Here is a 55,821-nt window from a genome sequence, read left to right as displayed (position 1 = left end):
GCCGATCGCGTCGCCGACGAAGACCACGTCGGTGGCCGAGTCACCGGCCGCCAGCACCGCGTGCCTGCCCGGCGGCGCGGGCCGGAACGCCGCCGCGCCGTGGATGCCGAAGACGTCCTGGTTGACGAAGCACCGCTTGCCGCTCACATAGGTGAGCACCGAGTCGGCGCCGTCCGGGATGTCGCCGCACCCGCGCAGGTGCGGGGTCTGGCGGCCGTGCGCGTACAGGCTCTGGATGCCGAGTACGCGGTCGGGCGGGATGCCGAGACCGGCCGCCCAGACCTGGACGTCGATCTGCGGGGAGGCGCTGGCGACCCAGACCGCGTAGCCGTCGCGGGTGAGGGTGTGGATGAGGTCGCGCTGTTCGGCGTAGTAGCGGATCCAGCCCGTGACGTGGTGGCTGCCCACCTGCTGGGTGGTGCCGACGGGGGCGGCCAGGTTCTGCGCCCGGGCGCGTTCCGCGTAGGAGGCGATCTCGGCGGCGGTGTGCCCGGTGAGCAGTTCGGCGACCCATGCGGAACCGGGGGACATCAGGCGGTGGTCGTACCCGGCGAACGCCTTCTCGCCGCCGGTGGTCGCGTTGTGGTAGACCGCGTAGATCTCGTCGGCGCAGCCGGTGTCGGTCGCCGTCGGCAGCGGCTCCCCGACCGCCGCCGACGCGTCGCAGGCGGTGCTGAGCGCACGGTCCGCCGCTGGGGTGAGGTAGCTGTTCAGGGACGACCAGTCGGCGGGGTGCAGCACCTTGTCCTCGCGCAGCACCCAGTACAGGAGTGCGTCGCCCACGTCGTTCTTGACGACCGTGTTGTCCCAGTCGAAGACGGCGACCGGGGTCGTGCCGCCAAGTGCCGTACGGCGGGCCCGAGTCGGCGCCGCGCCGCAGGGCGCGTACAGGTCGACGACCTGCTGGATGCGCGCCCGGTTGGTGCCGTACCACGCGGGGGAGTCGCTGAGGGTGGCGCAGGGGTGCCGTGGTGACGGGTTGTCAGGTGCGGCGGACGCGCTCGCCGGGGCGAAGGCGGTCGCCAGCAGGGCCAGCGCGAGGCAGGTCAGCCGGGTGCGGCGCCTGCTGCGGACGACCGGGGGTACGGGCATCGCTGCCGCCCTTCGTGACGGGGTTGTCTCGTGCGGGAGTTGGGGGGGGCGGGATGCCGCCCGGGCGCGTACCTCGTGGGACGCGGCCCCGGGCGGCGGTGCGCGCTCAGGTCACAGGCCCGCGGTCTTCTTGAGCCAGGACAGGTGCGGCGCGATCTCCGCGTACGACTTCGTCGTGTCGTCACCGCGGCTGTCGAGGGCCACTTCCTTGCCGTCGTACAAGGCGGGTCCGCCCGAGTCGCCCTTGGCCGAGATGTCAGGACCCTTCACCAGGCAGAGCGCCGGACCGCCCTGCACGTCCGTGCAGTTGGTGCCGTTGACCTTCATGTGACCGGACTTGAGGCGGTCGGAGTGGCTGCCGCCCTGCTCGGTGTCGCCCCAGCCCCAGATCTGCACGGTGGAGCCGGTGGACGGGTTGCCGCTGCCCAGGGCGAGATATGTGGTCTTGATGGGCTTGGACAGGTGCAGCAGAAGCAGGTCGCCCTTGGTGTTCGGGTCCGTGTACTTCTTGTCGACCTTGCCCTCGGTGCCGGTCTTCTCCTTCTGGGCGCCCACATAGACGACCTCGTCGTCGCCCGAGCAGTGGCCCGCCGTCAGCACCCACTGCGCCGCGATGATCGCGCCCGAGCAGATGCTGCCGCTGCCGCCCTTGGTGTAGTGGACGTCGGCCGACCAGGGCGCGCTGTCGTACTGCCCGCCGATGATCTCGGGTTGCGCGGCCTGCGCCGTACGGGCGGGGGCCGCCGGGTGGGCGGCGGCTATCTGCGCGCCGGCCCCGAGCGTCAGTGCCAGGGCCGCGGCGGCGCCGAGGGTGAGAGCGGTTTTGGGCATGGGGGATTCCCTTCGTCGGACGGTGAGGGTGAAGGTGCGGGGAAAACCGGCGGAGGAGGACGCCCGGCCTTTCCCCGGCCGACTGCGGATGAATGTAGCGGCGCCCGGGACAACCGGGTCAAGGCTTCTCAGCAGGGGAGTTGACTCCCTTGAAGGCGGCGCCGTACCTCCTTGCGTGGCAGGTCGGAAGCCTCCCAATGCCTTTTCGTTCAGTTGGGAAACTTGACAGGTCCGAGGGACCGGAACCACCATCGAGCCCCCGCGTTCTCCCTTCGCGGTCAGGCTGTTCCACTATTGGTCGTGTCACCCCCACGCACGTCAGGAAGCCCCCATGCCTGAGAGACGTCGGCCCCTTTCCGAGAGCGAACGGAACCTGCACACAGGGCTGTTCAGCGATGTACTGCGCTCCGCGATCGAGGACAGCGGACTCAGCCTCCACCGGATCAGCAGCAAACTGGCCGACCACGGCGTCAACGTCAGCGCGGCGGCGCTGAGTTACTGGCAGCGCGGCAGCCACCGCCCGGAGCGCGCCGACTCGCTGCGGGCGGTCGACCTGCTGGAGGAGATCCTCGCGCTGCCGCCCAACACCCTGATGACCCTGCTCGGCCCACGGCGTTCGCGCGGCCGCTGGGCGGCGCCGTCCACCCCGCTGCCGACGGGCTCGCTGTGGCCCCACGCGGTCAGTCTCGACAAGACGCTGACGCATCTGGAGAAGGACGCGCGTCGCTCGCTCTGGGCGGTCTCGACGGTCTACGCCCATCTGCACGAACACGTCACCGCAGACCGTACTTTCGGCCACACCCGGGTCCAGAAGGTGGTGCGTGCCGAGAGCGACGGCGTCGACCGGATCATCGCCGTGATGCACACCGACGGTTCCGCCACGCATTTCGAGGCGATCCACGCCGCGCGCCTCGGGCGTGTCCGCACCGATTCCGAAACGGGTTACACCGTCGCGGAGTTCATTCTCGACCGGGTGCTCAACACCGGCGACACCGCGACCGTGGAATACCTCTCGTACAGCGAATCTCCCGAGGCCAGCCCGCAGTGCCACACCCGGCACTCCCTCTACCGTCCGGCCGCCGTCCTCGTCATCGAGGTCGCATTCCATCCGACGGCGATCCCGGCCCGCTGTGCGGGTTTCTACTCACCCCGCCGTGGAACTCCGGAACAGAGCCTTGGCCCGCTGTGGATCGGCAACAGCAACAGCGCCCATCTGGCACTGTCCGATCTGGACTCCGGAATGTACGGAATTCGCTGGGACTGGGATTGAGGGATTGAGACCGGCCGCAGTGACCTCAGGAAGGTCCCGTCCGCGGACGCCGTGCCGCGTGGGCGAGCCGGTCGGCGAGCGCGGCGACGAGGTCGCGGAGTTCGTCGGGGCGCTCGATGACGAACGGCCGGTCCAGCGAGGCGAGTACGGCGGGCAGCCAGTCGAGGTGCTCCACCCGCATCTCCACGCGTGACCACGGTTCGGACTCCGCGGCGGGGTCCGTGATCGCGCCCGCGGCCTCCGCCACGACTGCGGTTCCCGGGGGCAGTTGGGCCAGGATCTCCTCGGCCGACCCCCGTACCCGCAAGGTCACCTCGTGGCGGTGCGGGGCGGTGGCGAGCCCCGACAGGACGCGCTGGGCCGGATCGACCCCCACGGGGGGCGGGAACGCGCCGGGGAGGATCCGCACGTCCGTGATGCGGTCCAGCCGGAACATCCTTTCCGCGCCGATCGCGGGCTCCGCCGCGGTCAGGTACCACCGGCCCGCGTGGGCGACGAGACCGGACGGGTGCAGGGTGCGTTCACTGCGGCGGCCGTCGGCCGCGGTGTAGCGGATCCACAGCGGCCGGTGGTGGTCGACGGCGTCGGCGATCGGCAGCAGGATCGCCGCCGCCGGGGCGGCGGGCTCGGCGGGTGTGCCGGCGGCGGTGGTGAAGGCCAGGGAGTGGAGCAGCGCGTCGAGTCGGCGGCCCAGCCGCTCGGGCAGCACGCGCCGGATCTTGGCGGCCGCCGTCTCACCGGCGGTGCCCGTGGCGGTCGTCAGACCGGCGCGCCGCCCCGCGACCAGTCCCAGCAGGACGGCGAGCGCCTCGTCGTCGCTCAGCATGAGCGGGGGCATGCGGTAGCCGGGGCGCAGCCGGTAGCCGCCGTAGCGGCCGCGCACCGACTCGACCGGCACGTCGAGGTCGACGAGGTGGTCGATGTACCGCCGCACCGTGCGCTCGTCGACGGCGAGCCGGTCGGCCAGTTCTGACACGGTGCGCAGGCCGCCCGACTGCAGGAGCTCCAGCAGGGCGAGGACGCGGGCGGTGGGTCGGGCCATGCCGGAAGTCTGCCGCACATACCGGGCGGATTCCGCCCGGTATTGCTTCTAGCGTGGGTGGCACAGGCACAGGACGTGCCATCGCCGAGCTGCTGTCAGCAGCGCCGACCCACCAGGAGAGAACCCATGGACTTCCTCTCGATCCGTGTCATCACCGCCGACGTCGCCCGCCTCGTGGACTTCTACGAGCGCGCCACCGGGGTGCGGGCGGCCTGGTCCAACGAGGACTTCGCGGAGCTGCGCACCCCCTCGGCCACCCTGGCGATCGCCAGTGCCCGTACGGTCCCGCTGTTCGCACCAGGCGCCGCTCATCCGGCGGACAACCGCAGCGTCATCCTCGAATTCCTCGTCGACGACGTGGACCGGCTGCACAAGGACCTGGCCGACTTCGTGGCGGACTTCGTCAACGAGCCCACCACGATGCCCTGGGGCAACCGCTCGCTGCTCTTCCGCGACCCGGACGGCAACCTCGTCAACTTCTTCACCCCCGTGACCCCGGCCGCCAAGGAGAAGTTCGCTCACTGACGCGCGGTCCCGGACAGTGCGGCGGCGCCCCGGGCGGCGACGGTGGCGACGTCGTCGGCGTACCGGGCGATGTCGTCCGGCCAGGCCGACTCCGGCTGGAGGATCAGCAGGGACACCGCGCCGTGCAGGCAGGCGCAGACGGCCCGGGTCAGCGCGTTGACGTCGCCGTCCAGGACACCGGCGTCGACGCATCGCCCCACCGTGTCGCGCAGGAACCGGAAGCAGGCGTCGGCGACCTGCCGGGTGGCGGCGGTCGCGGGCCCGCTGGCGACCAGCCGGTAGCGCAGCGGGTGGGCGAGTCCGAACCTGATGTACGCGGACCCGCGCCGGACGAGCGCGGCGAGCGGGTCCGCTGTCCCGTCACCGTCACCGTCACCGGCACCGCTCATCTCCCGGTCGAGTTCGTCCCAGACGCCGAGGCACACCGTGTGCAGCAGCGCCGACCGGTTCTCGAAGTGCAGATACACCGCCGGAGTGGTGACCCCGACCGCCTGTGCCACCGCGCGGATGGTCACCGCGTCCTCACCCGCGTCGTCGAGCAGCGCCTCCGCCGCCGCGAGCAGTTCCTCCCGCAGTCGGCCGCCGTCACCACGCTTGGCGCGGCGACGGCGGCCGTCGGTCGAGATGCGGCCGGGCTCCTCAGCCATGGGCCTTCCTGAGGGCGACGAGCTGGGTGACGCGGACGCAGAGCCGGTCCTCGTCGTCCCTGATGTCGATCTCCACCGCGACCGTCGACCTGCCGACATGGAGCGGGCGCGAGGTCGCGAACGCACCGGCGCCGTGCACCGGACGCAGGAAGTGGGTGCTCGACTCCATCGTCGCCGGGAGGGTGTCACCGGAGCCGTTCAGCGTGGCGCACACGGCGCCCGCGACGTCGGCCAGTCCCATCAGCGCCCCGCCGTGCATCGCCTCGCCGACCGTGGAGTGCTCGGTGGTGTACGGCAGTCGCGCGGTGACCGCGTCGGCTCGCAGGGATCCGAAGCGGACTCCGAGTGTGCCGGCGAACGGCACCAGCGTATGGATGTCCTGCTCGGTGAGCGTCATCTTCCGGCCTCTCGACTTGGCAACGTTAAGTTAACAGAGCCAAGTTACTGAAGCATGACGCGGCGGCCCGCGTCCAGGGCTACTTGGACTGGACGTGCCCGAGCGCCTGGGGATCGGCCGACAGCGCCTCGACGGCCGTCCACCAGGCGGGATCGCCCGGGTTCAGCCGGCTGCGGAGGTAGGCCCAGGTGAGGTGCTGGACCGCCGCCACGCGCTGCGGGTTGTCGTCGGTGGTCTCGGCGACGTCGTAGCCGGAGATGCCGCCGAGGCCGTGCTCCGCGTCGAAGAGGGTGAGCAGGGACTTGGGGCCGGGGGAGAGGAGGTACGGGTCCGCGTGCCAGTCGGGGCCCGCCACCGTCAGATGGTGCGAGGCGTCCTTGTCGCCCGCGACCACGAGAGTGGGGGTCGCCATCCGGGAGAAGTCCGGGGTCGACATGAAGGGGTAGTTCTCGGCCACGAAGTCGGTGAGGGCGTCACCGCCCCGGCCGGGGGCGGCCAGCAGGACGCCCGCGGTGATCCGGGGGTCCGCCAGGTCGACCTCGGTGCCGTCGTCGGGGTCGGTGAGCCGGGCGCCCAGCAGCAGGCTCGCGGTGTGGCCGCCCATCGAGTGCCCCGCCACGGCGACCTTGCCCCGGTCCAGGCGTCCCGCCAGCTGCGGGACGGCCGCCTCGATCGCGTCCAGCCCGTCGAGGACGCGGGACATGTCCTCGGCGCGTGAGCGCCAGAACATCGGCGCCCCGGGGGTGCCGGGGTCCAGGGTGACCGTCGCCGAGCTGAGATGGGTGGGCTGGACGACCACGAAGCCGTGCGCCGCCCAGAAGTCTGCGAGCGGCGCGTAGCCGTTCAGCGAGGAGAGGTGGTGCGAGAAGCCCTGGCCGTGCGAGAGCAGGATGATCGGCAGGCCGCTGCCGGTCACGGGCGCGGAGACCCGTACCTCCAGGTCCACCGGCCGGCCGGGGGCGGGCACCACGACCGGACTGACCGAGTGCACCGGGGTGGGCGGGGTGAGGGCGGCGGGAGGGGTCGTCGTCATGGTGGGAAGTCCCTTCGAATGCCTCCGCGGCCGGCCGGTTGCGGCCGACGGGGGGCGAGGCGGGGTGGGGAACGGCCGCTTCGGCTATGCTGGAAGCGGATCGTCGTTCCGTTTAATATACGGATCAGTGTTCCGCTTTGTCAAAGGCTGCCGGAAGGAGACGTGGTGCCCACTGCAAGCCCCTCGGGGGAAGTGCCTGAAGTGCCCGCCCGGGGCAAGCGGGCGGACGCGCAGCGCAACCAGCAGGCACTGCTCAGCGCCGCCGCCGCGGTGTTCGTCACCTCCGGGGTCGACGCGCCGATCCGGGAGATCGCGGCCGCGGCCGGGGTGGGGATCGGCACGATCTACCGCCACTTCCCGAACCGGGCCGACCTCGTCGTGGCCGTCTACCGCCACCAGGTCGAGGCGTGCGCGGAGGCCGGACCGCGGTTGCTGGCCGCCGCCGACTCGCCTTTCGCGGCGCTGCGCCAATGGGTCGACCTCTTCGTCGACTTCCTGGTCACCAAGCACGGGCTCGCCCATGCGATGCAGTCCGACAGCGGCGGCTTCGAGGCGCTGCACACCTACTTCCTCGACCGCCTGGTGCCCGTCTGCGACGAGTTGCTCGGCGCCGCGGCCGCCGCCGGTGAGATCAACCCCGGTACGCGGGCGTACGAGTTGATGCGCGGCATCGGCAACCTCTGCGTCGGACGTGACGGCGACCCCCGCTACGACCCGCGCCGGCTGGTCGCGTTGCTCCTGGACGGGCTCGGGTCACCCAGGCCCGCCTGACGCCGCCGGTCAGCTTCCCCCCGCCCCGCCCTGCCCTCCCGGCGTCCAGCGGTCCAGGATCGCGTCGAGGCCGGCGGCCAGGCCCTCGGGGCCGCCGCGGTCGGCCAGTGCCGGGGTGATCGCCCGAAGCGCGGGGAAGTCCTGCACGGGCATCCTGTGTAGCCCCAGCCGGAAGGCGGCCTCGGGCTCGTCGGGGTTGTCCACCATGGCCTGGAGGTCGGCGAAGACATAGCCGAGCACCCAGGCGCTGACCGCGCGGTACGCGGCGGCGGCCGCCCGCTCGTCGAGGCCGGACGCGAGGAGCAGCCGCAGCACGGACTCGTGCTCGCCCAGTACGGCCGGTGGCCGCCGGGCCAGTGGGACCGCGAGCATCCGGGTGGCCAGCAGCGGTACGACCTGGGGGTGCGCGAGGGCCACCTGGTAGGTCGCCTGGGTGATCCGGTGCAGTTCGCTGCGCCATTCGGGGGCGGGCGCGGCGCCGTCCGGCGCCACGGGCGAGGTGAAGCCCTCCTCGTCGAGCAGCCGGTGCAGCTCCAGGTAGAGCGCCTCGACCAGACCGTCCAGCAGCGCCTCCTTGCTCGGGGCGTACCGGTACAGGGCCATGGCCTCCACGCCCAGCTCCGCGCCCAGGCGGCGCATGCTCAGCGCGGAGAGCCCTTCGCGGTCGACCAGTTCCAGCGCGGTGGAGAGCACGCGGTCCCGGCTCAGCCGCCCGTAGCGGCCGTGGTCGGCAGCCCGCCGCCCGGTGCGCGCGGACGGCTGGCCGTCCTTGTCGTCGTCCTTCTTCCGCTCTGCCATCGTGCGTGCCCCCTGCGTGTGAGCAGATGGATCGGTGGAGCTCGGCGGGCCCGTGGACCCTTCCTTTTGACTTTACGGACATATCGTCTCAAGATGTCTATATACACCGTAAACTTAACACGTCAGGATAGGGCAGCCACTCTCCCCGTAAACGTCCTGGCCCCCGATCAGGAGCGCGTCGTCATGCCGCACCGGAATCCACCTCCAGAACCGCCGGACGAGGGCGTACCGGGCGAGCTGGCCGGTGAGCCGGAGCAGATGGGCATGGAGGAGTGGATCACCCGCGTCTCCGACGGCAACGTCGTGAAGATCACCCGGCACGGCCCGCTCTTCGGCCGGCCGCCGCGGCGTCTGAAGGCCGCCCCCGGGACCTTCGTCCCCACGCTCTCGCACCGGGACAAGATCATCATCGGCGTACTGGCCGTGGGCTGGGCCGTCTTCTTCGCCTACTTCTGGATGTGGTGGCTGAACCCGGCCCACCGGGTCACCTGGATGGGACTGCTCATCACCAGCGGGCTGCTGTTCTACCTCACCTGCCAGGCGAGCTACTTCCTGATCGCCGTCGCCCGGCTGCCCCGGGTGTCGTCCACCCTCCCGCTGCCGCGGCTGCGGCTGGCCATCGCGGTCACCCGCGCCCCCTCGGAACCGTGGGCCATGGCGAAGCGCACCCTGGAGGCGATGCTCGCGCAGGACTTCCCGTACGGGTACCACGTCTGGCTGTGCGACGAGGCCCCGGACGAGGAGATCACCTCGTGGTGCGCCCGGCACGACGTGCGGGTGTCCACCCGCCGCGGGGTCGAGGCGTACAACCGCACGTCCTGGCCGCGGCGCACCAAGTGCAAAGAGGGCAACCTCGCCTACTTCTACGATCATTGGGGCTACCGGGACTACGACGTGGTGGTCCAGCTCGACTGCGACCACCAACCGCACTCGCGGTACCTCCAGGACGTCGTCCGCCCGTTCTCCGACCCGGCCATCGGCTATGTCGCCGCGCCGAGCATCTGCGACGCCAACGCGGGCACCTCATGGGCCGCCCGGGGCCGGATGCACCGCGAGGCACCCTTCCACGGACCGTTCCAGCTCGGGCACGCCAACCGGCTCGCCCCGGTCTGCATCGGCTCGCACTACGGGGTGCGCACCCGGGCACTGCGCGACATCGGCGGGCTCGGGCCCGACCTGGCGGAGGACTTCACCACCACCTTCCTGCTCAACTCCGCGGGCTGGCAGGGCGCGTTCGCCATCGACGCCGAGGCGCACGGCCTGGGCCCCATGACCTTCGACGACATGGTCACCCAGGAGTACCAGTGGTCGCGGAGCCTGGTCGCGATGATGTTCGGGATGATCCCGCGCCACATGCACCGGCTGGCCTTCCGGCTCCGCCTGCGCTTCGCCATCGTGCTCATCTACTACCCGCTGCTGGCGGCCGGAGCGATCGCCGCCATCGCCCTGCCCGTGGCCGCCTCGGTGACCGGACAGGTGTGGGTGAGCGTCAACTACCTCGCATTCCTCGGCCACTTCTGGGCCATGTCGATCTGGCTGGTGCTCCTTCTGCTGCTGCTGCGCCGCCGCGGGCTGCTGCGCCCGGCCTCGGCTCCCGTGTGGAGCTGGGAGTTGTGGCTGTTCGCCATGGCCCGCTGGCCGTTCGTGGCCTGGGGCGTGCTCGGCGCGGTCATCCAGGAGACCCTGCGGCGCCCGATCTACTTCAAGGTGACGCCGAAGGACCGCAGCGGACTCGAACTGCTGTCGAAGCGACTGGTCCTGCCCTTCGTCTTCCTGGCGACGGGGCTGTCCGCGGCCGCCATCATCGGCGAACTGACCGGCCCCTCCGTGGGTTACGTGTTCCTGTGCATCGTCGGCGGACTCGCGTACACCGTGGTCAGCATGGCCGTGGCCGTCCTGCACGTGCGCGAGGCGTCCCGTGCGGCCGGTACCCCGCTCAGAGCCGCCTTCGCCACCGCGAGCAGGCCGCTGTTCATGTCCGCCGCCCCGCTGCTCCCGCTCGCGATCGCCATCCTGATCTATCCCCCCTACCTGGCCGCCGTCACCACCTGGTGACGCGCGCCGGCGCTGACCCGCCCGAGGAGGCCGTGACATGCGCCGCACCCTTTCCACCGCACTGGTGACCGGCGGCGCCGGGTTCATCGGCAGCCACACCTGCGTCGAGCTCCTGGAGCACGGCTTCGAGGTGATCGTCGTCGACGACTACTCCAACAGCTCGCCCGAGGTCTTCGCCCGCACCCAGCGGGTGGCGGGCCGCTTCCTCGGCGCCGTCTACGAGTTCGACCTGCGCGACCGGCAGGCACTCTCCGAGGTCTTCGACCGCCACCAGATCGACGTGGTCGTGCACTTCGCGGGCAAGAAGATGATCGGCGAGTCCGTACGGAAGCCCATCACGTACTACGACGTCAACGTCGGCGGCACCCTCAGCCTGCTCTCCGTGATGCAGGAACACGACGTCCACCGGCTGGTGTTCTCCTCGTCCTGCTCGATCTACGGGGAGGCCGAGCGGATCCCGCTCACCGAGGCCGACCCGGCCCGGCCCACCAACCCCTACGCCACGTCGAAATGGGCCTGCGAGCAGATACTCGACGACATCTGCCGCCGCCACGACGACTGGACGGTGCTCTCCCTGCGGTACTTCAACCCGGCGGGCGCGCACCCCAGCGGCCTCCTCGGCGAGGTCCCGCGCGGCGCGCCCGGCAATGTGATGCCGTACATGGCGCAGGTGGCGTCCGGCCGCCGCGAGCGGCTGGACGTGTACGGCGACGACTACCCCACCAGCGACGGCACCGGAATCCGCGACTACATCCATGTGATGGACGTGGCCGAGGCGCACCGGCTGGCGCTGGAGCACCTCCCGGACGGCAGCGGCATGCAGGTGTTCAACCTCGGTCTGGGGACGGGCACTTCGGTGCTCGAACTCCTGGCGGCGTTCAGCGACGCCTGCGGCCGCCCGATCCCGTACAAGGTGGTGGACCGCCGCCCCGGCGACGTCACCGCCCTCGTCGCCGACCCCAGCGCGGTGGCACGCGCCTGGGGCTGGCACGCCACCCGCGACCTGGCCGCCATGTGCCACGACGCGTGGCACTTCGAACAACTCAACCCAGCGGGCTACGCGGGCCGCACATGAGCGGTCCGCTTCCCCGCCCAGCGGCGGCGTCCGTCCCGGTCCACGCCGCTCCCGATCCTCCAACCCTTGGGAGGTAGCCATGAGGATGACGGTCATCGGCACCGGATACGTCGGGGTCGTTCACGCGGCCACGATGGCGGACCTCGGACATGAGGTCCTCGGTGTGGACATCGACGAAGATCGCATCGCCGCACTGGCCGACGGCACCCCGCCGGTCTACGAGCCCGGTCTGCAGGACCTGCTGCAGCGCACCCTGGCCTCCGGCCGGCTGCGCTTCACCTGCGACATGTCGGAGGTGGCCGGCTTCGCCCCCGTGCACTTCGTGTGCGTGGGCACCCCGCAGATGCCCGGTTCGAAGTCGGCCGACCTGCGCAGTGTGGAGGCCGTCGTGGACGGCCTGGCACCGCATCTGCACCCCGGGGACCTCATCGTCGGCAAGTCGACGGTGCCGGTCGGCACGGCCGTCCGGCTGGCCGAGCGCCTGCGGACGCGGGCGCCGGGCGCCGGTATCGCCTGGAACCCCGAGTTCCTGCGGGAGGGCTTCGCGGTACGGGACTCCGCGTCCCCCGAGCGCATCGTGGTCGGCGTCAGCTCGGCGCACGGCGAGTCCGTGCTGCGCCGGATCTACGCGCCGATGCTCCGCGCGGGCGTGCCGTTCTTCCGTACCGACCCCAACACCGCGGAACTGGTCAAGGTCGCCTCGAACTCCTTCCTCGCGACCAAGATCTCCTTCATCAACGCCATGGCCGAGGTGTGCGACGCGGTCGGCGCCGACGTGGTCACCCTGGCCGAGGCGGTCGGCGCGGACTCCCGTATCGGCCCCCGCTTCCTGCAGCCGGGCCTGGGCTTCGGCGGCAGCTGCTTCCCCAAGGACATCCGCGGCTTCATGGCACGCGCCGAGGAGCTGGGCGTCGGCGGGGCGGTGTCCTTCCTCCAGGAGGTCGACGAGATCAACACCCGGCAGCGGGTGCGGACCGTGGACCTGGCGACCCGTCTGGTCGGCGGGGACTTCGCGGGCCTCAACGTCGCCGTGCTGGGCGCCGCGTTCAAGCCGGACAGCGACGACGTGCGCGACTCGCCGGCCCTGGCCGTCGCCGACGCCCTGCAGCGCAAGGGCGCCCGGGTGCGGGTCCACGACCCGGAGGCGCTGGACAACGCCCGCGCCGCCGTCCCCACGCTGCAATACACCCTCGACGTCCCCAAGGCGTGCGAGGAGGCCGATCTGGTGCTGCATCTGACGGCCTGGCCCGAGTACCAGGCCATCGACCCCGTGGCGCTCGCCCTCCTGGTGCGCGAGCCGGTCGTCCTGGACGCGCGCAACGCCCTCGACGCCCAGCTGTGGCGTGAGTCCGGGTGGTCCGTGCACGCTCCGGGCCGCCCCCAACCGCAGGAGTAGTCATGCGTGTCGTGGTCACCGGCGGAGCCGGGTTCCTGGGATCGCACCTGTGCGACGCCCTGATCGCCAGAGGCGACCTCGTGTGGTGCGCGGACGACCTGTGCACCAGCGGCCCCGCCAACCTCCGTCATCTGCTGCGCGAGCCCCGGTTCCACTTCGCCCGCAGCGACATCAGCCGCAGCCTGGACGTGCCGGGGCCGGTCGACGCCGTGGCGCACCTCGCCAGCCCCGCTTCCCCGCCCGACTACCACAGCCTGCCGCTGCAGACCCTCGCGGTGGGCAGCCGCGGCACCGAGAACGCGCTGGGGCTGGCACTCCGGCACCGGGCGCGCTTCGTGCTCGCCTCCACCAGCGAGGTGTACGGCGACCCGCTGGTGCACCCGCAGCCCGAGGAGGACTGGGGGCACGTCAACCCGATCGGGCCGCGCAGCGTGTACGACGAGGCCAAGCGCTACGCCGAGGCGGTCACCATGGCCTACCGGCGCAGCGAGGGCGTCGACACCGGGATCGTCCGGATCTTCAACACCTACGGGCCGCGCATGCGCCCGTACGACGGCCGGGTGGTGTCGAGCTTCGTCCGCCAGGCGCTGCGCGGCGAGCCGCTGACCGTGTACGGCGACGGCAGCCAGACCCGCAGCTTCTGCTACGTGGACGACCTGGTCCGCGGCCTGCTCACGATGCTCGACGCGGACGTGCCGGGCCCGGTGAACCTGGGCAACCCCGAGGAGCGCACGGTGGGCGAGCTGGCTCGGCTGGTGATCGAGCTGACCGGCTCGGGCTCCCCGGTACGGCGGCTGCCGCTGCCCGAGGACGACCCGACCCGCCGCTGCCCCGTCATCGCCCGGGCCCGCGAGCAACTCGGATGGAGTCCCGAGATCACGTTGCGGGAGGGTCTGCGGCATACGGTGGAGTGGTTCCGGTCCGGGCCGTCGCAGGACGACGAGGCGCGGCCCCGCCGGATCAGCCGTGACGCGGCAGGCGTCTGACGACGATCCGACGGAAGGGGCCGCAGATGAGGGTTCCCGCGGGCCCAGCGGCGGGCCGCCGCCCCCCGGGCCTCCGCGGCACCTCCGCGGCCGCCGTCTCGGTGCTGGCCCTCGCGGCGGCGAGCGGCTGCAGCTCGCTCCCGCACTACCGGCCCGGCCACACGTACTACGTCAGTGCCTCGGGCAACGACCACAACGACGGCCGCTCCACCGGCAAGGCGTGGCGCACCCTGGCGCACGCCGACCGGCAGCAGCTGCTCCCCGGCGACCGGCTCCTGCTGCAGGGCGGCACTCGCTTCACCGGCGGCCTCACCGTCGGCAAGGGCGACGCCGGGCGGGCCGACCTGCCGGTGGTCGTCGGCTCCTACGGCACCGGGCGGGCGACCGTCGCCCCCACCACCGGGCCCGGCGTCAGCGTCTACGACACCGGCGGGGTGGAGATCCACGACCTCGTCGTCACCGGGAACGACAGGACCCTCAGGGGACCGACCGGCGTGATCGTCTACAACGACCTGTCCGGCACCGAGCGGCTGGACCATGTGGTGGTCTCCGGCGTGGACGTCTCCCGCTTCGCGATCGGGGTGGCCGTGGGCTGCGCCGGCCACTCCGCGGGCTTCCGCGACGTCCGCGTCGCCGACTCCGTGGTGCACGACAACACCGACGACGGCCTGCTGACGTACGGCCCCAGGATCGACGTCAAGCACCCCAGCTACCCCCACCAGAACGTCGTGGTCACCGGCGTGCGGGCGTACCGCAACCAGGGAGACCCCACGTCGAAGAGCCACAACACCGGCAGCGGCATCGTCATCGGCGGCGTCGAGGGCGGCCGGGTGGAGCAGTCGGTGGCGCACGACAACGGGGCCCGGTCGGCCGCCGACGCGCTGGAGGGCCCGGTGGGCATCTGGGCCTACGACGCCACCGGGCTGACCATCCAGCACAACTGGTCGTACGACAACCGCACCCCCGCGATCGTGGACGGCAGCGGCTTCGGCCTGGACCAGAACGTGTCGTCGACGACCGTGCAGTACAACCTCGCCAGCGGCAACGACGGGCCCGGCTTCCACGCCTTCACCAACCTCACCGACGGCGGCCACAAGGACAACACCATCCGGTTCAACATCAGCAGCGGCAACGGGCGCAAGCTGCCGCAGAACGGCGGCATCGACGTCCACGGCACGGACATCCGGAACCTGCGGATCTACAACAACACCGTGGTGATGACGGGCACGGGCGACAAGGCCGGGCCCGCGCTGCGGCTGCGCAAGAACCCCACCGGCGTCTCGGTGCGCAACAACATCCTGATCACCGCGGGCGGCCCCGTGGTCTCCGCGGCCACCGCGTACACGCCGCAGCAGGTGGTTCTGCAGGGCAACGACTACGTGTCCGCGGGCGGGCCCTGGTCGGTGCTCTGGGGGGACACCACCTACCGCTCGCTCGCCGCCTTCCGCACCGGGCAGCAGCAGGAGCAGGCCGGGGGCAAGCCCACCGGACTCACCGCGGACCCCTGCCTGGCAGGAGGGAAGACCCCGGCGGTCACCGCCCCCAAGGCGGCGCCCCTGATCGTGCCGACCTGCGACGCGGTGGCCGGAAAGGGCGTGGACCTACGCGCCGGGTTCGGCATCGACCCCGGCCCCACGGACTGGTTCGGAGCCCCTCTCACCAGCCCCACGCTCGTCGGAGCGGCCAACCTGCGGACCTCGTGACGCGGGCTTAGCCTGGAGGAATGCGGTACCCGATGGAGCGCATGAATCGGGTGATGGTGTGCTATGTCGCGGTGGTGGTCCTGCTCACTGTCGTCTATCTGACGACGCCCGACAGGCGCACCGTCACATGGGCGGGGATCGGCTTCGGCTCGGCCGCGGCGATCCTCTTCGGAATCCGCACCAACCGCCCGGCGCACGCCTGGCCCTGGTACATGCTGGCGGCGGCCAACTTCGCGTTCACCGCGGGCGACACCGCGTACAACGTGCTCAACAGGTTCTACCACGAGGCGAATCCGTTCCCCTCGGTCGCCGACGGCTTCTACCTCGCCACGTATCCGCTGTTCGCCGCAGGGATGTTGGGCTTCATCCGCTACCGGTCCACCGGCCGTGACCGGGGCGCACTGCTCGACGCCCTGATCCTCACCACGGGGCTCGGGCTGCTCTCCTGGACCTGGCTCATCAGCCCGAACACCACCGCGCCCGGCACGACTTGGATACAGAAGGTCATCTCCATCGCCTATCCGCTCGGCGACATCCTCATCCTGGCGATGCTGGCCCGGCTGCTGACGCCCGGCACCGCCTGGTCGCCCGCCATCCGCCTGCTGACGGTGGGCACGCTGGGCCTGCTGGTCTCCGACGTGCTGTACGGCCTGCTGCAACTCAACGGCACCTGGCAGGTGGGCACGCCGATGGACCTCGGCTGGGTGGTGTTCTTCACCGCGTGGGGCCTGTCCGCGCTGCACCCGTCCATGGCGGGGCTGACCGAGCGCGCGCCCTCCCGGCAGTCCGGTCTGCGCCGCCCGCTGCTCGCCCTCCTCGTGCTCGCCTCCCTGCTGGCGCCCGCGCTGCTGCTCTACGAAGCGATCCGGGGCCAGCTGAAGGACGCCCTGGAGATCGCGGTGTTCTCCGCGCTGCTGTTCCTGCTGGTGATGGCCCGGCTGTCCGGGCTGATCGCGGTGCACCTGAAGGACCTGGCCACCGAACGGGGCCTGCAGGGGGCGGCCGCGTCGCTGGTGTCGGCGGCCACCGTGAAGGACATCGCGCAGACGGTGGAGGACGCCGGGCGCGCCCTGTTCAAGCCGAACGGGCAGCACGAGGCGGTGCTGCTGACCGGCGGGCCCGAGGGCACCGAGCTGACCGCGGTCGGCACCGGCACCCGGCTCTGGCAGTGGGGGATCGTCCGCGACGGCCGTACCGGCCACCCCCTGCCGCCCGGGACGCCCGACCACGGTTCGAGGCTGCTCGCCCTCGCCGACCTGGGCCCGTCGGCCGCCGCGGAGCTGGCGGACGCCCCCGCTGTGCTGCTGTGCCCGCTGGTGGTGCACGACCGGCCCGGTACCGACGGTGTTCCGGGCGCCCTGGCGGTGACAGGCACCCGGGAGGAGCTGGCCGAGCGGTCACGCGCCTGCGAGATGCTCGCCTCCCAGGCCGCGTTGGCCCTGCACCGGGTCGCCCTCGGCCAGGAGGTCGTCCGCCGCAACAGCGAGGCGTACTTCCGCACGCTCGTGCACAACACCTCGGACGTCATCTTGATCCTCGACGACGACGACACCGTGCGCTACGCCAGCCCGTCGGCCGAGGCGCTGTTCGGCCGGCAGCAGTTCGAAGGGGTCGCGCTGGCCGGGTTCCTCACCCCCATGGACCGGGTCCGGGCGCTGCGCGCGCTCGCCGGGATGCGCGCCGGGGGCTCGGCGGACAGCCGTGAGGACTGGCAGGTCGAGCGGCCCGGCGGCGAGCACATCGATGTGGAGGTCCGCTGCAGCAACCTCCGGCACGACCGCACCGTCGAGGGCCTGGTGCTGACACTGCGGGACGTCACCGAGCAGCGGCAGCTCGAACGGGAGCTGACCCGGCGGGCGTTCCACGACTCGCTGACCGGCCTGCCCAACAAGGTGCTGCTGCTGGAGCGGGCCGAGCGCGCGCTGCTGCGCGGCGCCCGCGACGCGACCGTCACCTGCATGCTCTTCGTCGACCTGGACGACTTCAAACTGGTCAACGACACCCGTGGCCACGCCGTCGGCGACGAACTGCTGATCTCGATGGCCCGGCGGCTGACCGCCACGCTGCGGGCCAGCGACACCGCCGCCCGCGTCGGCGGCGACGAGTTCGCGGTGCTGATCGAGGGCGCGAGCGACCCGCGGGAGGCCGAGGTGCTCGCGGCGCAGCTCGTGCACAGCCTCTCCCAGCCCTTCCGGCTGCCCGGCGGCACGATCGGCGCCTCGGCCAGCGTGGGCATCGCGAGCGCCCTCGACAGTTTCTCGGCGGAGGAACTGCTCGCCCACTCCGACCTGGCGCTCTACGCGGCGAAGGCCGCGGGCAAGCGGCAGTGGCGCCATTACGAGGCCGGTCTGGACACCATGGACTCCGGGCTCCTGGAACCCGACCTGCTCCAGGCGGAGTTGGAGGACGCCATCGGCAGCGACGGTCTGCGGCTGCACTACCAGCCGATCGTGGAGATCCGCAGCGGCGACCTGACCGGCTTCGAGGCACTCGTCCGGTGGCGGCACGACCGGCGCGGGCTGCTGGCGCCGGACCAGTTCATCACGCTGGCCGAGGAGACGGGGCACATCCGGCCGCTGGGCACGTGGGTGCTGCAGCACGCGGCCGCCCACGCCGCCCGCTGGCAGCGCGAACTGCCCCGGGCCGATCCCCTGAAGGTCAACGTCAACGTCTCCGCCTCGCAGTTCCGCGAACCCGGCTTCCTCGACGAGGTGCGCGACGTCCTCGACACCTCGGGACTGGCCGAGGGCTCCCTGGTGCTGGAGCTGACCGAGACCGTGCTGATGCACGAGGACCAGCAGATCCTCGCCGCGATGGACGGCCTCAAGGACCTCGGCGTGACGGTGGCGATCGACGACTTCGGCTCGGGCATCTCGTCGCTGAGCTATCTGCGGGAGTTCCCCGTCGACATCCTGAAAATCGACCGGTCCTTCATTCAGGACATTGCGTCAGATCAGCGGCAGGTAGCCCTTATCGAGGGTATTCTGCGCATTGCCGACACTCTTGGTGTCCAGGCCATCGCCGGGGGCATCGAGCACCCGGCGCAGCGGGACCGGCTCGTGGACATGGGCTGCCGCTTCGGCCAGGGATACCTGTTCGCCCGTCCCATGCCTGCGGACGAGAGCGAGCGACTCGTGCGGTCCCTCCACGAGGTGGGGCCGCCCCGGCTCACCGGAGTGGTGGCGGGCCGTCCGGACTCCGCCCCCGGCGGAGCCGTCCTGTCGCCACCGCGACGGGAGAGGGGCGGGCCCGAAGCGGAGGAGGACCACATGGGCGTGGCACGGGGAAGCGGCGAGGACTCACCCGCCCCGCGGTGGCGGGAACTCCAGCGGCTGCGGGAGTCGAGTCCGATGTCCGACGCCGTCATCGAGGAGGTGCGCGGGCGCCGGATCCGCAGCGACGGCCAGTGGCTGATCGACTTCGCCTCCTGCAACTACCTGGGCCTGGACCTCGACGCCGAGGTCATGGCCGCCATCCAGCCCGAGGTGCACCGCTGGGGTACCCATCCGAGCTGGTCGCGACTGCTCGGCAGCCCCCGGCTCTACCCGCAGATCGAGGAGCGGCTGACCGATCTGCTGCAGGCCCCCGACACCCTGCTGCTGCCGACGATCACCCTCATCCACGCCGCGGTCATCCCGCTGCTCGCGGACGGCGGGCATCTCTTCGTCGAGGCCCACGCCCACCGTACGGTCTTCGACGCCTGCCAGATCGCCCGCGGGCAGGGCGCGACCGTGCACCGTTTCCACGCCGACCGGCCCGAGGAGCTGCCCGCCCTGCTGGACGCGGTCCCCCCGCACGCCAACCGCCTGGTGTGCATGGACGGCGCCGACAGCATGACGGGCAGGCTGCCCGACCTGCCGCGCCTCGCCGCGATCTGCCGGGAGCACGACGCGCTGCTGTACATCGACGACGCGCACGGCTTCGGGGTGATCGGCGAGCGCAGGCCCGACGAGAGCTGCCCGTACGGGGCCCGCGGCAACGGCATCATCCGGCACTTCGGGGAGACCTACGACAACGTGGTGCTCGTCGCCGGGTTCTCCAAGGCGTACTCCTCGCTGCTGGCCTACCTGGCCCTGCCGACCGACCTGAAGAACCACCTCAAGGTCGCCGCCGCGCCCTACCTGTACTCGGGTCCCTCCCCGACCGCGTCGCTGGCGACGGCGCTGGCCGGGCTGGAGGTCAACGACCGTCGCGGTGACGCCATCAGGGCCGACCTGTACCGCAAGACCGCCCGCGTCCTGGACCAGCTCGGCCGGCTGGGCGTGGGCATCCCCAGCAGCCACGGGCTGCCCATCATCGAGGTCCCGCTGGCCGACGCGGCCGACCTGGACGCCGTCGCGCTGTTCCTGTGGAAGCGCGGCATCTATGTGACCCTGGCCCCGTATCCGCTCGTCCCCCGCGACCGGGTGGGGGTGCGGCTGCAGATCACCGCGGCCAACACCGACGACGACATCGACCAGCTCAACGAGACGCTGGCCGCCACCGCCGACCGGTTCGCGCTGCAGCCGCGGCCCTGACGCCGGGTCATCCGCCATGTCTGACACGCCCGGGCCCCTGCGCAACGACGACACCGAGTGGGACCGCTGGCCGGTCCAGCGGTACCTGGCCGAGAACTACCGGCTGCTGCACCCCATCGACGCGGCCGTCATCCGGCACCACTCCGCCTTCTACCGGCGGTTCGCGCCCGGCGCCGCCGGGAAGTGCCTGGAGTTCGGGGCCGGCCCCAACCTCTACCCGCTGATGCTCGCCGGGGCCGCCGCCCGGCACATCGACGCGGTCGAGCTGAGCAGCGCGAGCGTCGGCTACCTCACCGGCCAGCTCGGCGACGGCCCGGACGCGAGCTGGCTGCCGTTCTACGCCCTGTGCCGCGAGCTGGACCCGGCGCTGCCCGTGACGCTGCCCGCGGCGCTGGCCCGGATCCGCGTGGTGCACGGCGACGTCCGCGCCGTACCCGCCGGGACCTACGACCTGGCCTCGATGAACTTCGTGGCGGAGAGCGTGACCGAGGACGCCGACGAGTTCGCCGCGTTCTGCCGGCTCTTCATCCACGCGGTACGGCCGGGCGGCCACCTGGTCGCCGCGTTCATGGAGAACATGCCGAGCTACCGCATCGGGGACTCCCCGCTGTGGCCCGGCTACCCGGTGGATGCCGATACCGTACGGGAGGTGTTCGCGCCGCACACCGACGAGTTGCGGATCACCCGGCTGGGCTCCGACCCCACGCTGCCCGACTACGGCGACACCGGCATGGTGCTGCTCACCGCGGTCAGGCGGAACGGCGCGCGCTGAGCGCCGGGAACCGCCCCGCCCCGGCGTCCCGCAGCGCCAGGGCCGCGTTGACGAGCGCGATGTGGCTGAACGCCTGTGGGGTGTTGCCGAGTTGACGGCCCGTCACCGGATCCCAGACCTCGGACAACAGCCCCACGTCATTGCGCACGCCGAGGACCGCCTCGAACGCCGCACGCGCCTCGGCGGTCCTGCCGGTACGGGCCAGCGCGTCCGCCCGCCACAAGGAGCAGGCCAGGAACGCCCCTTCGGGCCCCGGCACCCCAGCGCCGTCGAGATCCTGCCCGTCCCCGTCCGCGGCCGCGGACCGGCGCAGGAAGCCGTGGTGGTCGAGCGCGCCCATCGCCGCCACGGTGCCCCCCACCCGCGGGTCGTCCGCGGGCAGGAACCCCACCGCGGGGATCAGCAGCCCCGAGGCGTCGAGCACCCGGCCCCCGTAGAACTGCACGAACGCGCCCAACTCCGCGTCCCAGCCCCGCTCGCACACCTCGCGGTGGATGTCGTCGCGCAGCGCCCGCCACTGCGCGACCGGCCCCGGGTGCCCGGTGATCTCCTGGATCCGCAGGGCGCGGTCCGCGGCCACCCAGCACATGACCTTGGAGTGGACGAACTGCCGCCGGGGCCCGCGCGCCTCCCAGCGCCCCTCGTCCGGCTCCCGCCAGTGCTCCTGGAGGAAGCCCATCAGGGCCCGGACGAGCCCCCAGACATGGTCCTCGACCGGCACGCCCGCCCGCAGCGACAGATGCAGGGTGTCCAGCACCGCGCCGTACACGTCCAGCGGGAACTGCCCCGCCGCCGCGTTCCCGAACCTCACCGGCGCGGACCCCTCGTAGCCCGGCAGCCACCCGGCGGGCGCCTCACCGGGCAGCCGCCGCTGCCCGGCCAGCCCGTACAGGCTCTGCAGATCCGCCGGATCGCCGGCCACGGCGCGCAGCAGCCACTCCCGCCAGGCCACGGCCTCCTCCCAGTAGCCGCTGCGCAGCAGGCAGGACAGGGCGAATGTGGCGTCGCGCAGCCAGCAGAAGCGGTAGTCCCAGTTGAGCCGTCCCCCGACGCGCTGCGGCAGGGACGCCGTGGGGGCGGCCACGATGCCGCCGGTGGGGGCGTAGATGAGGGCCTTGACGGTGACCAGGGAGCGGACCACCGCGTCCCGCCAGGGGCCGCGGTAACGGCACTTCGCCGTCCAGCGCCGCCAGTAGTCCAGGGTCCGCGTCAGCCCGTCGAGGGCGTCGAAGGACGGCGGCTCGGCCTCGTGCGAGGGCACCCAGCTGAGGACGAAGGCCAGCCGCTCGCCCTCCCGCACGGTGAACTCCAGGAGGGTGCCGTCCTCGGTGACCTGCACCGACGCCCGCGGGTCCGCGGTCAGCCAGACGGAGTCAGGCCCCGCCACCGACAGCACCTGGGCGTCCGCCACACGGGTCCAGGGCCGCACCCGGCCGTGGTTGAAGCGGGGGCGCAGCTCACCGCGCATGGGCACGGTGCCCTTCAGGCCCTCCACCACGCGCACCACATGCGGCAGCCCGCTGCGCGGCGGCATGAAGTCCGTGACCGTGACCGAGCCGAAGACCGAGTCCCAGCGCGACTCCAGGACCAGCGAGTCCGCCAGGTACCGCCGGTGGTTGCAGGGCCGGTGGTTGCTCGGGGCAATCCGCCAGAAGCCGTGCCGCGCGTCCCCGAGCAGCGCGGCGAAGCACGCGGGGGAGTCGAAACGGGGTACGCACATCCAGTCGATCGAGCCGTCCCTGCCGACCAGGGCGGCCGTCTGCAGGTCGCCGATGATCGCGTAGTCCTCGATCATCCCGGCCATGCGCCGCTCCTCGCCGCATCACCGCGGCACCGTGGTCACCCGCCCCTCCACGCTATCGCCGCGGCCCGGCCCCCGCATGTCGCGGCCCCGGGCGGTGTATCAGGTGTCGAGAGCGGCGTCGTAGTTCCACGCGAGGTTGAGCGAGCCCGCGAACCACGGCTCGAAGTGCACGTACCGGCCGTTCTCCAGGTAGACGTTCACGAAATGGTCGGTGTTATTGACGATTGACGCGGCATTCCCGTAGACGTTCGCGCCATGCCCGGAACCGTTGGCCCAGTGGGAGAACGTGCAGCACGACAGGTCGATGTGATGCTGGCCCGGGGACCAGTTCTCGAACGAGCCCCAGCCATTTCCGGGCGAGTTGAAGTAAAGGCACACGGAATTGCTCGGGCACGTCTCGACCCCGCCGGGCGGCGCGTCGGCCTTCGCGCCTCCTGTCGCCAGACCCATCGCGCCGAGCGTGATGGTCGCCACCGCGGCGGCCTGGGCCGCCCGACGTCCGGTGCTTGTGCGCATTGCATCCCCCTACGAATCCACGGTGCACGACAAACCGAGGGAAAGGAGCCATGGCATGCCGACGACCGCCCCCCTCGGGAGTCGATGCTATGGCCATGAAGGCCGGTATGAAAGGTTCCCTTTGTGCGGTGATGCACACATCGTGGTCCGCCGTCGGCGGCCATTTCTCGTGCGTTCCGTGCCCTCGCCGCCGCAATTCGCCCGTTCCGTGGAAACCGCACGGCCGTGAGCGGCCGCGCGCCCCGGGGGCTCTATGGTGCTGTGAGCGGATCCACGCCGGCGCGGCGGACGGAGGGCAGTGGGAGAGATGTCGGAGCAGCCATGGAGCGGGCAGGGACTGCCGCCTGCCGCGGCGGAGCGGATGGCCGCCGCCAAGGCGGGCGGGACATGGACGTCCGCGCTGTCCACCGGGGAGTTCGCGGCGATCCGGTCGGTCGGCTTCGAGCCCGTGGGCCAGGTGATGGGGTCGGCGGTCTTCCACATCGGGCGCAGCGGCCGGTTCTGGATCTACCACGACTGCCAGTACCCGGGGGCCGGGTTCGGGTACAGCTACGGCGACATCGGGAAGGCGCCGGTCGCCGTGTCGGGGGCCGGGGCGCCGTCCGCGGACCTCGTCGCGGTGTTCGACACCGCCCGGCGTACCGCGCTGGACCGGATGTCCACGGAGTGCCGGGCACTCGGCGGTGACGGCGTGGTGGCCGCCGCCCTGACCATGAGCCCGTTCCTGGCGCAACCCAACTGCCTGGAGTTCCAGGTGATCGGGACGGCGGTACGGGCCCGCGGCGCGTACCGTCCCGGGCGGCCGTTCACCTCGCACCTGGACGGGCAGGGCTTCGCGAAGCTGCTCGGGGCCGGCTGGGTGCCCGTCGAGCTGCTGGTGGGCATGTCGGTCGGGGTGCGGCACGACGACTACCGCACCCAGTCGCAGACGTACTCCTGGCGCAACGTCGAGATGAGCGGCTGGAGCGAACTGGTGCACGTGGTACGCGCCGACGCGCGGCGGCAGTTGCAGCTGCAGGGCGCCGGGCGCGGCGGCGACGGCGTGGTCATGGCGGACAGCCGTCTGCGGGTGTGGAAGGAGTCCTGCCTGCGGGCGCGCAACCGCAGCAACTCCGAACAGGAGGACCACGTGGCGGAGTCCACGATGGTGGGCACCACCATCGCGCGCTTCCGCGCCCGGCAGGAACCGCCGCGGACGCTGTCGGTGCTGCCGCTGGGCGCCCGCGGGGACGTGCTGCGCAAGCGGCTGGCGGCGGTGGCGTCCAGCCCGTACGGGGACCGTGGCGAGTACCGGCGGCTGGTGCAGGAGATCGATGAGTTGGACGAGTGACGAGTAGATGAGGGGTAGTGACATGACGGACGCACAGCCGAGCGCCGAGGGCGTTCCCGCCGACGCGATGCGGCGGTTGGCGGAACTGGAGCCGGGCAAGCCGGGTTCGATCTTCACCAGCGACCTGTCGGTGAACGAGTTCCTGCTGGTGCGCGAGGCGGGCTTCAAACCGATCGGCCTGGTGCTGGGCAGTTCGATCTACCACGTCGGCATCCAGATCGGCCGCTGGGGGAAGAACCAGGAGCTGGATACCCTCAGCCAGGCGATGTACCACGCCCGTGAGCTGGCGATGACCCGGATGGAGGCGGAGGCCGCCGCGCTGGGTGCCGACGGCATCGTCGGGGTCCGGCTGACGGTGGAGGCACGCGAGTTCGGCAACGACATCGCCGAGTTCATCGCGATCGGCACCGCCGTCAAGGCCGACAACCCGCCTCCCGGCGGCGGCAGTTGGCGCAACAACAAGAACCAGCCCTTCACCTCGGACCTGTCGGGGCAGGACTTCTGGACGCTGATCCGCGCCGGATACGCCCCGCTCGGCATGGTGATGGGCACCTGCGTCTACCACATCGCGCACCAGAAGATGAGCGCCGTGTTCTCGAACATGGGCAAGAACGTCGAGATCGAGCAGTTCACGCAGGCGCTGTACGACGCCCGCGAGCTGGCGATGGCCCGCATGCAGGCGGAGGCGGAGTCGCTGCACGCGGAAGGCGTCGTGGGCGTGCAGCTCAACGCCCACAACCACCGCTGGGGCGGCCACACCACCGAGTTCTTCTCGATCGGCACGGCGGTTCGGCCGCTGCGGCCCGACCACGAGATCGAGCGGCCCACGATGGTGCTGAGCCTCGACGGATGAGAAGCTCGGCGTCCGGCTGTCGGATCGGTTCTTGAGTACAAGGAAACACACGATGAGCGAGCAGGGATCTTCACCGGGACGGCCGGAGGACGAGGACGCCGCGGGCGACGCGGCGGGCGGCGGCGGGCAGCCGGAGCCGGACACCTCGATCGACATGCTGGCCGCGACCCTGCGCAGGGACTCGGCGGACCTGGACCTCTACGCCAGGGTGCTGACCGAGTCGCTGGCGGACGCCCTGCCGCCCGGCGCGGTCACCGTCGCCCGCAAGCGCGGCATGGCCGACCGGCTCGCCGGACGCCAGGGCACCGTCGAGAAGCTCGAGGTGTCGCTGGACGAGCGGCGGCTCGTCCTCACCCTGGCGCACGGCCGCCCGCAGGGAGAGGTGGCCACGGTCGTGCGCGGCGTGGTGCTCTCGCGCAAGCCCGTGCCGCTGGACGAGTGGGCGAGGGAACTCGCGACCGCGGTGGCCGTCCGGGCCCGCTCCGACGCCCGCGCCCGCACAGCGCTGGAGAAGCTGGTCCTGGGCGACTGAGCCCCTCGCGCCGGGCCAGGCCGACCGAAGGGCCCCGCGTATGCCCCCCGCGCGTCCCGCCGCTACTGCAGTGCGTGCACCGCCGCCGTGAAGAGGGGCGGTAGCCGGGAGGCGGTGGGGACGACGAGGCGGGCCGCGCGTGCCCGGCGGGTCGCGGCCAGCAGGGCGGCGGTCAGCAGACGGTGGCGGCGGGTCAGCCGCGCCCAGTCGCGCTCGTAGGAGTCCGGGCGGCCCGCGGCCAGGCAGCGGACGGCGGCGCCCGCGGTCGCCACCGCCAGCGCGATGCCCTCGCCGGTGAGCGCGTCGACGTACCCCGCGGCGTCCCCGACGAGCAGCACACGCCCCGCGGCCCTGGCCCGCACCCGCTGCCGCAGCGGTCCCGCCCCGCGTACGGCGGTGGCGACGGGACCGTGCCGGAGCGCCGCGAGACCGGGGAATCCGGCCAGGTGCTCGTCGTACCCGCGGCGGCCGCGGGTCAGGATCGCGACGCCGACGAGGTCGTCGCCGACGGGCGTCACGTACGCCTCGCCGCACGCGGACCAGTGCACGTCCACGAAGTCGGACCATGGCGCGACCCGGTAGTGCCGGCGCAGCCCGTAGCGGCCGGGGGCGCGGCTGGGCAGGTCGAGGCCCAGGGCGCGGCGCAGCGGCGAGTGCAGGCCGTCCGCGGCGATCAGCCAACGGGCGGTCAGGCCCGCCGCGCTCACCGCGTCCGCGCTCTGGCGTACCTCCCCGATCTTCCCCGGCACCACCCGGACGCCGAGGTCACGGGCCCGCCGGTGCAGCGCCGCGTGCAGCTCCGTGCGCCTGATGCCCAGCCCCGTCCGGTCGCGAAAGGCGGCCTCCACCTGCGTGGCGCCGTCCAGGTAGCGGATGCCGCGCAGCTCGCGGCCGGTGGCGTCGACGCCCAGGGCGCGCAGCGCGGCGACGCCGCTGGGCATCACGCCCTCGCCGCACGCCTTGTCCACCGGGGAGGTGCGCGGTTCGACGACGACCGCCTCCATCCCGGCGAGCGCGGCGTGGATGGCGGACGCCAGACCGGCCGGTCCGCCACCGGCCACCAGCACATCGATCACGGTGTCACGTCCCGCCCCGCGCCGAACGCCGGCGCGACGCGGCACGCGGCGGCCAGCGTCTCGTCCTCGCAGCGGATCCGCACCCCGAGCAGTACGGCGTCGAGCGCGGTGAAGGCCGCCGCGGTGATCCACGCGGTGTGCACCAGCGGCAGCGCAAGACCCTCGGCGACGACGGCCACGTAGTTCGGATGCCGCAGCCACCGGTAGGGGCCGCCGCTGACCAGGGGCAGCCCCGGTACGACGATCACCCGGGTGTTCCAGCGCGGCCCCAGGGTGCTGACGCACCACCACCGCAGTGCCTGGGCCGCCGCCAGCACACCCAGCATCGGCCAGCCCAGGGCGGGCAGGAAGGGCCGGTGGGCGAGCCACACCTCGACGACGCACCCCGCCAGCAGGCCCGTGTGGAGGGCGACCATCGCCGGGTAGTGGCCCTGCCCTGTGACGATCGCACCGCGGGCGGCGCTCCACCGCTCGTTGCGCCGGGCGACGACGAGTTCGGCGATGCGCTCGGCGGCGACCGCGGCCACCAGCAGCGTGTACCAAAGCATGCTTCCTCCGGACTACCAGCGCAGCAGGACCAGTTCGCAGGCGAAGCCGGGCCCCATCGCCATCAGCAGACCCGGTGAGCCGGGCGGCGGCGGGCGCTCGGCGGCCAGGGTGTCGCGCAGCAGGTGGAACACCGACGAGGACGACAGGTTGCCCACCGCGGCCAGGTGCCGCCGGGTGAGATCCAGTGCCCCGCCGGGGAGTTCGAGGGCGTCCTCGACGGCGTCCAGCACCTTGGGGCCGCCCGGGTGGCAGACCCAGGCGGCCACGTCCTTCGGCTTGAGGCCGTGCTCGTCGAGGAAGCCGCGGACGTCGTCCCCGAGGTGGCGGCGGACGGCGTCGGGGACGCCCGCGTCGAGGACGATCCGGAAGCCGGAGTCCGTGATGTCCCAGCCGAGCAGGTGCTCGGTGTCCGGATACAGACTGCTGCGGGTGTCGACGACCGTCGGGCCTGCGGCCGCCTCCGTACGGTCGGCCCCGCAGGCGACGACCGCGGCGGCGCCGTCACCGAAGAGCCCGGTGGCGACCAGGTTGGCCACCGAGGCGTCGTTGCGCTGGAAGGTCAGCGAGCACAGCTCGACCGAGAGCAGCACCGCCACGTCGCCGGGCCGCCCCAGCAGGTAGTCGTGCATCCGCGCCAGGCCCGCCGCCCCGCCCGCGCACCCGAGGCCGAACAGCGGCAGCCGCCGTACGTCGGGACGCAGTCCCAGGCGGCCCACGAGCCGCGCGTCGACGGAGGGGGTGGCGATACCGGTGATCGAGGTGAACATCAGCAGGTCGACGTCGGCGGGGGACACGCCCGCGCTGTGCAGCGCCCCGCGGACCGCGGTGGCGCCCAGGGCCGTGGCGGCGGTGATGAAGGTGTCGTTGGCGGCGCCGAAGCCGTCCAGCGCGTCGTACGCGTCCAGCGGCAGCGCCATGGTGCGGGAGCGCACCTGGGCGTCGATGTGCAGCCGGTCCAGCAGTCGGCGGTCGGCGCCCGGGGGCAGGCAGGCGCGGGCCACCATGTCCGTGATCTCGCGCTGGGCGTACCGGTGCCCGGCGAGAACGCCGTGAACGGCCGCGATCCGGGTCATGTCGGTTACCGCCTCGAGGTCGGCTGCTGTACATCAGTGCCCCGGGCCGGGGGCCGGGTACCGGTGATCGCCCATCCGGCCCTCCGGCCCGGCCGCGGAAGCCCGCCGGTGCTTACGATCGGCCGGTGGGCACTCCCGAGCAGGTGGCGGTCGACGGCGTCATGTCCCCGCGGCGGGGCCGGACGGCAGGCGCGGTCGGTCTTGCCGGGGCGTGCCACCCGGGCCCGGTCGTCGCGGTCACCGCGCTGACCTCGGCGCTCGCCGTGGCCGCCGGGCAGAGCGCCGGGCGTTGCGTGCTGACCGCTCTCGCGGTCCTGGCCGGGCAGCTCTCCGTCGGGTGGTGCAACGACGCCGTCGACGCGCGCCGGGACATCGCCGCCGGGCGCCGCCGCAAACCCGTCGTCGACGGAACGGTGAGTGTGCGGGCCGTGTGGCTGGCGGCCTTCGTCGCCCAGGGTCTCTGCGTGCCGCTCTCCCTTGCCTGTGGCCTTGCGGCGGGCGCCGTCCACCTCGCCGCGGTGAAGGCGGCGTGGGCGTACAACCTGCGGCTCAAGGCCACGGTGTGGTCCTGGGCCCCCTACGCGGCCGGCTTCGCCGCGCTCCCCGCGTTCGTGGCACTGGGCCTGCCGGGACACCCGTGGCCGACCTGGTGGGTCGTCACCGCGGGCGCCCTGCTCGGGATCGGCGCCCACCTCGGCGACGTGCTGCCCGACATCGCCACGGATCTGGCGGCGGGCGTCCGCGGCTGGCCGCAGCGCCTGGGCCCGCGGCGCGTCCGGCTGCTGCTGCCGGTGCCCTTGACGGCCGCCTCCGCCGTACTGGTCCTGGGACCGGCGGGAGGGCCCGGCGTCCGGGGGGCGGCGGGACTCGCGGCGGCCGCCCTGCTGTCGGCGGCCGGCACCGTACTGGGCCGCCGCTGGGAGCGGGCGGCGTTCGCCGCGGCGGTCGCGGTGGCGGCACTGGACGTGGCCCTGCTGCTTCTTCGCGGCACCGCCATCGCCTGACCGACCTCGTGGTGCGGGCCCGGACCCGGCCGGTGGATCCGGCCGGGCCCGGGCCCTCGGAGCATCGTCCCGACCTACGGGGCGATCTCGAACTGGGGCGGCTGGACACCCGCGAGGCAACCGGTGTTCGGCGCGGTCGGGTGGTCGAAGAACGAGTCGGCGATTCGCTGCGCGCACGGCGACCCGGCATAGGTGACATGGGCGGTGTACGGGACGGTGACGACGGTCGACCGGCTCAGCGTGCGGGCGACGTACGGGCCGTTGCTCGCCGCGGTCTGCGCGTCGAACCCGCCCGACATGACGAGCGTCGGGATGCTGCTGCGGGTCACCGCGCGGACCGACGGGGAGGCCGCCGGGATGTTCCAGGCGCGGCAGTCAGCGTGGAGGAACGCGAGCTGCGGGGCGTTGGCGAGCACCGAGGTGGGGTACGACGGGAACACCCGCCGCCCGCCCTGGATCACGTCGTTCTCCGTCTCGAACGGCGTCCACTCGCTGCAGAAGACGCCGTAGGAGAGGCCGTGGGCGACCCTCCCGATGGCCTGCGGGCTGAGCTTGCCGCCCGCCCACTGCTCGGCGATGCGCTGCGGGTTGCCGTGCGCCAGCTCGTCGATGGAGCGGGGCACCCCGGCCGCCACATGGGTGGCGGAGGTCAGCCAGTTCACCAGGACGCCGCCGTCCAGCACCACCTTCACCGGCGCCGGCTGACCGGGCACCGTGACGGTGGTGGTGAGGGGATGGGCTTCGAGCCGCCGGACGAGGCCGTCGAAGGTGGCCGACAGATGCGGGTAGCGGCGCGCGCAGGCGGGCTGCCGCGCGCAGGCCGTGAACAGGCCGTCGAAGCCCTCACGTGCCGCCTTCCAGGTCAGGGCTCCGCTCGCCAGGGACGGCGGCAGGACGCCGTCGATACCGACCGACCGGATGCCCTGGGGGTGGTCGCGCATGTACATGAGCGCCAGGTCGGTGCCGTACGAGATGCCGAACACGTTCCACTGCTTCAGGCCCAGTGCGAGGCGCAGGTCGGCGTAGTCGGTGGCGCTCTCGGTGCCGTTGTACGCGCCGAGGTCGCGGGTGAGGTTCAGCAGCTGGGCGCGGCACGCCTTCGTCGCCTGGACGTGCAGGGCGCCGGTGGACGGCGCGCCGTAGACGAGGCCGACGGCGCGCGCGTTGAACTCGTCGATGTTCGGGCACAGCAGCGCCGGGTCGGCCGAGTAGGTGCCCCGCTGGGACATGAGGATCACGTCGCGGTCGCGGTTGAGGCCGCCGTCGACCGCCAGCTGGGCCTCGGAGACCGCGTCGTCGCCGGGCCCGCCGGCGAACCACACGGTGGGGTCGGGCGCCGGTCTGCTGGTGAGCGCGGGCAGGATCGCCACGCCCAGGGTGATCCTCCGTCCCTTCGCGCGGCGGAGCGAGCGGTCCTCGGGCACGGTGAGCGTTCCGCAGCGAGCGCCCTCCAGAGCGGGGGCCGGGTCCGCCGTCCTGGGGCAGGGGCCCGGCACGTAGCGGGCGTCGCCCACCGTACCGGCGACCGTGCCGAGCGGCGCCCGGGCACCGCCCCGGGCCTGAGCGGGTGTCACGGCGAGGCCGACGACGAGCACGCCGGCCGCGGTCGCGGCGAACGCCGCGGGGAGCCGTCGAAGGGTACGCCGGTGGTGGGGCGGCCGACTGGGCATCATGCGCTCTCCGGTTCAGGGGTGATGGTGAACGGTTTCGGTGCGAGTCCCGCCACGCAGGAGGTGTCGGGCGCGGTCGGACGGACGAGGAAGGAGGCCAGGACGCTCTGCGCGCACGGCGACTGGGGGACCACCCAGTGGCCGATGCCGGGAATCAGCACGTAGGTCGAGCGGGACAGCGTGCGGCCCGTGAACGCGCCCCACCGCGCTCCGGTCTTCATGTCGAAGGTCCCGGAGACGATGAGCGTGGGCACGCCGCTGACGGTGGTCACCCGCTGGACGGGGGTGCGGTCGGGGACGTTCCAGACGCGGCAGACGTCGTTCTGGAAGGGAAGCTGCGGAGCCTGGGCCAGGACCGGGTCCGGCCACCCGGGGAACGCCCTGCGCCCCGCCTTCAGCAGGTCGGACTCCGTATAGCCCGGCACCCACTCGGCGCAGGCCACCGACTGCGTCAGGCCGTGGGCGAACTCACCGATGACGGGGTTCGCGCCTGCGGCGCGCGCCCGCGCGAAGACTTCGGGGTGTCCGTGGGCGAGGGCGTCGAGGGCCGCGGGGACGTCGACGGCCGGAACGGCGTTGGCGACCAGCAGGTTCACCAGCGCGCCGCCGTCGAGGACGACCCTCACCGGGTCACCGCCGCCCGGCGGGGTCGCCGTCAGCGTGAGGGGGTGCGCCTCCAGCCGCCGCACCTGCTGTGTCAGGGTGCGCGGGAGATCCGGGTAGCGGGTCCTGCAGCGCGGCTGGGCCGCGCATGCCGCGAAGATCGCGCCGATCCCCTCCTGGGCGCTGTCCCAGGTCCACGGAAGGCTCACGATCTGCGGCGGTACGACGGAGTCGATCCCCACCGCGCGGATCCCCTGGGGGTGCCGGCGCAGATAGGTCAGGGCCAGGTCGGTGCCGTAGGAGTACCCGTAGACGTTCCACCTGCGGATGCCGAGCGCCGTGCGCAGATCCGCGAAGTCGGCGGCGTTCTCGGTGGTGTTGTACGCGCTGACCTCGATTCCCTGGCCCGTCAGACGGTCCCGGCACTGTTTCGCCGCGGCCACCAGGAGGCGTCCGGTCGAGGGCGCGTCGTAGCGCAGCCCCACCGAGCGGGCGTAGAACCGGTCGATCTCGGGGCAGGCGAGGTTCGGCTCCGAATGGAGCGTTCCGCGCTGGGCCATGACGATCAGTTGGTTGTTCCGGTTCACGCCGGAGCTGATCAGGAAGGGGATGTCGTCGATCGCGTCGGCGCCCGGGCCCCCGGTCATGAACACCACGGGTTCCTTCGCGGGCGTCTTCGACACGGCCGGGATGATCACCACGGCCAGCCGGACGGTCCGCCCGTTCGGGTGGGCGCGGTCCTCGGGCACCTCCAGGACCCCGCACCGTCCGGGGACCGGCTGTTGCGCCGTCGGGCAGGGACCGGCCACGAACCGCGCCGGAGGTGCCGGCCGGGCCGCGCCGGGTGGTGACGCGGCGCCGGCCGGTGTCGAGCCGGCCGCTGCCAGAACGGCCAGACCGGCTGTGAGCAGCGCGATCGTGGTGCGCGCCGGTCGTGACCGCCGCCATGCGTACCCGCGTCGCGCCGTTCTGACGATTCCGCCGGTCCCGCGAGCGGGCGGCAGGCGACGCGGACTGCTTCCCTGTTCCGTCATGTGATCCCGTCTCTCTGGCACCCCGGCCGCGTGGACCTGGCGACGCCGCACCGCTTCGCCCGCCGCCGCAAGATCGGCGCGGGCACTGCTGACGTCAGCCTGAGCGGGCGGGCAGCGGCCCACCACTCGTGGGCTCCACCCGGGGGTCCGCGTCACCCTCCGGGACCAGCGGGTGTCCTGTGGATCACGCGGTCGCCCGCGACGGGTTGTCGGGCGGCGGAGAACGGGAGGGCCCACCCTCCCGGCGGGGACGGGGAGGGCGGGCCGGTGCGGGGAGGTCAGGCCGACGGTCGGGTGAAGTAGTGGCCCTTGCCGAGGTCGTCGAGGAGACCCGGCCGGCTCGGCCGCCACCCGAGCAGCTCGCGGGTGCGGGCGCTGGAGGCGGGGCTGTCGAGGCCGAGGAAGCCGCCGAGCCAGCCGAAGTGCTCCGCCGCGTCGCCGGGGGAGACCGAGGCCAGGGGCAGGCCGAGGTGGCGGCCGATGACCTCGGCGACGTCGCGGATCGGTACGCCCTCGTCGGCGGTCGCGTGCAGCAGGGATCCGGCCGGGGCCTGCTCCAGGGCGAGGCGGAAGAGGTGGGCGGCGTCGGCGCGGTGCACGGCGGGCCAGCGGTTGGTGCCGTCGCCGATGTAGCCGGAGACGCCCTTCTGCCGGGCGATGGCGACCACCGCGGCCAGGAAGCCCTTGTCCCCGTCGCCGTGCACGGTCGGGGGCAGCCGCACGACCGACGCGCGGACGCCGTCGGCGGCGAGGGCGAGCGTGGCCCGCGCGTTGGCCTGCCGCTTGGCGGGGCCGCCGGTCATGTGGGCGTCCGCCCGGCCGTCCTCCTCGGTCGCGACCCGCCCCGGCGCCAGTCCGAGCGTCCCGGAGGCGATCAGGAACGGGCGGCCGGTGCCGGCCAGCGCCTCGCCGAAGGCGTCGATGGCACGCCGGTCCGCGTCGGCCGCCTCGTCGAAGCCGCCGCTGAACGCCACATCGTGCTTGAAGGCCAGGTGGATGACACCGTCGGAGTCGGCGGCCGCGCCGCGCAGGGTGTCGAGAGCGTCGATCGTGCCGCGGCGGACCTCGGCCCCGGCCGCGGTCAGGGCGGCGGCCGAGGCGTCGGAGCGGGCGAGGCCGACGACCTGGTGCCCGGCGCCGATCAGCTCGGGAACAACGGCCGAGCCGATCCAGCCGGACGCACCGGTGATGAAGACACGCATGGGGAGAACCTCCGGGATGCGCCGACCGCGGGTCGACGCGGGGTTGATGTCAGTGACTGCCATCAACCGTAGCACCGTGATGGCAGTCACTGCCATCACGTAGGATCGGCGCATGGGTAGATGGCAGCCGAACGCGCGCGGGCGCCTGGAGCAGGCGGCGCTGGAGCTCTATCGCGAGCGCGGCTTCGAGCAGACCACCGCCGCGCAGATCGCCGAACGCGCCGGGCTCAGCGAGCGGACGTTCTTCCGGCACTACGCCGACAAGCGGGAAGTCCTCTTCGGCGGCGCGCAGTCCCTGGAGACGGCCTTCGCCGACACCCTCGCGGCCATTCCCGAGACGGCCGCGCCGATCGACGCCATGGCCGCGACCCTGGAGAGCGTCGCCGAACTCTTCGCGGACCGCCACGAGTTCGCCCGCCAACGCCAGGCCGTCATCATGGCCAACACCGAACTGCGCGAACGCGAGCTGATCAAACTCGCCTCGATCACCGCGGCCCTCGCCGCCACCTTCCGCTCGCGCGGCCTCAGCGCCCCGGCTGCCACTCTGACCGCCGAGGCGGGCAGCGCCGTCTTCCGCGTCGGCTTCGAACGCTGGGTCGACCAACCCGGCGACCGCCCCCTGGCCGACTTCCTGCGCGAGACCCTCGCCGACCTCAAAGCGGTGACCGCGGGGGAATGACGAAGGCCGTGCCCCGAAGGGGCGCGGGGAACTGCGCGCTCAGCCACAGTGATGCCGCACGTCACCACCGGCCCGAAGGGGCAGCTTCTGTCGTTTCCCGACCGCCCGCCGGGGCGGGAGCTGCCCCGGCGTTGACCGGCGTCAACCAGCCTTCTTGCGGGTGGACTTCTTCGCGGCCGTCTTCTTCGCGGCCGCCTTCGTGGCCGCTTTCTTGGCGGCGGTCTTCTTGGCCGCCTTCTTCGTGGCGGCCTTGCGCTCCGCCATGTGATGCACGTCGGCGTCCTCGCCGCGGTCGGAGCGAGCCTGGCCGACGGCGGCCTGGAGCGCGGACATCAGGTCGAGGGTGCCGTCGGCGGAGGCGGCCCGCGGTTTCGCCTCCGGCAGGGCGGTGTGCTGGACCTTCGCGGTGACGAGGGCCTCGACGGCCTTCGTGTACTCGTCGTGGTACGTCTGCATGTCGGCGTCACCGAGCGCCTCGATCAGGGCGTCGGCGGCCCGTGCCTCGTCGGCGGTGATCTCCACGTCGGTGCTGGGCGCGGCCTCCTCCGCACTGCGGATCTCGTCCGGCCAGCGCAGCTTCTGCAGCACCAGCACGTCGCCCTGGGCGTGCACGACCGCCAGGTTCTCGCTGCCGCGCATGGCGAACTTGCCGATCGCCCCCTTGCCCGCCTTGGCCAGCGCCTCCCGCATCAGGACGTACGGCTTCTTCGCGGCCTGGTTCGTGGGGGAGAGGAAGTACGGCTGGCCGAAGAGCTCGCCAGGCACCTTGGCGAGGTCGAGGAAGCCGGTGACCTCGATGGCCTTCGCGGTCGGCAGGGGCAGCCGGTCCAGCTCCTCGTCGGCGATCGGGATCAGCGTCCCGTCGGGAGCCTCGTAGGCACGGCCGATCTCCTCCTGCGACAGCTTGGCCCCGTCGGTCTCGCAGGTCTTGACGTTGCGGACGCGGCCCTGGTCGGTGACGTGCATCTGCCGGAAGCCCACCTTGTGGCTGGTGGTGGCGCTGACCATCTGCACGGGGATCGCGACCAGGCCGAAGGCGAGGGTCCCTGACCAGATCGGTGGCATGACGGCCCCTTCCCGGTGGACGAGCCCCCTGCGGGCAGCCTAAGCCGCGGCGGGCGGTCCGCGCAGATCCTGGCGGCCCCTGACGGTGGACGCGCGAGGGGCGGGCGGCACGGCACGGCCCCTCGTACGGGTGGGGGACGTCCGCCGAATGCCGTAGGCGAGTGGCGCGGCGCGGCGGGGGAGGGAGAGCGTCGTCCCAGCGCCGCGTCCCGGTGCCTCGCCGCCGCCCGGAGGGGCCCGGATGTTCGCTCGCGCTGTCGCCCCGGCCGCGGACCTCGCCGTCCCGGCCACCCGGGGCACGCCCGGGCAGCGGACACGGGCCCTGCGGTGGCTGGCCCCGGTGGGCGTCGCGTACACGCTGGCGCAACTGCTGCTGGTGGTGCCGGGGTCGGGGCTCGGCTGGGACGAGACGATCTACACCAGCCAGGTCAGCGGATCGGTCCCGGCGGCGTTCTTCAGCGCCCCGCGCGCCCGGGGGATCACCTTCCTCGCCGCGCCGGTGGCCGAACTGACCTCCTCCACCGCCGCCCTGCGGGTCTGGCTGGCCCTGCTGTCCGGCGTGGGCCTGTTCCTCGCCCTGTGGGTGTGGCGGACCCTGCTCCCGGCCCGGGTGCCCGCGCTCGCGGGCGCGCTCTTCGCGAGTCTGTGGATCACGCTCTACTACGGCCCGCAGGTGATGCCGAACGTGTGGAGCGCGTACGGCTCCCTGCTCGCCGTCGGCTGCTTCCTGCGTGCCGCCAGGGACCGCGCCGACCGCGCCGCCCTGGCGGGCCTGGCCTGCGGTGTGGCCGTCGTCGGACTGATGCGGCCGCCCGACGCGGTGTGGCTGGCGGTACCGCTGGTGGCCGCCGCGCTGGCCGTGCCCCGCTGGCGGCGGCCGGTACTCCTCGCGGTGGTGGCGCTGGGAGTGGTGCTGGGGTGCGCCGAATGGGTCGTGGAGGCGTACGCGCGCTACGGGGGACTGGCCGCGCGGCTGCGGGTGGGCAGCGACATCCAGGGCGGCATGGGCTGGAACTTCGCGGTGGACGACCAGATCCGGGCCCTGGACGGGCGGACGCTGTGCCGCCCCTGCACCGTGCCCTGGCGGCACCGGGCCACCGCCGGGTGGTTCCTCGCCCTGCCGGTGCTGGCCGCGGGCGGCGTCCACGCCGCGGCGGTCGCTCGTCGCAGGGCCACCGTGCTGCTCCCGCTGGTCGTGGCCGCGTGCGTGGCCGCGCCGTACCTCTTCCTCATCGACTACGCGGCGCCGCGCTTCCTGCTGCCCGCCTACCTGCTGCTCGCGGTGCCCGTGGCCGAGTGCCTGTGGTGGCTGGTCACCCGCCGCGGCGACGGGCCGCGCCCGGTCGTCGCCGCGCTCGTCGCCCTCGCGTGCGGCGCCCATCTGACCGTCCAGTACCTCGTGCTGGCGCAGGCGGTCCGCGCCAACCGGTCGGAGAGCCGCGAGTACGCCGCCGTCGCCGCCGACCTGCGCCGGGCGGGAGTGCGGCCGCCGTGCGCGATCACCGGGGACGCCTCGGTCCCGATTGCCTTCGCCGCCGGGTGCGCCTCCCGCCAGCCCGACGGCCCCAACGCCAGCGTCACGACGGAGGGCTTGCGGTCCCTGGCCCGGCGGATGCCGGTCGCCGTCCTCGTAGCGGAGCGGCGGCAGGCACCGCCGTACGCCCGGCGCTGGCGGGTCGTGGTCCTGCCGGACGGCGCTTCGTACATCCGTCACCGCGCCTATGTCTCCGTGGAGCCGCCGCGCCCGGGGACCGGGCCCGCGGGACCGGCACGACCCGCGCACGCGGACGGCTCCACGGCATCCGTACGCGTCAGCTCGGCGCGGTGAACACGTAGCTGCCCGCCGGGAGGTAGTACGTGGCGGGCCCGGCCGGGACCGCCTCGGCGGGGGCGGTGACCGACTGGGGCTGCGAGGTGGGGACGGTGACGGCCGCGTACGTACTGACCGGAACGGTGACCCGCAGCGTCAACTGCCCCGCCGTGACCGACCAGTTGCTCACCGCGGTGCCGAACGCCGTCTTGTACGTGCTGCCGCCCGACGTCAGCCCGCCGCCGATGCGCGGCGCGACACGCAGGGAGGCGTAGCCGGGCCGCGCGGGACCGAGACCGCCGACCTGGCGGTAGAGGAAGTCGCCGACGGAGCCGAGACCGTAGTGGTTGAAGGAGTTCATACCCGGGTCGTTGAACGAGCCGTCGGTGCGGATGCCGTCCCAGCGCTCCCAGATCGTGGTGGCACCCTTGCCGATCATGTACCCCCAGCCGGGGAAGTCCCGCTGCAGCAGGACCTGGTACGCGGTGTCCGCGTGGCCGTGGTCGGCCAGCACGTGCAGCAGGTTCTCCACGCCGAGGAAGCCCACGCTGAGATGCCCGTTGGTCGCGGCGACCTTGGCGGCCAGCTTGTCCGCCGCGGCCTGCACCCGGGACGCGGGCAGCAACTCGAAGGCCAGCGCGAGGACGTAGCCGGTCTGGGTGTTGCCGCTGACCGTGCCGTCGCCGCCGACGAACCGGGAGGTGAACGCCGCCGCCACCTGGTCGGCGAGCTGCCCGTACGACGCGGCCTCCGACGTCCGGCCGGTGGCCGCCGCCATGCGTGCCACGAGCCGGGCCGACCGGGCGAAGAACGCCGTGCAGACCAGATCCTGTGCGGTGTTGTCGTTGACGTTGAGCCAGTCCCCGTAGGTCTGCTGATTGCGGATCAGATCGGAACCGGCGGTGGCACGCAGGTAGTCCACCCACTTCGCCATCGCCGCGAAGTGCCGGTCGACGACCCGCACATCGCCGAAGCGCTGCCACAGCGTGTACGGGATGATCGTGCCCGCGTCGCCCCAACCCGCCGTCCCCGAACCGCCGATCACCGCGGGCGCGACATCCGTGAAGGCGCCGTTGGACTGCTGGGCGTCGGTGAGATCATCGGCGAACTTGGCCAGGAACCCGCGGGTGTCGAGGTTGAAGGTGGACGTGGCGCAGAACGCCGCGATGTCGCCGGTCCAGCCCAGGCGTTCGTCCCGCTGCGGGCAGTCGGTGGGTATGGAGAGCATGTTGCTGCGCTCGCCCCACAGGATGTTGTGCTGGAGCTGGTTGACCAGCGTGTCCGAGGTGCTGAACGTGCCCGGCTGCGCGGCGCTGGTCCACGCGGCGCGGCCGGTGACCGCGCCGGTGCCCGGTGTGAAACCCGAGGGCAGGCCGGTGAGTTCGACGTACCGGTAGCCGTGCACGGTGAATCGCGGTTCGTACGTCTCGGTGCCGCCGGTGCCCGCGAGGACGAACCTGTCCGTGGCCTGGGCGGCGCGCAGGTTCGTGGTGTAGAGGGTGCCGTCGGGGTTGAGGACCTCGCCGTGCCGGATGGTGACCTCGGTACCCGCGGGGCCGCTGAGCGCGACGCGGTTCCAGCCGGTGAAGTTCTGCCCCAGGTCGAAGATCCACACCCCCGGGGACGGCTGCGCGACCGACACGGGCCGGAACTCCTGCCGCACGGTGACGCCCTCGTCGACCTGGGCGACCAGCCGGGGCAGGGCGGCGCCGGAGACGGTCGCGGCGGCCCATGAGCTGTCGTCGTACCCGGCGCCGTCCCAGCCGCCGATGTCCAGGCGCGCGTCGTGGCTCTCACCGGCGTAGAGGTCGTCGGAGCGGATCGCTCCCGTCGCCGTCTTCCAGGTGCCGTCCGTGGTGACCGTCTGGGTGCTGCCGTCGGTGAAGGTGAGGACGAGCCGCGCGGAGTACCACGGCTGGGTGCCGTACTTCTGGCTGCCGGCGAAGCCGATGTTGCCCGAGTACCAGCCGTTGCCCAGCCACGCGCCCAGCGCGTTGGCGCCGCGCTGGATCTGCGCGGTGACGTCGTAGACCTTGTACTGGACGCGCTTGGTGTAGTCGGTCCAGCCGGGGGCCAGGACGTCGGCGCCGACCTTCGCCCCGTTGAGCCGGGTCTCGTGCAGGCCCAGCGCGGTGGTCAGCAGCCGGGCGGAGGCCACCGGCTTGCTGACGGTGAAGCCCTTGCGCAGCAGCGGCGCGGGCCGGACGACGTGCACGTTCGCGCCCCACGGGCCGCCGCCGTACGCCGCGACCACCAGAGCGGCGGGCCAGGCGCTGTCGTCGAAGCCGGAGGTGTTCCAGCCCGACGGCGCGCTCTGGAACGCCTTCCACGACGCGTCGGTGACCACCTGTGTGCCGCCGCTCGCCGTCAGCCGGGCGATCATCCCGGCCGGGGACTGCGTCGTGTTGCCGCTCGCCACCGCGATGGTGTTGGCACCGGCGACGAGATGGGCGGTGACATCGACGGCGGCCGCGCTCTTCCACGAGTCGGTGACCCGCGGCGAGGTGCTCACCGCGACCCCGTTGACCCACACGTCCGCGGTGTCGTCCCCCGTCACCACCAGGGTCGCGGCGGCCGGGGCGGCCGTCAGGGTGAAGGTGCGCCGGAAGTACCGGGTCTCGACCGGGCGCCCCGACCCGGGATCGCCCTCGGGGTACCAGATCCAGCTGGCCCCCGACAGATCAGGACCGGCGGGCCCGCCGACGAACGCCGCACGCCACTCGTCGGCCGGTGCCATCAGCCCGGTCTCGAACCACTGCGGCGTGCTCCACGCGCCCGCCCTGCCCTGGGTGTCCCACACCCGCACCCGCCACGGGTAGCGCGTCAGGCTGGCCAGCGCGGGACCGCCGTAGGCGATGTCGATCTGCTGGTCGGAGGCCACCCGGCCGCTGTCCCAGACGTCGCCGCCGCCCGCGCCGTTGGACGAGACCTGCACCTGGTAGGCGGCCTGCCGCTGCTGCTGGGCGGTCGAGGACAGGCTCCAGCCGAACCGCGGCTGCGCGGCGTCGATCCCCAGCGGGCTCGTACGGTGCTCGACGGTGCAGTCGGCCACGCTCAGCGGCGATGCGGCCGAGATGTCGGGGGCGGCGACCCGGGTGAACCAGGGCGCGATCCCGTACCGGCCCAGGTCCCGGGCGGCGGGCCAGCCGCTGTCGGCGAAGCCGGGCTGCTCCCAGCCCTCGGGCGCGTTCTGCCCGGCCGACCAGCTCCCGTCGGTGACGAGGTCGGCCGTCCCCCCGGCCGTGAGGACCTGGACCCTGCCGAGGACACCCGCGGAGCCGCCCGAGTTCCGGCTCGCCAGCGCGAGGACGTTGTTCCCCGCCGTCAGCGCCGGGCGCAGGTCCACGTAGAGCGCGGTCGTCCAGGAGTCGGTGCTCCTGGGCGACCCGGCCAGCGGTGTCCCGTTGAGCCACACATCCACCGTGTCGTCGCCCGTGACCACGAGCTGGGCGTCGGTCACCGCACCGGCCGCGACGGTGAACGCCTTGCGGAAGTACCGGAATCCGGCCGGCGCGCTGGTGGTGGGGTCACCTTCCGGGAACCAGATCCAGTGGGCGCTGGACAGGTCGACGGGCGCGCTGTGCGCCACGGCGGGCGCGGCCATCGCGCGCCCGGAGAGCGCGCCGACGGCTCCCGCGGCGATGCCGCCCGCGGCCAGCGCCGACCCCACGCTCAGGAAGTGGCGGCGGCTGAGTGGGGGTCGGTCCTGTGCGGTGGGCGACTGGGGGTCGGGGGGCGTGTGCTGACTGGCCAACGGAGCACTCCTTCACCGGTGGGGGACGTGAGAGTGTTTGAAACGTTTCAAATCGTCAATGCGGGCGTAATCTATGGGAGTTACCCCGGGGCGTCAATAACCACGGCATCTCCGAAGAGCCGGTCCGGGCGGCCGCTTCCTCCCGCGTGAGCCACAAACTCGCAGGCAGTCCGGCCACGGGATCGCCTGGCGGGGATCCGGCCGAAAGGCGCCTTGCGCGACTGCCGCCGGGTGCGCCCACGGCTCGCCCGCCGTGGCGGGGCGTGCGGATAGCGCCGCGCGGCCTCACGTTGAATGCTTTCGCCCAGCCGTGCGGCGGTTCCGGAGCCGGCCGACCGCGCTCTTCCGGGTCGCCGCGGGAGCACGCGCCCCCGCGTGGACGCCCGGGTTGCCCGCCGTCCGCAGGTGGTCGCTGGGCCGTGCGGAGGACGGGCCGTGCCCGGTGGGGCGGGGGGTCGTTGGCTCGGGCATGAGAAAGATGATCATGCGTGGGGCGCTCACGGTCGCCGCGGTCGTCGTGACCGCGGCTGCCGGGGCCGCTCCCGCCGTCGCGGACAACGACAGCAACTTCGGCAGTGGCGTGAACGCCGCGAACAACTGGAACTTCACCGCGGCCGCGGTGTGCCTCCAGGAGGTCGCGGTCGTGCCGGTGCTCGGCGACTGGGTCGGCGATCAGGCCAACAACTGCTCGAACGGCAACGTCATCGACCACGCGGGGCAGGTCGTGGGAGGGGCGGTGCACACGCTGACCGGACACTGACGACCGCCGCTCCGTGAACCGCCGGCGGCTACGCGGGTGCGTAGCCGCCGGTCGGGTCCGACCGGCCCCCCGTCGGCACCGCCGGTCAGAAACGCGCCGACGCGGCCCCGTACGCGTCGGCGGGTGGAAGGGGCGAGTCCGTCACGCCAACGGTGTGCCGGGGACGTGCGGGGCGCGCGGCAGCCTGGCCTTGGTGGCTCGGTCCGGCGCGGCCAGGCTCAGTCGACGAGGGCGCCGGCGGACAGGTTGGCGATCGCCCCCGTCATGGCTCCCGCGCGGTCCGAGGCCAGGAAGGCGGCCGTCTCGGCGACCTCCGCCAGCGTGGGCAGCCGCTTGAGGAGCGTGCCCTGTGCCAGTCCGGCCTCGTCCTCGAGCATCTCCTGCACCGACTGCCCGGACGCCGCCGCCATGGGCCGGAAGAGCTCCCCGGTGTAGGAACCGGCCGCGGGACCGTCCACGACGGCGTGCGGGCGGATGCCGACCACCCGGATGTTGTGGGGCGCGAGCTCCGCGGCAAGACCCCTGGTGAAGGCCTCCTTGCCCGCCGCGCTCACGCTGTGGCCGAGGATGCCGGGGATGGCGAGCTTGGATCCCGGCTCCGACAAGGTGAGGATGACGCCGGGGCGCTCGTGCCCCATGTGCCGGGCCACGGCCTTGCTGGTGAGGAAGAGCGTCCGCAGAAAGCCGTCGATCGGCCGCATGAACTCCTCGAGCGAGAGATCGGCGAGCATCGTCCCCTGGTCGTGCATGACGCTCACGGCGTTGAGGGCGATGTCGATGCTCCCGGCTGTCGCCGCGACCGCTTCCGCGTGCTTGTCGACCGCCTCCTGGTCGAAGACGTCCACCAGCGCGGTCTCGGCCTTTCCGCCCGTGGCGGCGATGGCGTCCGCCACGGCGTCGAGCTTCGCCTGCGTGCGCCCGGCGAGGAAGACCCTCGCGCCCTCCCGGGCGAACACCTTCGCGATGGCGCCACCGAAGGCGCCTCCGCCCCCGTAGATCACGGCGTTCTTGTCGCTCAGTAGCAGGTCACTCATCACAGTCCTCCAAAGGTGGTGTGTCCGGGTGGGGAGGCGGGCTCGCCCGCTCAGTCCCGGTTCTTCCGGCGCTGTATCTCCTCGGCGAGGCGCTTGATGCGGTTCAGCCGCGCGTCCCAGGTCCTGCCGACCTCGTTGAGCTGGCGGACGGCGCGGGCGAGCTGGGCCTCGTCGACCTCGTAGCGCCGCTCGCGGCCTGCCGGCGTGGCGTGCACCAGGCCCGCGCGGTCGAGGACGCCCAGGTGTTTAGTGACCGCCTGGCGGGAGATCGGCAGATGGTCGCTGAGGCTCGTGGGCGTACCCACTCCCTCGGCGAGCAGCAGGTCGAGCAGGCGGCGCCTGACCGGGTCGCCGATCGCCGACCACAGCTCGTCGTCGACGACGGTGGTCATCGCGCCACCACGGAGGGCGCGTAGTCCTGGAGCCTGGCCAGGAAGGTGTCCCAGCCGCGCTCGTGGTCGTGGAATGCCTCCTCGAGTACGGCGGCCTCCCAGCCCTTCTCGCGCCAGCCGCTCTCGGTCAGGCGCAGGATCGTGCCGTCGCCCGCGGGTTCGAGCTCGAAGGTGACCTGGAGGGAGTTGCCCGCCTCGGGTACCTCGCCGTCGGGGGCGATCCAGCGGAAGGTGAACCGGTGGGGCGGGTCCACGTCGACCACCTTGATCGAGGCGACCTCGGCGCGGTCGCCCCAGATCAGCTCACCGACCGCGCCGGGCTCTGGCTCGAACACCGCGTCGTCCGACCACCACACCTTGATGTGCTCGGGGCGGCTCACCACGTCGAAGACGATCTCCGGTGCCGCCTCGATACGGATCTCGCGCTCCAGCTTGCCGAACTCCATCACGGGCCTCCCATGCGCAACCTTCTGTTGCGTATGACCTTAGTCCTGGCCCCCGTAATGCGCAACCTTATGTTGCGTGATGGCGACGGGGTGCCGCCGCACGGCGGCGCCCCGTCGCCGGGTGCCGTCAGTGGTCCCAGGTCCACTCCGCGACCTCGGGGAGGTCGGTGCCGTGTTCGCGGATCCAGGCGTGATGCCGCAGCCGGACGTCCTCCATCCGCTGGCGCACGGGCGCGGCGGTCACCGCCAGGCCCGGGACGCGGTCGATGACGTCCATGACGAGGCGGTAGCGGTCGAGGTCGTTGCGGACGACCATGTCGAAGGGCGTGGTGGTGGTGCCGATCTCCTTGTAGCCGCGCACATGCAGGTTCCGGTGCCCGTTACGGCGGTACGCGAGCCGGTGGATGAGCCAGGGATAGCCGTGGTACGCGAAGATCACCGGCTTGTCGGGGGTGAACAGCGCGTCGAAGTCCGGGTCGGACATGCCGTGCGGGTGCTCCTTCTCCGGCTGCAGCCGCGCGAGGTCGACGACGTTGACGACCCGGACGCCGAGGTCGGGCAGCAGCTGGCGGATCAACTGGGCGGCGGCCAGCACCTCCTGGGTGGGTACGTCACCCGCGCACGCCAGCACCACATCGGGCTCGCGCCGCCCGTCCTCGGTGCCCGCCCACTCCCAGATCCCGGCCCCGCGCGCGCAGTGGGCGCGGGCCGCGTCCATGTCGAGCCAGTCGAAGCAGGGTTGCTTGCCCGCCACGACGACGTTCACGTAGTCCTTCGAGGCCAGTACGTGGTCGGCCACGGAGAGCAGGGTGTTGGTGTCCGGCGGCAGGTAGACACGTACGACCTCGGGGGACTTGCTCAGCACGTGGTCGATGAAGCCGGGGTCCTGGTGCGAGAAGCCGTTGTGGTCCTGCCGCCATACGTGCGAGGTGAGCAGGTAGTTCAGGGAGGCGATGGGACGGCGCCAGGGCAGGCGGCGGGTGACGCGCAGCCACTTGATGTGCTGGTTGACCATCGAGTCGACGATGTGGACGAACGCCTCGTAGCAGGAGAACAGACCGTGGCGGCCGGTGAGGACGTAGCCCTCCAGCCAGCCCTGGCAGGTGTGTTCCGACAGGATCTCCATCACCCGGCCGTGCGGGTCCAGATGCTCGTCCACGGCGAGCGTCTCCGCCTGCCACGCCTTCCCGGTCGCCCCGTACACGGCCTGCAGCCGGTTCGAGGCGGTCTCGTCGGGGCCGACGATCCGGAAGTCGCGGCGGTCGGCGGTGGCCGCCATCACCTGCTCCAGCAACTCGCCCAGCACACGCGTGGGTTCGTGCGTGGTCGTCCCCGGCTTGTCGACGGGCACGGCGAAGCGCTCCAGCTCCGGGATCGGCAACTGCCGCAGCAGAAGACCGCCGTTGGTGTGCGGGCTCGCGCCCAGGCGGCGTTCGCCCTCGGGCACGCGGGCCAGCACCTGCGGGCGCGGACGGCCGTCGGCCCCGAACAGCTCCTCGGGCCGGTACGAGCGCAGCCACTCCTCCAACTGCCGCAGGTGCTCCGGGTTGGTGCGCACCTCCGCCAGCGGCACCTGGTGGGCACGCCAGGTGCCCTCCACCGGCAGGCCGTCCACCTCGGCGGGGCCCGTCCAGCCCTTCGGGGTGCGCAGCACGATCACCGGCCAGCGCGGGCGCTCGGTGGCGCCCAGGGCGCGTGCGGCGTGCTGGAAGGCGGCGATACGGTCCAGCGCGGTGTCCATCGCCACGGCCATCGCGCGGTGCACGGCCATCGGGTCGTCGCCCGTGACGTGCAGCGGTTCATGGCCGTAACCGCGCAGCAGGTCGTCGAGTTCGGAGTGCGGCAGGCGGGCCAGCACGGTCGGGTTGGCGATCTTGTAGCCGTTCAGATGCAGGATCGGCAGCACGGCGCCGTCGTGCACCGGGTCGAGGAACTTGTTGGAGTGCCAGGAGGCGGCCAGCGGCCCGGTCTCGGCCTCCCCGTCGCCGACCACGCAGGTCACGACCAGGTCCGGGTTGTCGAACGCGGCGCCGTAGGCGTGCGCGAGCGAGTAGCCGAGCTCGCCGCCCTCGTGGATCGACCCCGGCGTCTCCGGGGCGACATGGCTGGGCACCCCGCCGGGGAAGGAGAACTGCCGGAACAGCCGGGCCATCCCCGCGGCGTCCCGGGTGACGTCCGGGTACGTCTCGGTGTAGCTGCCTTCGAGCCACGCGTTCGCCAGGACGGCCGGACCGCCGTGGCCGGGGCCCCAGACGCAGATCGCCGCCATGTCCCGGGCCTGGATCGCCCGGTTGAGATGGGTGTGGACCAGGTTCAGTCCCGGGGAGGTGCCCCAGTGCCCGAGCAGCCGCGGCTTGACGTGCTCCGGGCGCAGCGGCTCGGTCAGCAGCGGATTGGCCATCAGGTAGATCTGGCCGACGGCGAGGTAGTTCGCCGCCCGCCAGTGGGCGTCCAGGTCGCGCAGCTCGTTGTCGCTCGGTGCTTCTGGCGGCGGCGAGAGCACATCGGACATGTCGTCCTCCGGAGTGTCAGGGTCGTTTCGCCCCACACTTCGGCGTCCGCCGACCGCTCGGGTAGGGCCGTTCGGGTGGTCCGTACGGGCCCACCGGCCCCCGCCCGGATCGGCAGGACCGGCCCCGCCGGGGCGTGCCGTCGCCCCCGTCGCCTACGGTGGAGCCCGTGCCCCGCCATCCGAAGAAGCCGCGCCTGCTGGTCGCCGACGGCCGTTCGTACCTCTGGACGCTTCGCCACCGGCACAGCGCGCTGCCCGACGGCCGGGCCACCGGTTGCAGCGAGACCCTGACGCTGTACCCCCAACCGGCGGGCACCGGCGGCCCGTTGCGCATCGTCTTCACCGAGGGCCCGGGCCGCTACGTGCCCGGCGGTGCCCCCCTGGGCTCGGGGGACGTGGGGTTCAGCCGGGGTCCGGACCTGAACCTCCATGAACCCGGCGCCGTCCGGGCGCTCCTGGACGCGGCGCTGGCCGGCGGGTGGCGGCCGGACGACAAGGGGCCCGTGGAGGTCGACGGCTGGCCGCTGCTGGTGGCGGCGACCGCCGAAGCGGAGGAGGGCCCGGAACCCACCGGGTCGTGAGCGGAGTTGTCAGCGGCCGCGGCCGTCCGGCTCCGCGCCGTCGGTGTCGCTGTCGTCGTCGGCCGCCCAGTTGGCGAAGTGGATCAGGGGCGCGATGGCGTCGGGATCGCCGGTGGGAATGTCGAGCATCTGGCTGCGCGCCCATACCGGGCGTCCGTCGAAGAACGGGACGACGTCCTGGGGGCGCGCGGGGAGGCTGCGCAGTTCGACCTCTCCCACGGGTCTGGGGGGAAAACCCAGCCGGCGCCTGCCTACCCGCCCGTACGGCAGCAACAGCGTGGCTTCCGGAGTGGCCTGGGAATCGCCGTCGGCCGGGAACAGCAGCAGCCAGTCGCCCTTCGACCAGGGCCAGTTCGCGACGACGTAGCGCCGTGTCCGCGTGAAGGGTGACGCCGCGGCCCGGGCCAGCGCTCGCGCGGTGCGTATCTGCTCCACGGCGCGCTTCACGGCAAGCGCGCAGAACAGGATCAGGAAGCCCGCGAACACCAGCTTGTGGCCGCTGCCGTGCAGGGCGAATCCGTTCGCCGCGTCGGCGGCGCCGACGGTGATCAGGAAGATCGGCGGGACGAGAACGGCGGCCAGCGACCGCAGACCTTGTATCCGCCACCACGGGAGCGTGAAGTCGCCGGTGGCGGGCGGCGGGTCGCCCAACTCCCTGTCCACCGCGGCCCATTGCGCGACGGCGGCCTTCGCCAGCCGCGCGTGGCCAGGCACGGCCGCGGTCCCCGAACCGACCTGCGCCCCCTCGGCCTCCGCCGCGCGCGCGGTGCGACCACGGACCTTGCGTAACAGTGCCACGATTCCCGTCCCCCCGGTGGGCGCCGGATCAGCCCAGCGAGCCCTCCGGCATCGTAGAGCGCGGCATGCCCGCGCGTGCGGCCGCGTACGCCCACGAATGCGTAAAGCGGCCCGCCGCGGCGGCTGTTGGTGGCTATGCGGGGGCCTGGCGCTCCTGCGGCGGCGGCTTCATGGCCCAGCGGATCGTACGGGTCAGCCCCTGCCCGGCCAGCGGGATCGCGGTGCGCTCGGCGACGGGGAGGGACGGCAGGCGCAGCGGGCCGCGGGCCCACAGGGGGATCATCGCCACGGCGTTGGCCGCGAGGACGGCGTACGGTCCCCTCGCGAGCCAGGGCAGCGGGGGGTGGACGAGCATGAAGCGGGCGGCCTCCCTGGCCTGCGGGGTGGCGCGCAGTTCGGGGCGGTACGACGCCAGGACGGCGGCGAGTTCGGCCTGGTCGCGCGGCGGGTCGGGCACGCCGAGGGCGCGGGCCACCTGTGCCGTGTCCGCGACGTAGCCGTCGTAACCGGCGTCGTCCAGAGGATGGGCGCCGAAGCGCCGGTGGGCGCGGAGGAAGCTGTCCACCTCGGCGGCGTGGACCCAGCCGAGGAGGTGCGGGTCGGAGGCCCGGTACGGCTCGCCGTCCGCGGTGACACCTGACACCCGCTCGTGCACGGCCCGCACATGGTCCACGGCGTCCTGCGCGTCCCGCGCGGTGCCGAAGGTCGTCACGGCCAGGAACGTGCTCGTGCGCTGCAGCCGTCCCCACGGGTCTCCGCGGTAGCCGGAGTGCGCGGCCACCGCGGCCATGGCGAGCGGGTGCAGGGACTGCAGCAGCAGCGCCCGCAGCCCGCCGACGAACATCGAGGCGTCACCGTGCACCACGCGGATCGGCCGTTCGGGGCCGAACCAGCGTGTCCCGGGAGCGCCGTGGATGCGCTGGCGGGTGGCAGGACCGCCGGGTCCGGCGACGCGGGCGAAGAGCTGCTTGCCGAGCCGTCGCCGGACACCCTCGAGAACGGGCACGTCCACTGGGGAGAGCGTCACCCTGCCACTGTACGGCGACGGTCCCGCCGTCGTACCGGACCTCAGTGCGACCAGGCGCCGTGGGGGAGCGGTACGCGGTGGTGGTTCCCGCCGAAGGGGTGCCGCATGTCGTCCGCGGCCTCGCTCACCGCGTGCGAGGCACGGTGGTACCGGGCGCGCGCCCGGTAGGCCGCCGACGGCTTGCCGTGGGTGTCGGCGGCCGCGATCAGCAACCCGCCCATCATGGAGAGGTTCTTGAAGAAGTGGACGCGCTGCGCGGCCCGCTCCTGCGGGTCCTCGATCGTCCAGTACGGATGCCCGGCGAGGGTGGTCGGCACCAGCGTGGCCGCCAGCGCGAGGGCCGACAGGCGGGGCAGGTAGCCGAGGGCGAGCAGCGTGCCCGCGCCCAGCTGGACCGCGCCGTTGATACGGACGAGCTGCTCCGGGTCCTCGGGCAGCCACGTCACCTTCTCGGCCAGTGGAAGTGCCACCGGCTCGGCGGCCGGAGCCACCCGTGCGGGGTCCCGCAGCGCCGACAGCCCGCCGCTGATGAACATGGAGGCCAGCATCGGCCGCGCGAATCTCCTGAGAACTGCCATGCCGACCGGGTGCCCGGCTTTACGCGCCTCGCACACTCCCCGGGGCAAAGGTTCGCCCGGATGCGCCGCGAGCTGACTCGGGTGGTCACCCGTTTCCGCGTGACGCAGCCGCGTGCTCAGCAGGGGGCGAGGACGTCGGGCTGTGTCTCCAGGCGGTCGCGCAGCCGGTGCAGGCCGCGCCGGGCGTGGCTCTTGACCGTCCCGAGCGGCCACCCCGTCCGCTCGGCGATCTGCGTCTGGGTCAGGTCGTCGTAGAACGCCATCCGCAGGACCAGTTGCTGCGCGGGCGGCAGCCTGGACAGTTCGCGGCTCATCACGACGCCGTCCAGGACGGCCTCGGCGTCCGCTTCAGGGCGCGCTGCCGTGGGTGGGAGTGCCGATCCGGCGGCCGCGACGAGTGCGGCCCTGCGGGTGCGCGCGGAGAGCGCGTCGGCGGTCTTGCGCCGGGTGATGCCCACGATCCAGCCGACCATGGCGCCGCGCTCCGGCCGGAACCCGTGCCGTCCCCGCCACGCCGCGAGGAAGACCTGCTGGGTGACGTCCTCGGCCTCCCGCGCGTCGCCGAGCGAGCGCCGCGCCAGGGTGTGCACCAGGGTCCCCCAGCGCAGATACGCGGCCGCCAGGCAGTCCTCGTCGCCATGGACGAACCCGCGGGCCAGCTCCTCGTCGGGCAGGGCCAGGGTGGACGCGCGGACGGCGTGCGCGCTCGGCCGGGAGTCGCTTTCCGCGCTCAGCTGCACGCCCATGGCGTCGGCTCCTGTGGTCCTGAAGCGGTGCGGTGGCCGCCGGTGCGCCTTCGTGCGTCCCGGCCTGCCCATCGTGGGTACCTCCGGCCGGCCGGGACCACTCGCATCGTTTGTGCGTCGTATCGTGGAGGGGTGAGTGAACCCCGGCAGGATCCCGTCGCCGCGGGGATGACGACCGGTGCGCTCGCCCGGCGTATCGGCGTGTCGCCCACGACGTTGCGCTCGTGGGACCGGCGCTACGGGCTGGGTCCCGCGGTGCGCGCCGACGGCCGCCACCGGCGCTGGAGCCCCGGGGACGTGGCAATGCTGGAGGAGATGTGCCGGCTGACCGCCACCGGCCTGCCGCCCGCCGAGGCCGCGCGCGCCGCCAGGGAGCGGGCCCGCTCCCTCCCGGCCGCCGCGCAGGCGCCGACCGGCCCGGACGAGACGCCCGCCCCCGCCGTACGCCCCGGCCGGAGATCGCACGCCCCCAGCGGGCTGCCGCTCGGTGACACCCGGCAGGAGTGCCGGGGCCTGGCCCGGGCCGCCGTACGGCTCGACGCCCCCGCCGTCCAGGACCAGTTGACGGCGCTGGTGCGCGAACACGGCCTGACCGTCGCCTGGGAGGAGGTGATGGTGCCCACCTTGCGCGCGGTGGGCCGCAAGTGGGAGTCCTCCGGCGACCGTTACGTCGAGGTCGAGCACCTGCTGTCCTGGCATGTCTCCAGCACCCTGCGCGGCGCCGCACTGCGGTCGGCGGGCACTGTCGTGCCCGCCGCGGTCGCGCCCGTGGTCCTGGCGTGCGTACCCGGCGAGCAGCACACGCTGCCGCTGGAGGCGCTGAACGCGGCCCTGGCGGAACGCGGCCTGGCCACCCGGATGCTGGGCGGCGCCGTGCCCGTGGAGGCGCTGGTCTCCGCGGTCCGGCGGGTGGGACCCGCCGCGGTGGTGCTCTGGTCGCAGTCCCCGGCCACGGCCGTCACCCCGTTGGCCCAGCGTCTCGCCGCCACCACATGGGGCGTCCGCGGAGCGCGGCGGCGGCCCCTGGTGATGACGGCGGGACCCGGATGGGCCAGGCGCGCCCCTGGCCCTGGCACGGTCAGACCGCGGGGCCTGCGGGACGCCGTCGCCGCTCTCGTACGGGCCTGCGGGGGTGACGAGGACCGGTCCGCGGCTGACGCGCCGACGTCGTAGCGCCCGCGGGGTGCATCCGGTGACGCCCGCCGGACGGAAGACTCGGGAGACAACAGCGGAAAGGTGGTGGCCATGCCCGCTCCGAGCGGTGCACCCGAGGTCGTGGTGGTCGGCGCGGGACTCGCCGGACTCGCCTGCGCCCGCGACCTGCTCGCGGCAGGGGTGAGCGTCCGCGTCCTGGAGGCGTCGGACGGCGTCGGCGGCCGGATGCGCTCCGACCGGCACGAGGGCTTTGTGGTCGACCGGGGCTTCCAGGTGTTCAACACCTCCTACCCCCAGGTCAAACGCCGGCTGAACCTGCGCGGCCTGTACCTGCGCCCCTTCACCCCCGGCATGCTCGTCCACACCGACCACGGGCGGGTGCGTTTCAGCGACCCCACCCGCCGTCCCGGCGACAGCGGCGACCTGGTGCGCGGACGCCTCGGCGGGCCCCGCGACCTGCTCGCCCTGAGCGCGCTGTCCGCTCGTGACCTGCTGGTGCCGCCCCGGCGGCTGGTCCGCGGCCAGGAGCGCACCACCCGGACCGAACTGGCGGCCGCCGGGCTCTCCGAGGAGATCGTCGAACAGCTCTTCCGGCCCTTCCTCTCCGGTGTCTTCCTGGAGGAGGACCTCGAGACCTCCAGCCGCTTCTTCCATCTGGTGTGGCGCAGCATGCTGCGCGGCACCCTCTGCCTGCCCGCCACGGGGATCGGCGCCGTGCCGCGGCAGCTCGCCGCTGAACTGCCTGACGGCGTCCTGCACTTGGAGACCCCGGTGGACCAACTGACCGACGCGGGCGTGCTGACCGCCGACGGCGGCGAACTGCCCGCGCCTGTCGTCGTGGTGGCGACCGGTCCCGGCCCCGCGGTCCGGCTGCTGCCCCAACTCCACGTCCCCGGCTACCGGGTGGTCACCACGTACTTCCACACCTGCGCTCCCTCGCCGCTGGCGGAGCCGACCCTGCTCACCGACGCGCGGCGCCGCTTCCTCAACACCTGCGTGCTGAGCGAGGCCGTTCCCGGCTACGCGCCGCCCGGGCAGGCCCTGGTGGAGACCTCCGTGCTGGGCGAGGACGTGCCCGGTCGCGAGTCGGCGCTGCGCGGACCGCTGGCCGAGGTCTACGGGGCCGACACGGCCGGATGGGACCTCGTGGCGGTGCGCACGGTCCCGGAGGCGCTGCCCGCGATGCCGCCGCCGCTCACGCTCAGCCGCCGCTCGCGCGTCGCGACGGGCCGCTATGTGTGCGGCGACCACCGCGCGACCGGCTCCGTGCAGGGCGCGCTCGCCTCCGGCGCCCGCGCCGCCCGCGAGGTGCTGCGGGACCTGCGGAGCTGAGCGGGGGCGTCACGGTGTCTGGTCCCCCCGCTCAGTCCTGGCCGCGGGCGTGCCGGAAGCGCGCCAGACCGTCGGGCAGCTCCACGATCGGGTCCGGGTAGTCGTATCGCGCCCGTTCCAGGCCCGGCAGCTTCCACGGCTGGTGGACGGCCGGGCCGTCCAGTCCGCGCAGTTCGGGCACCCAGCGGCGCACGTAGGAGCCGTCGGGGTCGTAACGGAGGGCCTGGCGCACGGGGTTGAGGACGCGGTTGGGGCGGGTGTCGGTGCCGGTGCCGGCCGTCCACTGCCAGTTGAGCTGGTTGTTGGCGACGTCGCCGTCCACCAGCAGGTCGAGGAAGTGGCGTGCTCCGACGCGCCAGTCCACGTAGAGCGTCTTGGTGAGGAAGCTCGCGGTGAGCAGGCGGCCGCGGTTGTGCATCCAGCCCTCGTGGACCAGCTGGCGCATCGCCGCGTCGACGACCGGGTAGCCGGTGCGGCCCTCCTTCCACGCGGCGATGTCCTGGGCCGCGGACTCGGCTGTGCGCCAACTGTCGTGCCGTGTGCGGTAGTCGGCCGACGACGCGGCGGGACGCGCCGCCAGCACCTGGCGGTGGAAGTCGCGCCACGCGAGCTGCCGTACGAACGCCTCGGCGCCCGCGCCGCCGTGCCGCCGCGCCCGGTGGACCAGCTCGACCGGCGAGAGCGTGCCGAAGTGCAGGTGCGGGGAGAGACGGGAGGTCGCGTCGCCCGGCAGGTCGTCGTGCCGGTCCTCGTACGCGGCCAGACCGCCGCGCAGCCACGCCGCCGTCCTCCTGCGGCCCTCCGTCTCGCCGCCCGCCGCCAGACCGGGCGAGGTGCCCGCCACGTCCTGCCGGGCGGGGAGCGGCGCCGACGCGACGCCCTCGGGCACCCGCACCGCGCGCGGGGCGGGGACGGGGTTGCGCAGGAACTCCTGCGACCAGTGCCGGAAGTACGGCGTGAAGACCGAGAAGTGGTCGGCGCCCGCCGGGGTCAGCGCGCCCGGCGCCACCGCCGTGGTGACCGTGTCGTGGACGAACAGCCGGCGGCCCGCGGCCTCCAGCGCCGCGCGCAGCCGCCGCTCCCGGCGAATCGCGTACGCGCTGACGTCGCCCGCCATGTGCACCTCGTCGGCGTCCGCCGCGTCCACCACCTCGCGGACCTGTTCCACGACGTCGCCGACGCGCACCACCAGGCGCCCGCCGCGCTCGCGCAGCCCCGCGTCCAGATCGGCCAGGCAGTCCGCCAGGAACGCCATCCGGTTCGGCGCCCCGAACCCGGCGTCGGTGACGGCGCGGTCCAGCACGAACACCGGTACGACCTCGGGCGCGGAGTCGACCGCCGCCCGCAGCGGCGGATGGTCGTGCAGCCGCAGGTCGCAGGTGAACAGGACGACGGACACACTCATGGGCACGACTCCTCGACGGCGGGGCCGCCGCTTCTCGCGGGCGGCACGGCGGACACCAGTTGCTTCGGCACGAGCGGCCCCGGCGGATGCGGCTCTCACCCGGGCGGCGGACATCTCCCGCCCCGATGCCGCCCTGCCCGGCGGCCGCGGCGCACCCTCCCGCCGCGACACACGGCGTACGGCTCGGGGAACCCCGTCCCGTATCGTGCTCCGGTATCGGCCCCGACAGCCGGAGGGAAACGGGCATGAGCACGGCGGGGCCTCGGCCGTCCGGCGGGTCACGGGCGCTACGGCGTCACCTGGGCGTGTTCGACGCCGTCGTCATCGGCCTGGGATCGATGATCGGCGCCGGAATCTTCGCCGCGCTGGCACCGGCCGCGGCGGCGGCCAGGTCCGGGCTGCTGATCGGGCTCGCCCTGGCGGGCCTGGTGGCGTACTGCAACGCCACCTCCTCCGCACGGCTGGCCGCCCGCTACCCGCAGTCCGGCGGCACCTACGTCTACGGCCGCGAACGCCTCGGCGCGTTCTGGGGCTATCTGGCCGGGTGGGGGTTCGTGGTCGGCAAGACCGCCTCCTGCGCCGCGATGGCACTGACCGCGGGCTCCTACGTGTGGCCCGCGCAGGCGCACGCGGTGGCGGTCGCGGCGGTGGTGGCGCTGACCGTGGTGAACTACGTGGGCGTGCGGAAGGCGGCCTGGCTGACGCGGGCGATCGTCGCGGTCGTGCTGGCGGTGCTCGCGGCGGTCGCCACCGCTTGCCTGACCAGCTCGGCCGCCGACACGGGCCGCTGGGCGGTCGGCACGGAGGCCGGGTTCCACGGTGTTCTCCAGGCCGCGGGCCTGCTCTTCTTCGCCTTCGCCGGATACGCCCGCATCGCCACCCTCGGCGAGGAGGTCCGTGACCCGCGGCGCACCATCCCGCGGGCGATCTCCGTGGCCCTCGCCGTCACCCTGGTCGTGTACGCGGTCGTCGCGCTCTCCGTCCTCGCCGTCCTCGGCCCCGAACGCCTCGCCCACACCACCGTGCCGTTGGCCGACGCCGTGCGAGCCGCCGGGGTGCCGGGCCTTGCCCCCGCGGTACGCGCCGGGGCGGCGGTCGCCGCGCTCGGCTCGCTGCTCGCGCTGATCCTCGGCGTCTCGCGGACCACCCTGGCGATGGCCCGCGACCGGCACCTGCCCCACCAACTCGCCGCGATCCACCCGCGTTTCGAGGTGCCGCACCGCGCCGAGCTGGCCGTCGGCGGCGTCGTGGCCGTCCTGGCCGCCACCACCGATGTGCGCGGCGCGATCGGCTTCTCCTCCTTCGGCGTGCTCGCCTACTACGCCGTCGCCAACGCCTCCGCGTGGACCCTCACCCGGGACGAGGGCCGTCCGCCCCGGCCGGTGCCCGTCCTCGGGGCGGCGGGCTGCCTGGTCCTGGCCTTCGCCCTGCCCGCGGCCTCGGTGCTCTGGGGCGCCGTGGTGCTCGCGCTCGGGGCTGTCGCGTACGGCTTGCGCTAGGTGCTCGCGCGCGGCTGAGTGAACCGCGGTGGTGCGGGAAGGCCGTTGATCGGTCGGGTTCCTGGCGCTGGGTGGTCAGCCCGCGGGCCGGA

At 73.1% G+C, this 55,821-nt stretch carries 48 protein-coding genes (2 of these 48 only partly in view); 21 read left to right on the top strand and 27 right to left on the bottom strand.

What is annotated here, in order from left to right:
- Positions 1 to 1,092, bottom strand: the 5' portion of a protein-coding gene (locus AB0M29_RS05645; RefSeq protein ID WP_365379355.1) for a haloacid dehalogenase-like hydrolase. 225 nt of this gene lie to the left of the window's left edge; 1,092 of the gene's 1,317 nt are visible here — the first part of the coding sequence; its start codon is at positions 1,090 to 1,092; its stop codon lies off the left edge, out of view.
- A 111-nt stretch (positions 1,093 to 1,203) separates the two neighbouring features.
- The gene (locus tag AB0M29_RS05640) at positions 1,204 to 1,923 is read right to left on the bottom strand and encodes a trypsin-like serine protease (protein ID WP_365379352.1); all 720 of its coding nucleotides are present in this window, start codon (positions 1,921 to 1,923) and stop codon (positions 1,204 to 1,206) included.
- A gap of 331 nt (positions 1,924 to 2,254) precedes the next feature.
- Between AB0M29_RS05640 and AB0M29_RS05635 the strand changes: the two genes are divergently transcribed.
- Positions 2,255 to 3,193, top strand: a complete 939-nt coding sequence (locus AB0M29_RS05635) for a hypothetical protein (RefSeq protein WP_365379349.1) — start codon at positions 2,255 to 2,257, stop codon at positions 3,191 to 3,193.
- A 25-nt stretch (positions 3,194 to 3,218) separates the two neighbouring features.
- Here AB0M29_RS05635 and AB0M29_RS05630 read toward each other — a convergent pair whose 3' ends face one another.
- Positions 3,219 to 4,235, bottom strand: coding sequence for a WYL domain-containing protein (locus AB0M29_RS05630; RefSeq protein ID WP_365379346.1), 1,017 nt, complete (start codon positions 4,233 to 4,235; stop codon positions 3,219 to 3,221).
- A 126-nt stretch (positions 4,236 to 4,361) separates the two neighbouring features.
- Between AB0M29_RS05630 and AB0M29_RS05625 the strand changes: the two genes are divergently transcribed.
- The gene (locus AB0M29_RS05625) at positions 4,362 to 4,760 is read left to right on the top strand and encodes a VOC family protein (protein WP_365379344.1); all 399 of its coding nucleotides are present in this window, start codon (positions 4,362 to 4,364) and stop codon (positions 4,758 to 4,760) included.
- Here the strand turns inward: AB0M29_RS05625 and AB0M29_RS05620 are convergent.
- From AB0M29_RS05620 to AB0M29_RS05610, 3 genes are all read right to left on the bottom strand, one after another.
- Entirely contained in the window at positions 4,754 to 5,407 is a 654-nt protein-coding gene (locus AB0M29_RS05620) for a TetR/AcrR family transcriptional regulator (protein WP_365379341.1), read from the bottom strand. The genes AB0M29_RS05625 and AB0M29_RS05620 overlap by 7 nt on opposite strands.
- A complete protein-coding gene (locus AB0M29_RS05615; protein ID WP_365379339.1) occupies positions 5,400 to 5,804 on the bottom strand; it encodes a PaaI family thioesterase in 405 nt (134 codons plus the stop codon). The genes AB0M29_RS05620 and AB0M29_RS05615 overlap by 8 nt, the downstream gene beginning before the upstream one ends.
- Positions 5,805 to 5,883: 79 nt before the next feature.
- On the bottom strand, positions 5,884 to 6,837 hold the full coding sequence (locus AB0M29_RS05610; RefSeq protein ID WP_365379337.1) for a chlorophyllase: 954 nt from the start codon (positions 6,835 to 6,837) through the stop codon (positions 5,884 to 5,886).
- 165 nt (positions 6,838 to 7,002) lie between these two features.
- On the opposite strand from AB0M29_RS05610, the gene AB0M29_RS05605 reads away from it, so the two are divergent.
- On the top strand, positions 7,003 to 7,608 hold the full coding sequence (locus AB0M29_RS05605) for a TetR/AcrR family transcriptional regulator (protein WP_365379334.1): 606 nt from the start codon (positions 7,003 to 7,005) through the stop codon (positions 7,606 to 7,608).
- A gap of 9 nt (positions 7,609 to 7,617) precedes the next feature.
- On the opposite strand, the gene AB0M29_RS05600 is transcribed toward AB0M29_RS05605, so the two are convergent.
- Complete coding sequence (locus AB0M29_RS05600; RefSeq protein WP_365379331.1) at positions 7,618 to 8,406, bottom strand: TetR/AcrR family transcriptional regulator; 789 nt, start codon at positions 8,404 to 8,406, stop codon at positions 7,618 to 7,620.
- A gap of 183 nt (positions 8,407 to 8,589) precedes the next feature.
- Between AB0M29_RS05600 and AB0M29_RS05595 the strand changes: the two genes are divergently transcribed.
- From AB0M29_RS05595 to AB0M29_RS05565, 7 genes are all read left to right on the top strand, one after another.
- Positions 8,590 to 10,461, top strand: a complete 1,872-nt coding sequence (locus AB0M29_RS05595; RefSeq protein WP_365379329.1) for a glycosyltransferase family 2 protein — start codon at positions 8,590 to 8,592, stop codon at positions 10,459 to 10,461.
- Positions 10,462 to 10,498: 37 nt separating this feature from the next.
- On the top strand, positions 10,499 to 11,536 hold the full coding sequence (gene galE / locus AB0M29_RS05590; RefSeq protein ID WP_365379326.1) for a UDP-glucose 4-epimerase GalE: 1,038 nt from the start codon (positions 10,499 to 10,501) through the stop codon (positions 11,534 to 11,536).
- 79 nt (positions 11,537 to 11,615) lie between these two features.
- Positions 11,616 to 12,932: a UDP-glucose/GDP-mannose dehydrogenase family protein gene (locus AB0M29_RS05585; protein ID WP_365379323.1), complete on the top strand. Its 1,317-nt coding sequence runs from the start codon at positions 11,616 to 11,618 to the stop codon at positions 12,930 to 12,932.
- A gap of 2 nt (positions 12,933 to 12,934) precedes the next feature.
- Positions 12,935 to 13,918 carry a UDP-glucuronic acid decarboxylase family protein gene (locus tag AB0M29_RS05580; RefSeq protein ID WP_365379320.1) on the top strand — a complete coding sequence of 328 codons (984 nt, stop codon included), beginning with the start codon at positions 12,935 to 12,937 and terminating at the stop codon, positions 13,916 to 13,918.
- Positions 13,919 to 13,944: 26 nt separating this feature from the next.
- On the top strand, positions 13,945 to 15,621 hold the full coding sequence (locus AB0M29_RS05575) for a right-handed parallel beta-helix repeat-containing protein (RefSeq protein ID WP_365379317.1): 1,677 nt from the start codon (positions 13,945 to 13,947) through the stop codon (positions 15,619 to 15,621).
- A gap of 32 nt (positions 15,622 to 15,653) precedes the next feature.
- On the top strand, positions 15,654 to 20,138 hold the full coding sequence (locus AB0M29_RS05570; protein ID WP_365379314.1) for an aminotransferase class I/II-fold pyridoxal phosphate-dependent enzyme: 4,485 nt from the start codon (positions 15,654 to 15,656) through the stop codon (positions 20,136 to 20,138).
- Between the two features lie 16 nt (positions 20,139 to 20,154).
- On the top strand, positions 20,155 to 20,910 hold the full coding sequence (locus tag AB0M29_RS05565; RefSeq protein ID WP_365379312.1) for a class I SAM-dependent methyltransferase: 756 nt from the start codon (positions 20,155 to 20,157) through the stop codon (positions 20,908 to 20,910).
- Here AB0M29_RS05565 and AB0M29_RS05560 read toward each other — a convergent pair.
- Positions 20,888 to 22,714, bottom strand: a complete 1,827-nt coding sequence (locus AB0M29_RS05560) for a glycoside hydrolase family 15 protein (protein ID WP_365379309.1) — start codon at positions 22,712 to 22,714, stop codon at positions 20,888 to 20,890. The genes AB0M29_RS05565 and AB0M29_RS05560 overlap by 23 nt on opposite strands.
- A gap of 99 nt (positions 22,715 to 22,813) precedes the next feature.
- Complete coding sequence (locus AB0M29_RS05555; RefSeq protein WP_365379307.1) at positions 22,814 to 23,230, bottom strand: peptidase inhibitor family I36 protein; 417 nt, start codon at positions 23,228 to 23,230, stop codon at positions 22,814 to 22,816.
- A 307-nt stretch (positions 23,231 to 23,537) separates the two neighbouring features.
- Between AB0M29_RS05555 and AB0M29_RS05550 the strand changes: the two genes are divergently transcribed.
- The 3 genes from AB0M29_RS05550 to AB0M29_RS05540 are packed head-to-tail and all read left to right on the top strand — an operon-like array spanning position 23,538 to position 25,945.
- On the top strand, positions 23,538 to 24,560 hold the full coding sequence (locus tag AB0M29_RS05550; RefSeq protein WP_365379304.1) for a heavy metal-binding domain-containing protein: 1,023 nt from the start codon (positions 23,538 to 23,540) through the stop codon (positions 24,558 to 24,560).
- 22 nt (positions 24,561 to 24,582) lie between these two features.
- Positions 24,583 to 25,413 carry a heavy metal-binding domain-containing protein gene (locus AB0M29_RS05545; protein ID WP_365379301.1) on the top strand — a complete coding sequence of 277 codons (831 nt, stop codon included), beginning with the start codon at positions 24,583 to 24,585 and terminating at the stop codon, positions 25,411 to 25,413.
- A gap of 52 nt (positions 25,414 to 25,465) precedes the next feature.
- Positions 25,466 to 25,945, top strand: coding sequence for a hypothetical protein (locus AB0M29_RS05540; protein WP_365379299.1), 480 nt, complete (start codon positions 25,466 to 25,468; stop codon positions 25,943 to 25,945).
- Between the two features lie 62 nt (positions 25,946 to 26,007).
- On the opposite strand, the gene AB0M29_RS05535 is transcribed toward AB0M29_RS05540, so the two are convergent.
- From AB0M29_RS05535 to AB0M29_RS05525, 3 genes are read right to left on the bottom strand one after another with little or no spacing between them, the layout of a single operon-like run.
- Positions 26,008 to 27,021, bottom strand: a complete 1,014-nt coding sequence (locus AB0M29_RS05535) for an NAD(P)/FAD-dependent oxidoreductase (protein ID WP_365379296.1) — start codon at positions 27,019 to 27,021, stop codon at positions 26,008 to 26,010.
- Positions 27,018 to 27,569, bottom strand: coding sequence for an isoprenylcysteine carboxyl methyltransferase family protein (locus AB0M29_RS05530; protein WP_365379294.1), 552 nt, complete (start codon positions 27,567 to 27,569; stop codon positions 27,018 to 27,020). The genes AB0M29_RS05535 and AB0M29_RS05530 overlap by 4 nt, the downstream gene beginning before the upstream one ends.
- A 12-nt stretch (positions 27,570 to 27,581) precedes the next feature.
- Positions 27,582 to 28,643 (bottom strand): 3-oxoacyl-[acyl-carrier-protein] synthase III C-terminal domain-containing protein, encoded by a 1,062-nt coding sequence (locus AB0M29_RS05525; RefSeq protein WP_365379292.1) that lies wholly within the window; start codon positions 28,641 to 28,643, stop codon positions 27,582 to 27,584.
- 161 nt (positions 28,644 to 28,804) lie between these two features.
- On the opposite strand from AB0M29_RS05525, the gene AB0M29_RS05520 reads away from it, so the two are divergent.
- Positions 28,805 to 29,647: a UbiA family prenyltransferase gene (locus tag AB0M29_RS05520; protein ID WP_365379437.1), complete on the top strand. Its 843-nt coding sequence runs from the start codon at positions 28,805 to 28,807 to the stop codon at positions 29,645 to 29,647.
- A gap of 74 nt (positions 29,648 to 29,721) precedes the next feature.
- On the opposite strand, the gene AB0M29_RS05515 is transcribed toward AB0M29_RS05520, so the two are convergent.
- From AB0M29_RS05515 to AB0M29_RS05505, 3 genes are all read right to left on the bottom strand, one after another.
- On the bottom strand, positions 29,722 to 31,320 hold the full coding sequence (locus AB0M29_RS05515; protein WP_365379289.1) for an alpha/beta hydrolase: 1,599 nt from the start codon (positions 31,318 to 31,320) through the stop codon (positions 29,722 to 29,724).
- Positions 31,317 to 32,669, bottom strand: a complete 1,353-nt coding sequence (locus tag AB0M29_RS05510) for an alpha/beta fold hydrolase (RefSeq protein WP_365379287.1) — start codon at positions 32,667 to 32,669, stop codon at positions 31,317 to 31,319. Before AB0M29_RS05510 ends, AB0M29_RS05515 begins: the two co-directional genes overlap by 4 nt.
- 563 nt (positions 32,670 to 33,232) lie before the next feature.
- Complete coding sequence (locus AB0M29_RS05505; protein ID WP_365379284.1) at positions 33,233 to 34,156, bottom strand: SDR family oxidoreductase; 924 nt, start codon at positions 34,154 to 34,156, stop codon at positions 33,233 to 33,235.
- A gap of 112 nt (positions 34,157 to 34,268) precedes the next feature.
- Here AB0M29_RS05505 and AB0M29_RS05500 point away from each other — a divergent pair, with 112 nt between their 5' ends.
- Positions 34,269 to 34,835 (top strand): TetR family transcriptional regulator, encoded by a 567-nt coding sequence (locus AB0M29_RS05500; protein ID WP_365379282.1) that lies wholly within the window; start codon positions 34,269 to 34,271, stop codon positions 34,833 to 34,835.
- Between the two features lie 141 nt (positions 34,836 to 34,976).
- Here the strand turns inward: AB0M29_RS05500 and AB0M29_RS05495 are convergent, their stop codons facing one another.
- Entirely contained in the window at positions 34,977 to 35,900 is a 924-nt protein-coding gene (locus tag AB0M29_RS05495) for a Ku protein (protein WP_365379279.1), read from the bottom strand.
- Between the two features lie 241 nt (positions 35,901 to 36,141).
- Between AB0M29_RS05495 and AB0M29_RS05490 the strand changes: the two genes are divergently transcribed.
- Positions 36,142 to 37,728, top strand: a complete 1,587-nt coding sequence (locus AB0M29_RS05490; RefSeq protein WP_365379276.1) for a hypothetical protein — start codon at positions 36,142 to 36,144, stop codon at positions 37,726 to 37,728.
- On the opposite strand, the gene AB0M29_RS05485 is transcribed toward AB0M29_RS05490, so the two are convergent.
- Complete coding sequence (locus tag AB0M29_RS05485) at positions 37,712 to 41,464, bottom strand: family 78 glycoside hydrolase catalytic domain (protein WP_365379273.1); 3,753 nt, start codon at positions 41,462 to 41,464, stop codon at positions 37,712 to 37,714. The two genes, AB0M29_RS05490 and AB0M29_RS05485, sit on opposite strands and share 17 nt — an antisense overlap.
- A gap of 469 nt (positions 41,465 to 41,933) precedes the next feature.
- On the opposite strand from AB0M29_RS05485, the gene AB0M29_RS05480 reads away from it, so the two are divergent.
- Positions 41,934 to 42,224, top strand: a complete 291-nt coding sequence (locus AB0M29_RS05480) for a hypothetical protein (protein WP_365379270.1) — start codon at positions 41,934 to 41,936, stop codon at positions 42,222 to 42,224.
- A 218-nt stretch (positions 42,225 to 42,442) separates the two neighbouring features.
- On the opposite strand, the gene AB0M29_RS05475 is transcribed toward AB0M29_RS05480, so the two are convergent.
- From AB0M29_RS05475 to AB0M29_RS05460, 4 genes are all read right to left on the bottom strand, one after another.
- Complete coding sequence (locus tag AB0M29_RS05475; protein ID WP_365379267.1) at positions 42,443 to 43,258, bottom strand: SDR family oxidoreductase; 816 nt, start codon at positions 43,256 to 43,258, stop codon at positions 42,443 to 42,445.
- Positions 43,259 to 43,308: 50 nt separating this feature from the next.
- On the bottom strand, positions 43,309 to 43,650 hold the full coding sequence (locus tag AB0M29_RS05470) for a helix-turn-helix domain-containing protein (protein ID WP_365379265.1): 342 nt from the start codon (positions 43,648 to 43,650) through the stop codon (positions 43,309 to 43,311).
- The gene (locus AB0M29_RS05465; protein ID WP_365379262.1) at positions 43,647 to 44,096 is read right to left on the bottom strand and encodes an SRPBCC domain-containing protein; all 450 of its coding nucleotides are present in this window, start codon (positions 44,094 to 44,096) and stop codon (positions 43,647 to 43,649) included. The genes AB0M29_RS05470 and AB0M29_RS05465 overlap by 4 nt, the downstream gene beginning before the upstream one ends.
- Positions 44,097 to 44,223: 127 nt before the next feature.
- A complete protein-coding gene (locus AB0M29_RS05460) occupies positions 44,224 to 46,608 on the bottom strand; it encodes a phosphoketolase family protein (protein WP_365379259.1) in 2,385 nt (794 codons plus the stop codon).
- A 167-nt stretch (positions 46,609 to 46,775) separates the two neighbouring features.
- On the opposite strand from AB0M29_RS05460, the gene AB0M29_RS05455 reads away from it, so the two are divergent.
- Positions 46,776 to 47,189 (top strand): hypothetical protein, encoded by a 414-nt coding sequence (locus AB0M29_RS05455; protein ID WP_365379257.1) that lies wholly within the window; start codon positions 46,776 to 46,778, stop codon positions 47,187 to 47,189.
- Positions 47,190 to 47,198: 9 nt separating this feature from the next.
- On the opposite strand, the gene AB0M29_RS05450 is transcribed toward AB0M29_RS05455, so the two are convergent.
- The 4 genes from AB0M29_RS05450 to AB0M29_RS05435 all read right to left on the bottom strand — a co-directional run bounded on the left by AB0M29_RS05450 (position 47,199) and on the right by AB0M29_RS05435 (position 50,338).
- Positions 47,199 to 47,987, bottom strand: a complete 789-nt coding sequence (locus AB0M29_RS05450; protein WP_365379254.1) for a hypothetical protein — start codon at positions 47,985 to 47,987, stop codon at positions 47,199 to 47,201.
- A gap of 133 nt (positions 47,988 to 48,120) precedes the next feature.
- Positions 48,121 to 49,014 (bottom strand): oxygenase MpaB family protein, encoded by an 894-nt coding sequence (locus tag AB0M29_RS05445; protein ID WP_365379251.1) that lies wholly within the window; start codon positions 49,012 to 49,014, stop codon positions 48,121 to 48,123.
- Positions 49,015 to 49,055: 41 nt separating this feature from the next.
- Positions 49,056 to 49,592 (bottom strand): DoxX family membrane protein, encoded by a 537-nt coding sequence (locus tag AB0M29_RS05440; RefSeq protein ID WP_365379249.1) that lies wholly within the window; start codon positions 49,590 to 49,592, stop codon positions 49,056 to 49,058.
- Positions 49,593 to 49,708: 116 nt separating this feature from the next.
- Positions 49,709 to 50,338 carry a sigma-70 family RNA polymerase sigma factor gene (locus AB0M29_RS05435; RefSeq protein WP_365379247.1) on the bottom strand — a complete coding sequence of 210 codons (630 nt, stop codon included), beginning with the start codon at positions 50,336 to 50,338 and terminating at the stop codon, positions 49,709 to 49,711.
- Positions 50,339 to 50,506: 168 nt separating this feature from the next.
- On the opposite strand from AB0M29_RS05435, the gene AB0M29_RS05430 reads away from it, so the two are divergent.
- A complete protein-coding gene (locus tag AB0M29_RS05430; protein ID WP_365379434.1) occupies positions 50,507 to 51,511 on the top strand; it encodes a MerR family transcriptional regulator in 1,005 nt (334 codons plus the stop codon).
- A gap of 72 nt (positions 51,512 to 51,583) precedes the next feature.
- Positions 51,584 to 52,825, top strand: a complete 1,242-nt coding sequence (locus AB0M29_RS05425; protein WP_365379244.1) for an NAD(P)/FAD-dependent oxidoreductase — start codon at positions 51,584 to 51,586, stop codon at positions 52,823 to 52,825.
- Between the two features lie 31 nt (positions 52,826 to 52,856).
- Here AB0M29_RS05425 and AB0M29_RS05420 read toward each other — a convergent pair whose 3' ends face one another.
- Positions 52,857 to 54,230 carry a deoxyribodipyrimidine photo-lyase gene (locus AB0M29_RS05420; RefSeq protein ID WP_365379241.1) on the bottom strand — a complete coding sequence of 458 codons (1,374 nt, stop codon included), beginning with the start codon at positions 54,228 to 54,230 and terminating at the stop codon, positions 52,857 to 52,859.
- Between the two features lie 245 nt (positions 54,231 to 54,475).
- Between AB0M29_RS05420 and AB0M29_RS05415 the strand changes: the two genes are divergently transcribed.
- Positions 54,476 to 55,729: an APC family permease gene (locus tag AB0M29_RS05415; protein WP_365379238.1), complete on the top strand. Its 1,254-nt coding sequence runs from the start codon at positions 54,476 to 54,478 to the stop codon at positions 55,727 to 55,729.
- Positions 55,730 to 55,804: 75 nt separating this feature from the next.
- Here the strand turns inward: AB0M29_RS05415 and AB0M29_RS05410 are convergent, their stop codons facing one another.
- A protein-coding gene (locus tag AB0M29_RS05410; RefSeq protein ID WP_365379235.1) for a TetR/AcrR family transcriptional regulator crosses the window boundary here: on the bottom strand, positions 55,805 to 55,821 show its 3' portion. Its footprint extends 556 nt past the window's final position; the window shows 17 of its 573 coding nt (coding positions 557-573); its start codon lies beyond the right edge, outside the window; it ends in the stop codon at positions 55,805 to 55,807.

It is taken from the genome of Streptomyces sp. NPDC051976 (assembly GCF_040680795.1).
Lineage (GTDB): Bacteria > Actinomycetota > Actinomycetes > Streptomycetales > Streptomycetaceae > Actinacidiphila.
Note: the sequence above shows the minus strand (reverse complement) of the source record. Positions and strands in the feature narration are given on the sequence as shown.

What these genes read in the sequence shown, in the direction of transcription:
- AB0M29_RS05520 (WP_365379437.1), top strand. Translation starts at nt 28,805, where the DNA reads ATGTCCCCGCGGCGGGGCCGGACGGCAGGCGCGGTCGGTCTTGCCGGG.
- AB0M29_RS05505 (WP_365379284.1), bottom strand. Translation starts at nt 34,156, where the DNA reads ATGCGTGTCTTCATCACCGGTGCGTCCGGCTGGATCGGCTCGGCCGTT.
- AB0M29_RS05500 (WP_365379282.1), top strand. Translation starts at nt 34,269, where the DNA reads ATGGGTAGATGGCAGCCGAACGCGCGCGGGCGCCTGGAGCAGGCGGCG.
- AB0M29_RS05630 (WP_365379346.1), bottom strand. Translation starts at nt 4,235, where the DNA reads ATGGCCCGACCCACCGCCCGCGTCCTCGCCCTGCTGGAGCTCCTGCAG.
- AB0M29_RS05565 (WP_365379312.1), top strand. Translation starts at nt 20,155, where the DNA reads ATGTCTGACACGCCCGGGCCCCTGCGCAACGACGACACCGAGTGGGAC.
- AB0M29_RS05440 (WP_365379249.1), bottom strand. Translation starts at nt 49,592, where the DNA reads ATGGCAGTTCTCAGGAGATTCGCGCGGCCGATGCTGGCCTCCATGTTC.
- AB0M29_RS05495 (WP_365379279.1), bottom strand. Translation starts at nt 35,900, where the DNA reads ATGCCACCGATCTGGTCAGGGACCCTCGCCTTCGGCCTGGTCGCGATC.
- AB0M29_RS05525 (WP_365379292.1), bottom strand. Translation starts at nt 28,643, where the DNA reads ATGACCCGGATCGCGGCCGTTCACGGCGTTCTCGCCGGGCACCGGTAC.
- AB0M29_RS05540 (WP_365379299.1), top strand. Translation starts at nt 25,466, where the DNA reads ATGAGCGAGCAGGGATCTTCACCGGGACGGCCGGAGGACGAGGACGCC.
- AB0M29_RS05415 (WP_365379238.1), top strand. Translation starts at nt 54,476, where the DNA reads ATGAGCACGGCGGGGCCTCGGCCGTCCGGCGGGTCACGGGCGCTACGG.
- AB0M29_RS05480 (WP_365379270.1), top strand. Translation starts at nt 41,934, where the DNA reads ATGAGAAAGATGATCATGCGTGGGGCGCTCACGGTCGCCGCGGTCGTC.
- galE (WP_365379326.1), top strand. Translation starts at nt 10,499, where the DNA reads ATGCGCCGCACCCTTTCCACCGCACTGGTGACCGGCGGCGCCGGGTTC.
- AB0M29_RS05580 (WP_365379320.1), top strand. Translation starts at nt 12,935, where the DNA reads ATGCGTGTCGTGGTCACCGGCGGAGCCGGGTTCCTGGGATCGCACCTG.
- AB0M29_RS05430 (WP_365379434.1), top strand. Translation starts at nt 50,507, where the DNA reads ATGACGACCGGTGCGCTCGCCCGGCGTATCGGCGTGTCGCCCACGACG.
- AB0M29_RS05585 (WP_365379323.1), top strand. Translation starts at nt 11,616, where the DNA reads ATGAGGATGACGGTCATCGGCACCGGATACGTCGGGGTCGTTCACGCG.
- AB0M29_RS05610 (WP_365379337.1), bottom strand. Translation starts at nt 6,837, where the DNA reads ATGACGACGACCCCTCCCGCCGCCCTCACCCCGCCCACCCCGGTGCAC.
- AB0M29_RS05555 (WP_365379307.1), bottom strand. Translation starts at nt 23,230, where the DNA reads ATGCGCACAAGCACCGGACGTCGGGCGGCCCAGGCCGCCGCGGTGGCG.
- AB0M29_RS05550 (WP_365379304.1), top strand. Translation starts at nt 23,538, where the DNA reads ATGTCGGAGCAGCCATGGAGCGGGCAGGGACTGCCGCCTGCCGCGGCG.
- AB0M29_RS05570 (WP_365379314.1), top strand. Translation starts at nt 15,654, where the DNA reads ATGGAGCGCATGAATCGGGTGATGGTGTGCTATGTCGCGGTGGTGGTC.
- AB0M29_RS05470 (WP_365379265.1), bottom strand. Translation starts at nt 43,650, where the DNA reads ATGACCACCGTCGTCGACGACGAGCTGTGGTCGGCGATCGGCGACCCG.
- AB0M29_RS05625 (WP_365379344.1), top strand. Translation starts at nt 4,362, where the DNA reads ATGGACTTCCTCTCGATCCGTGTCATCACCGCCGACGTCGCCCGCCTC.
- AB0M29_RS05600 (WP_365379331.1), bottom strand. Translation starts at nt 8,406, where the DNA reads ATGGCAGAGCGGAAGAAGGACGACGACAAGGACGGCCAGCCGTCCGCG.
- AB0M29_RS05435 (WP_365379247.1), bottom strand. Translation starts at nt 50,338, where the DNA reads ATGGGCGTGCAGCTGAGCGCGGAAAGCGACTCCCGGCCGAGCGCGCAC.
- AB0M29_RS05615 (WP_365379339.1), bottom strand. Translation starts at nt 5,804, where the DNA reads ATGACGCTCACCGAGCAGGACATCCATACGCTGGTGCCGTTCGCCGGC.
- AB0M29_RS05575 (WP_365379317.1), top strand. Translation starts at nt 13,945, where the DNA reads ATGAGGGTTCCCGCGGGCCCAGCGGCGGGCCGCCGCCCCCCGGGCCTC.
- AB0M29_RS05595 (WP_365379329.1), top strand. Translation starts at nt 8,590, where the DNA reads ATGCCGCACCGGAATCCACCTCCAGAACCGCCGGACGAGGGCGTACCG.
- AB0M29_RS05635 (WP_365379349.1), top strand. Translation starts at nt 2,255, where the DNA reads ATGCCTGAGAGACGTCGGCCCCTTTCCGAGAGCGAACGGAACCTGCAC.
- AB0M29_RS05640 (WP_365379352.1), bottom strand. Translation starts at nt 1,923, where the DNA reads ATGCCCAAAACCGCTCTCACCCTCGGCGCCGCCGCGGCCCTGGCACTG.
- AB0M29_RS05530 (WP_365379294.1), bottom strand. Translation starts at nt 27,569, where the DNA reads ATGCTTTGGTACACGCTGCTGGTGGCCGCGGTCGCCGCCGAGCGCATC.
- AB0M29_RS05560 (WP_365379309.1), bottom strand. Translation starts at nt 22,714, where the DNA reads ATGGCCGGGATGATCGAGGACTACGCGATCATCGGCGACCTGCAGACG.
- AB0M29_RS05425 (WP_365379244.1), top strand. Translation starts at nt 51,584, where the DNA reads ATGCCCGCTCCGAGCGGTGCACCCGAGGTCGTGGTGGTCGGCGCGGGA.
- AB0M29_RS05620 (WP_365379341.1), bottom strand. Translation starts at nt 5,407, where the DNA reads ATGGCTGAGGAGCCCGGCCGCATCTCGACCGACGGCCGCCGTCGCCGC.
- AB0M29_RS05465 (WP_365379262.1), bottom strand. Translation starts at nt 44,096, where the DNA reads ATGGAGTTCGGCAAGCTGGAGCGCGAGATCCGTATCGAGGCGGCACCG.
- AB0M29_RS05475 (WP_365379267.1), bottom strand. Translation starts at nt 43,258, where the DNA reads ATGAGTGACCTGCTACTGAGCGACAAGAACGCCGTGATCTACGGGGGC.
- AB0M29_RS05545 (WP_365379301.1), top strand. Translation starts at nt 24,583, where the DNA reads ATGACGGACGCACAGCCGAGCGCCGAGGGCGTTCCCGCCGACGCGATG.
- AB0M29_RS05460 (WP_365379259.1), bottom strand. Translation starts at nt 46,608, where the DNA reads ATGTCCGATGTGCTCTCGCCGCCGCCAGAAGCACCGAGCGACAACGAG.
- AB0M29_RS05515 (WP_365379289.1), bottom strand. Translation starts at nt 31,320, where the DNA reads ATGATGCCCAGTCGGCCGCCCCACCACCGGCGTACCCTTCGACGGCTC.
- AB0M29_RS05490 (WP_365379276.1), top strand. Translation starts at nt 36,142, where the DNA reads ATGTTCGCTCGCGCTGTCGCCCCGGCCGCGGACCTCGCCGTCCCGGCC.
- AB0M29_RS05420 (WP_365379241.1), bottom strand. Translation starts at nt 54,230, where the DNA reads ATGAGTGTGTCCGTCGTCCTGTTCACCTGCGACCTGCGGCTGCACGAC.